Source organism: Paraburkholderia strydomiana, assembly GCF_046030495.1.
GTDB lineage: Bacteria > Pseudomonadota > Gammaproteobacteria > Burkholderiales > Burkholderiaceae > Paraburkholderia > Paraburkholderia strydomiana_A.
Window position 1 is genome coordinate 1 of the sequence record NZ_JAQQCJ010000039.1, and the last position, 53,408, is coordinate 53,408.

Consider the following 53,408-nt stretch of genomic DNA (forward strand, 5'->3'; position numbering starts at 1 on the left):
TGGTCAGGGCCAAATGCGGTGACCCGACCAGCAGGATCGCGAAGGGCCGCATGCGCCCACATCGCGTGCCCATTGCGACTGCGTATCCTGAACGCCATCAGGGCCGAGCCGTCAGCGAGGTTCGCCCCCAGCCAATCCCATCCAACGGCATTGGCGTCGAGTAGCGTACTCGACCACTCGTGATCCAGCCACGCCATGCCGGTCACGGCGATATTCCCGCGCGCCGAACCCGCCAACCCATTTGGACGCACTACGCTGCCAGTCACGCGCAGTTGCGGCTCGCTGTAGTAATAGCTCGCCTGTTCCGGTCGTGGACCTTTGCGCGAATATCCGCGATCACCCTGAATCAACGGAGCTTGCGTCGGGGTCAGTGCGAGATGCAGCGAGAACCCGTTAGCGTCGACATTGACGTCATAGCGGCCCTCTGCAGTGCGAATGATTTTCCATGCATCGAGCCTGACGTCGGTATTGGCCGGCTGCGCATAGGCGAGTCCGAAGCCTTGACGCGCGATGCGCTGATCATGGGCCAGGTGTCCAAGTGCAGGATCGCTTAACGCGGCATGCGCAATGATCAACTGCGACGGCGCGAAAGTACTCGGATCGGCTGCGTCGTGATCCGTCGCCGAGCGGAAAAACGTGATCTGAAAACCAAGCGGCTGATTGTCCGGTGTGGTGAGCCAACCCGTCGCATACCACCATTCGGTGCGAAACGCCGGGTGAGCGCCGCTGTCCTGCGGCAAGGAAACCGGATGGTCCGGCGTGACAGCGGCGAATTCAGCAGGTGCGCCGAACGCGGACGACGCAGCGAGCAAGCCAAGGCAAAGCAGGCCGCGAAGGCGAGGGCGCAATCGCGGCGGAGTTGTCCCCGAAGGGGAAGAAGCAGGCGCTGCGCATGGCATCTCGCGCGGCGAGGCCGCCTCAATAACATGAGATGCGAAAATCTTCCGTATGGCCAGCGCAATCCAGGGCGTAACTCGAGACGCGATTCTGTGCGAAGTGAAGCAAGAACCGCCGGTTACATCAAAGCGGGCTGCTCCCTCAGGCATCGCCCCACGCGCTGAATTCCACTCCGAATTACAGGCCGGATCCCGTACCAAACCGCGCGCCAAATCCCTCGCCAAATCCCTCGCCGAATCCCTCGCCGAATCCCTCGCCGAATCCCTCGCCGAATCCCTCGCCGAATCCCTCGCCGAATCCCTCGCCGAATCCCTCGCCAAATCCCTCGCCAACACCCCCATCACCAATCCTCCTTCACCGCGCGCACCGCGTCCACCGAGACCGCGCTGCGTCCCGAGATCACCGCCGTCGAGCATGACGAAGCCAGCATGACTAGTGCGACCGTCCCCAGCACCGTCCAAGGCACATGCAGCGACATGCTCCAATGAAACGACTGCGGATTGACGACGAACACGAGAATCAGGCTGATCGCAAAGCCGAGCACGAAGCCCATCGCGATGCCGCAAGCCGTGAGCATGCCGCTTTCGAGCGCGAGAATTGCGAGAATCTGCGCGCGTGTCACGCCGACGTGCCGCAGCATGCCGAACTCACGGGCCCGTGCGAGCGCCTGCGCAGAAAACGTCGCCGCGACGCCGAACAGGCCGATCACGATAGCGACCGCTTCAAGCAGATAAGTGACCGCAAAACTCCGATCGAAGATCACCAGCGTATGCGCGCGAATCTCGTCCGGTCGCGACAGGTCGAGCGACGCGCCGAACGGCAATGCGCGCAGTCCGGCCATTACGCTGTCAACGCGCACTCCCGGTTGAACGGTAACGGCAATATCGGTCGCACTCGTATCCTCGGTGAGATGCCGGTAGTCGGCAAGCCGTATCTGGATCGCGCCGTTCTGCCGCACGTAATCGCGCCATACGCCCGCCACGACGAACACATGGCCGTTGCCGCCGAGCGGCAACTTCACTCGCTGACCGAGCCTGTATCCATAGAGATCGACCATTGCTTCGGACACCCAAACAGGCGTTTCGCCGCTGCGCAATTCGGAGGGCGGCAATATTGCGCCGGTCATCTGCAGATTCGCGCCAGGCTCCGCAGCGTCGATTTCACGTGCGAGTACGGCGACGTCCGGTCGCGCTGGATCGAGCGTGAGACGCGAGGTGCGGGCAAACGCGGCGCTCCTGATGCCGGGCACGTTCGCGAGCAGATTCTGCTCGTCGGGGCGTAACCCGCCGGTGTCGCCGTTCGGTGCCACCCGCACGTAGAGATCGGCGGAGAGCAGATGAACCAGCCAGTCTTCGACGGACACGCGAAAGCTCGCCACCATGATCGCCATTGCGACGATCAGCGCGAAGCTCGACAACACGCCGCCCATTGCGATCGACGCGTGGCCCGGCGCATTCGCGAGACGCGCCAGCGCGAGCGTGCTCGCTGCGCCCACGCGGCGGCGCCTCGCGAACACGCGGCCCGCCGCGCCGAATATCAGCGCGGTAACGCGCGGCATCAGCGCGATCCCGCCGACTAGCAGCAGCGCGACGGCGACATAGCCGCCAATCGGCGCATCGAACCATGGCGGCAATTGCGTAAGACATGCAGCGGCCACGAGGCAGAGCAGCGCGGGCCATGGCGTGGCGAGCCGGGCCAACGCGCCTTCCTCTGCGCCTGCCTTGAGCGCCGCCGCGGGCCGCGCGCGCGCCGCCTCCAGCGCAGGCGCGAGGCTGCCCAATACCGACACTGCGATGCCGAGAATCAGAAACAATGCGCTGGCCAACGGTTCGAAACCGACCTGCGGCTGCACGCCTGGAAAGTAGCCCCCACCGAGATCGCTGCCGAAAAAATGCAACGCGCCGCGTGCCATTGCATAACCCAGCGTAAGCCCCGACAGCGAACCCAGCAGCCCCAGTAGCGCGCCTTCCAGCAGGATCTGACGCAGCAGTTGAGCGCGCGTCAGTCCGAGCACGCGTAGCATGGCGAACTGCGCGCGACGCCGCACGACGCTCAGCGCCTGTGTCGAAAATACGAGGAAAGCGCCGGTGAAGAGTGCCACCAGCGCGAGCACGTTCATGTTGATCCGGTAAGCGCGGGACAGACGATCGGTGCGGCTTTCGGCGTCGCGCGTTTCGGCGACCACCCACTGATTGCCAAGTCGCGCCTGCAGATCGCGCTTGAAGCGTTGCCGATCGACGCCACGCTCCAGCTGCACGTCGACACGCGACAGCTTGCCGAGCTTGCCGAACTTCCACTGAGCGGCGGCGATGTCCATCACCGCGATCCGCTGACCGGGGCGGGTCCTCACGAGGCCGCCTGCAACGCGAAAATGCATGATCGACGTGCCGCTTTGCAGCGCCACGTCGTCGCCGGTTTTTACGTGCAGCCACTGCTGAGCGGCCGACGAGAGAAACATGGTATCGGACGCGAGCGTATCGAACGGCCGGTCCGGCGACGGCACGCCGGTCAGATCGGGCGCGATCCTGCTCGCCTTGAAGACGTCGGTGCCGAGCACCTGCAACGCCGTACTCTGACCGGGTACGCTGACATCGAGGGCGAGCACCGGGCTCGCTAGCGCTACTCCGGTTTCGTTCGACAGACGCGGATAGAGCGACTCCTCGAAGAAAGGCTGCGCACCGCGCACTTGCAGATCCGCTTCGCCCGACAGGCTGCGGGCGGCCGCCGAGAATTCGTTGAAGGCCGCACTGTTGATCAGTTGCACCGCGTAACCTAGCGCGACACCGAGCGCGATCGTCGCGACGGCAACCAGGGCGCGTCCGCGATGACTGCGCCATTCGGCGCCCAGCAGCCAGCGTGCGAGAAGGCGGTGTCCCCGCGTGCGCAGCAGGGGCTGGAAATCAGCGCGCATCGTCGGCAGAACGCGCAGGGGATTCGTTTGGGAAAGCGTGGCCGAAAAGCGCGTGCCCGGCCGAGGGCCCGTGCAAGCCGCCTTCGCTCAGAATCACGATGCGGTCGGCCACCGCCGCCGCGGCTTCCGAGTGCGTCACCATGATCGTGGCCGCGCCGGTCGCCTTGCTTTGCGCGCGGAACAGGCCGAGCACCTCGTGTGCGGTATCGGGGTCGAGATTGCCTGTCGGCTCATCGGCGAGAATCAGCTTCGGACGATGCACGAGAGCCCGCGCAATCGCGACGCGCTGCAGTTCGCCACCGGAGAGTTGTCGCGGAAAATCGTCGCCTCGGCCGTTCAGGCCGACCGCCGCGAGCATGTCGAGCGCGCCGGTAGCAGGAAGCTCGTTGAGCAGTAGCGGCAGAGCGACGTTCTGCGCGAGCGTCAGATGCGGCAGTACGTGAAACGCCTGGAATACGAAGCCGAGTTTTTGCCGGCGCAGACGGGTCGCCGCGTTGTCGTCCAGCCGCGCGACGGGAGTGCCGTCGATGATGACGTCGCCGCTATCCGCGCTGTCCAGTCCCGCGATCAGATTGAGCAGCGTCGATTTTCCAACCCCGGAGTCGCCCATGATCGCGACAAATTCTCCGGGACGCAGTGTGAAGTCGAGGCGCGCGAGGACGATGCGGCCCGTGCCGTACTGCTTGCTCAGCCCGCGGCACTCGAGTGCGGGAACGACAGCTTCGTCACGAAACGCCATGCGGGATCCGGAAAGTTGACGGGCGAAGGGCGGTGTCCGGGCAGGGGACCGATTATGCGTCGTCGGATGCCGATTCGCCTGCAGACCGCCGAAGTATATTCGGCATCTGTAAGTCATGCGCAAGCAGAAAGCATCGCCTGGGACTGTGCACGGGCATGAACCGTTGCCCTGATTTCAGCGCCTTTTTTCAGATGGAGTTCGATGCGGATTTAGAGTGCCGGACCAAAAATTTTTTTCGTTCGTAAACGGGCGAATTTTTTGCCGAAGGCCCAAAATCGGCGTCCAGCAGGCGCTGCAAAACAGCACGATCCGTTCCAGCTTTGTCCATCCTCGGAATCGATTCTGCAAGAGCGGCTAATTTGCTGCCAATTTGTTATCTTCTGTTTATAAAATCCGCCGCTCACTTCAGGCTCAAGCGAGCTTGTGCAGGCGCACATTTCTATGCGTTTCGCAAGCGCTTGTGGGGCAATAATCTATTGTGGAGGGCATTGCAGCGTTGTTGCGCTGCAAAAGTTTTCTTATCTTGGTAATCTCCCACCCTTGGTCATTCGACTGCGGGTAAACGTGTAGCGGACGCCACCGCTTCCACGTCAATTTCAGCGAAATCCAGCTTACATATCCATTTCAATGCTTTCCGTTTTGAAGGCGTTGATGCGGCGTTTTGTACTTCAAGTTTTTGACAGAGCACATGCCATTGCCTCTTCTTAGCCTTCTCATCTGGATCCCTATTGTCGCCGGGCTCGTCGTTTTGCGTGCCGGATCTGACGCGGCACGTAGCCGCACCCGTTGGCTCGCGCTCGCTGGCGCGGTCGCAGGTTTTCTGCCGGTGATTCCGCTGGTCGCGAATTTCCGCAACGACGTCACGTCGATGCAGTTCGTCGAGAACGCCCGCTGGTCGCCGACGTTCGATATCGCCTGGCATGTGGGCGTGGATGGGATCTCGCTGTGGCTCGTCGCGCTGACCGCGCTCACCACGATCATCATCGTGGTCGCGTCGTGGGAGTCGATCACCGAGCGGACCGCGCAGTACTTCGGCGCGTTCCTGATGCTGTCGGGCTTCATGCAGGGCGTCTTCACGGCGATGGACGGCATGCTGTTCTTCATCTCGTTCGAAGCGACGCTGATTCCGCTGTATCTGCTGATCGGCACGTGGGGACATTCGAACCGCTCGTACGCGGCGGTGAAGTTCTTCTTCGTGTCGTTCCTCGGTTCGCTGATGATGCTGATGTCGATGCTCTACCTGTACAGCCAGACGCACAGCTTCGACCTCGCGCTGTGGCGTGAAACGCAACTCGGCACGGTGCCGCAGATGCTGATCTTCCTCGGCTTCCTCGCCGCCTTCGGCGTGAAGGTGCCGATGTGGCCGGTGCATACGTGGCTGCCCGACGTCCACCTCGACGGCCCGACCGGCGCGGCGGTGATGATCGGCATGCTGAAGCTGGGCGGCTATGGCCTGCTGCGTTTCGCGCTGCCGATCGCGCCGCAAGCGAGCCACTTCTTCGCGCCGATGATGATCACGCTGTCGCTGATCGCGGTGATCTACTCGAGCCTTCTGGCGCTCGTGCAAACCGACATGCGCCGCCTGCTCGCGTATTCGACGATTGCACACATGGGCCTCGTGACGCTCGGTCTGTTCGTGTTCAACCGCATCGGCCAGGCCGGCGCGATCGTGCAGATGTTGTCGTACGGCGTGGTGTCCGGCGCGATGCTGCTGTGCACGGGCATGCTCTACGACCGCACGAAGACCGCATCGATAGCCGAGTACGGCGGCGTCGCCAACACCATGCCGCGTTTTGCCGCGTTCGTGATGCTGTTCTCGATGGCCAACATCGGTCTGCCGGGCACGTCGGGTTTCGTCGGCGAATTCATGGTGCTGATGGGCGCGATCCGCTTCAACTTCTGGATCGGCGCGATCGCCGCTTCGACGCTGGTGCTTAGCGCCGCCTACACGCTGTGGATGTACAAGCGCGTGATCTTCGGCGCGATCGCCAATGCGCGCGTCGCGAAACTGAAGGACCTCGGCAATCGCGAGTTCGTGCTGCTCGGCGCGATGGCCGTGCTGGTGCTGGCCATCGGTCTCTACCCGAAGCCGTTTACCGATGCGATCGATCCGTCGGTCGGCACGCTGCTCGCTCAGTCGGAGCGCTCGGCTCATCCCGCGGACGACACCGCGCCTGACGGTGGCGAGCATCTGCAAGCCGCGGCGCCGGCGCCGGTGGCCGCCACGGTCCGCACGCCGGGCTGATGTCAAGAGGTGTGGTGCGATTGCAGCATGCGTATTCGCGGATGCTGCTTCGCATACGCAGCTTCACGCATCGGCAGAAATCCCCGGCGCACCTCTCGCGCGGAGCGGCCATTAGGCCGCGCTACGTTTTTAGGGCTTTTTTCAGGGGACTTTTTGTGATGCGTCAACTTTTCAGTGCTTTGCAGTAGAGCATTGCAACCCCCGCTTGCGCACAGGTGTGCGGCAACGTGTCGCACTGTGGCGCGACGCAATAGATCGTTGCGAAATCGAGGCTTTATCGCCGATCGACGCGCCCCTATTATGCGAGCGCTTATTAATGGAGAGCGGTCGAATGACGTTCGTTGAAGTCGTAAAAGAGAGGCAAACGATATGAAAGGAAAGACTCTACGCGGGTCGTTAAGTTTCCTTTCCGCCGGCCTCGTGTTGTTGCTCTCGGGTTGCAGCAACCTCGATATCCTGAATCCGAAGGGGAGTGTGGGACTGGCGGAACGTGATCTGATCGCGACCTCCACCTGGGCCATGCTTATTGTTGTCGTTCCGGTGATCTTCCTCACGCTGCTGTTTGCATGGCGTTATCGCGCATCGAATAGAAGCGCTGAATACCGTCCGAAGTGGGTTCACTCAACAGGTATCGAAATCGCCATCTGGACGATTCCGACGCTGATCATTCTGTTCCTGGCCGTGTTGACGTGGAAGAGCACGCATGAGCTCGATCCGTACCGTCCGCTCGAGTCGCAGGTCAAGCCGATCAACGTCGAAGTCGTCGCGCTCGACTGGAAATGGCTGTTCATTTATCCCGACCTCGGTATTGCGTCGGTGAACCAGCTCGCGATCCCGGTCGGCACGCCGGTGAACTTCGTGATCACCTCCGACACGGTGATGAACTCGTTCTTCATCCCGCAGCTCGGCGGCCAGATCTACGCGATGGCAGGCATGCAAACGCGCCTGCATCTGATCGCGGACGAGGCCGGTGACTACGCCGGTACCGCGGCCAACTTCAGCGGCAAGGGCTTCTCGGACATGAAGTTCCGTACGCTCGCCAAGTCGCCGGAAGAGTTCAACGCATGGGTTGCGAAAGTGCGCGCGTCGTCGGATAACCTCAGCATGGACCGCTACCACGCGGTATCGGCGCCGAGCGAGAAGGATCCGGTGCGCTACTTCTCGTCGGTCGATCCGAAGCTCTTTCACAACATCATTGCCCGATACAACAACGGTAACGTCATGGACAACATGAAGGACGCCAACTGCGGGCCGAAGGGATAAGCATGTTCGGAAAACTCTCACTAGACTCGATCCCGTACCACGAGCCGATCATCATGGTGACGGCTGCCGGGATTGCCCTCGGCGGTGCGCTGGTTCTGGGTCTGATCACCTATTTTGGCAAGTGGCGTTACCTGTGGACCGAATGGCTCACGTCGGTCGACCACAAGAAGCTGGGCGTGATGTACATCGTGGTTGCGCTCATCATGCTGTTCCGCGGCTTTGCGGACGCAATCATGATGCGTACCCAGCTAGCACTGTCGTATAACGCGCCAGGCTTCCTGCCACCGCACCATTACGACCAGATCTTTACCGCGCACGGCGTCATCATGATTTTCTTCATGGCGATGGCGTTCATGGTCGGCCTGATGAACATCATCGTGCCGTTGCAGATCGGTGCCCGCGACGTTGCATTCCCGTTCCTGAACTCGTTGAGCTTCTGGATGACCGCGATCAGCGCGATTCTGATCAACATTTCGCTGGTGATCGGTGAATTCGCGCAAACGGGCTGGCTCGCTTATCCGCCGTTGTCCGAATTGCAGTTCAGTCCGGGTGTCGGGGTCGACTATTACCTGTGGAGTCTGCAGCTCTCCGGTATCGGCACGTTGCTGACGGGTGTGAACTTCTTCGTGACTATCGTGAAGATGCGCGCGCCGGGCATGACGTTCATGAAGATGCCGGTGTTCACGTGGACCGCGCTGTGCACGAACGTGCTGATCATGGCGGCGTTCCCGATCCTGACCGTCACGCTCGCGCTGCTCGGTCTGGACCGTTACCTCGGCATGCACTTCTTCACGAACGATGCCGGCGGCAACGCGATGATGTACCTGAACCTGATCTGGGCATGGGGTCACCCTGAGGTGTACATCCTGATCCTGCCGGCGTTCGGTATTTTCTCGGAAGTCGTGGCGACCTTCGCGAAGAAGCCGCTGTTCGGCTACAAGACGATGGTGTGGGCGACCTGCGCGATCATGGTGCTGTCGTTCCTCGTGTGGCTGCACCACTTCTTCACGATGGGTTCGGGCGCTGACGTCAACGCGTTCTTCGGTATCGCGACGATGGTCATTGCCATCCCGACCGGCGTGAAAGTGTTCAACTGGCTGTTCACGATCTATAAGGGCCGTCTGCAATTCACGACGCCGATTTTGTGGACCCTCGGCTTCATGGTCACCTTCACAATCGGCGGTATGACCGGCGTGATGATGGCGATTCCGGGCGCGGACTTCGTGCTGCACAACAGCCTGTTCCTGATCGCTCACTTCCACAACGTGATTATCGGTGGCGTGCTGTTTGGCTACCTCGCCGGTTTCAACTACTGGTTCCCGAAGGCTTTTGGCTTCAAGCTGAATGAGGCGTGGGGCAAGGCATCGTTCTGGTTCTGGCAGATCGGTTTCTGGGTTGCGTTCACGCCGCTGTACGTGCTGGGCTTCATGGGCATGACGCGTCGTCTGAATCACTATGACAATCCGGATTGGCATCCGTGGCTGATGTTCGCGTGGGTCGGTGCGGTTCTGATCGCAATCGGTATCGCTTGTCAGGTGGTGCAGCTGGTGGTTAGCCTGCGCGATCGCAACAAGCCGGAAAACCGCGACCTGTCGGGCGATCCGTGGGACGGTCACACGCTGGAATGGGCAACGAGCTCGCCGCCGGCGTCGTACAACTTCGCGATCATTCCGGACGTGCGTGAACTGGATGCATTCGCTGAAATGAAGTCGCGCAAGGATCAGCCGAAGCCGGTGTATCGCGACATTCACATGCCGTCGAATACGTCCGCGGGTCTGGTCGTGGCCATATTCTCGCTGGTGCTGGGTTTTGCCGCTGTGTGGCACATCTGGTGGCTCGCCATTGTCGGTCTGGTCGGCTCGATCGCTACTGTGATCGTCTACAGCTGGCAGAAGAACGAAGGCTTTTACATCCCGGCCGCCACGGTTGCGGCGATTGAAGAGAAACGCTCCGGTGCCGGTGCGCCGGTCGCGTTGGAGGTGGATTGATGTCAAACAATACGCTTACGGCCGACTCGCATCACCACGATGCGCATCACGCCGATCACCCGCCGTCGCATTCGGTATTCGGCTTCTGGTTGTACCTGATGACCGACTGCATCATCTTCGCGTCGCTGTTCGCAGTGTTCGCGGTGATGAGCCACCAGTTCGCCGGCGGCCCGACCGGTAAGGATCTGTTCGAGATTCCGGGCGTGGCGCTGGAAACGACGATGCTGCTGCTGAGCAGTATCACGTACGGTTTCGCGATGCTGGGCGCGCACAAGAACCGCAAGGGCGCATTGCTCTTCTGGCTCGGCGTGACGTTCCTGCTGGGCCTCGCGTTCCTCGTGCTGGAAATGCGCGAGTTCTCGCACCTGATCGCCGAAGGCGCGGGTCCGAGCCGCAGCGCGTTCCTGTCGTCGTTCTTCACGCTGGTCGGCACGCACGGTCTGCACGTCACGTTCGGCCTGATCTGGATGGTGGTGCTTGCCGTTCAGGTGCTGGGTCACCGCGACCTGACCGAACGCGACATGATCCGTCTGACGTGCCTGAGCCTTTTCTGGCACTTTCTGGACGTCGTGTGGATCGGCGTCTTCACCTTTGTCTATCTTGCGAGCGTGATCTAAATGGACCATAGCCATAACGCACACTCGGGTGGAAGCCACGGCAGCTTCGGCAGCTATATGACGGGCTTTGTACTGTCCGTCATTCTGACTGTCGCGGCATTTGGCCTCGTGATGACGGGGACGTTGACGGGCCAGAACGCGTTGTTCGCGATCGCGGCCCTCGCGCTCGTGCAGATCGTCGTGCACCTGGTGTTCTTCCTGCACATGAATACGTCCTCGGAGCAGCGCTGGAATGTGACGGCGTTTGCTTTTACTGCGTTGACCGCTGTTATTGTGATTGGCGGGACGTTGTGGGTCATGCATAACGTCAGCATGAACATGATGTCGCGGTAAGCCGTAGAACGCTTTGGCGTGAAAGAAAGCCCCGCAGGACGGAAGTCTTGCGGGGCTTTTTCGTTGGAAGCGAATTAGCCAGCAGTACCTATTGCCGGATCGATACGCAAACGTTAGCTGGACATCGGGGTAGGGTTGGCGAGCCCGCATTCATTGACATTGTGGTGGTAGCGCGCGGTTGCAGGTTTTCACACATGACCCGTCCCGCGATATCTATCTCCGATTCCTGCAGTTGACCGACGCATTGCGCTGCTTGCCATCGCTGCCGGCGCTCGCCCCGCGCGACGAGCGGATCCTCGCGCGGGGCGAGCGCACGAGTCAGTCGAGCGAACGCCTGGCTGTGCGGGAGATGATGACCAGGAGCGAACTCTGCAAGCACGTCTGAAGTCGATGCGTGAAAAGGGTTAGCTCGTGTTGTCCGACACGCAAGATGCGCGGCGTAAGCAGATCTAGTTGACGCCAGCAGCGTTGCGGCACTTCGGTCAGTTGTCCGAGTGCCTCGTTAATGCGGCGAAAAGCGGGTAGTGGGGTGGGCGTGGGGGCTGGTGGCCGCTTGCCGTTGATAGACCTGAAATAAAAGCGGGGCCCTCGTTGGGCCCTGTTGTTTTATCTGCTCGGCTTATTTGGCCAGCGTTGTGTCGGGCTATTTGCAGGGCGATGCGCGTGTCGATGGCGCCACATTAATGGATGACTGTCTTCCACGTGGGAGACACGCGCAGCTAAGGAGATTCACGCGCGCATCAAGGCGAGCCGATCGAGGGCGGGCGGCAACGGCCGTTCGGGCTCGGATGCTAGCAGTGGAGTAAGGAGTAGGCAGGGAGGTCAGCATCGCGGCTACACTGACGCCAGTGAAATTTGGAACCGCGGGATGTTGGTACAAGGAGGACCTCCCAATGACTGCTCTGCTTGACTGGTTCGCGGCGGCGAGGTGGCGCATGTCGCTGTCTCACTGCCTCGAGGGATTGCTGGTTCAGGTACCGATCGGGCTTTTGTTCAACTTTCGAATTGGAGCGCTTGCGGTAATCGTCTGGTATTGGTCACGCAAGAAGATCGAGTGTGAGTTCGAAACCCTGAATGTTGAAGAATCGCTCGCTTTCGAGACGCATGCGTATACCTGGTCGATCGGCTGGTTTCCATGGCGCTGGGATGCGTACAAAGTATTGGATGTGGTCCTGCCAGCGTTGTCCGCGATGTTGATCGCAATGGCCATGCGCAATTACAGAGGGCTGCTATCGCTAGTTTAGTGAGGGTCCGGACTGCTGATGTCGACGAGGAGATTCGTGTCGAAACAGGAATGCGTGACGGAGCTACGTAGCCCGCGTCCGTATCAGCTGGAGCGCCATATTGATTGTTGAACTCGTTGCTTTTGTGGACGTGACCGCATGGCGTTGCCGACACGAAGAAATCCCGATGCGCGGACAGGGTAACCCATCGGTGTTCCGGTAAAAATCGAGGATTGAAATATTTTCCCATCGTCGATGGGTGATCCGGATCGCGCAAACGTTTGGGCTAAAAATATCGGGTATTACTTCGACGATAATCTTCGCCACTTTTTAAGATAATCAAGTGATTTGCAATATAAAAGGGTTGCGAATGAGCTTGCCCTCGAAGCTGGATCGTTGAGATGTTTGCGGTTTGAATAGTGGAACGAAGGTGGAAAATCCTTTTTAATCAACGAATTAGCCGTGATTTTAGTTATAACAGTTGGTAACTCGAACCTGTTGAAAAGCCGCGATTTTGTGAAAATTTGTTGATTGTAATGGCAGGGAAGAATTATCTTGTTGTATGATTGCGCCCGGCGCGCTAACAGCTTGCCATTTCGCCTCTTTTAGTGGCTGTTGGCTCGGTGTAGCCGGGTTGCGCTTCATTTTCGTTCCCCATCTCAAGCGGAGACAGCGAAGGAGCTGCGCTGCAAGCGTTAGCTTTACCGCTTCAAAACTTTTGATCAGCGCAAATCGATGTTAGCGGTACCATCATCAGGCGCTCTAAGAGCCGCTAACACAACCTGGACATCCGGTCATGAAAGCCATATCCTGGCGGCATGGCCAGACGAAAAATAAGTAACGAGTTATGGACGGCACTGGAGCCGCTGATTCCGGTGTTCACGCCTTCACCGAAAGGCGGCCGACGTCGAACGGTGGATGACCGCGCAGCCTTGGACGGCATCCTGTATGTGCTGCAAACGGGCATTCCATGGGAAGAGCTGCCGCAGGAGCTTGGCTTCGGCAGTGGCATGACGTGCTGGCGACGGCTACGGGACTTGCAGGCCGCAGGCGTGTGGGAGCAACTGCATCTCGCGCTGCTTCGCCGCTTACGTGAACATGACCAGATTGATTGGGAGCGGGCCAGTATTGACGGCGCCAGCGTATCCAGCCCCCGGGGGGCCAGGAAACCGGCCGCAACCCGACAGACAGGGGGAAGCTCGGGTCGAAACGGCACATCGTCGTAGACGCACGAGGTATTCCCCTGGCCATCACGGTCACCGGCGCCAACCGGCACGACTCGGTGGCATTCGAGTCCACGCTCGATGCAATTCCGGCGGTGGCGGGCCTGAACGGCCAGCCCCGCAAACGTCCAGGCAAGTTGCATGCAGACAAGGGCTATGACTTTGCCCGCTGTCGGCATTACTTGAGGAAGCGTGGCATCAAGGCCCGTATCGCGCGGCGCGGCGTAGAAAGTAAAGAGAAGCTCGGACGGCATCGCTGGGTGGTCGAGCGCACGCATGCCTGGTTTGCCGGTTTCGGCAAACTGCGCATTCGTTTCGAGCGTCGTCTCGACATTCATGTTGCGTTACTTTCCCTGGCTGCTGCTGTTATCTGTTCGCGCGACTACGCGGTACCGGTGTGTTCGGCGCGCTGTTCGCCGATGCGATGCGGGCGAGCGCAGCGGCAAGGCAGCGCCAAGCCACGGCGAGTGGTACGCTCGTGCAGCAGCGACTCGTACTCGACGTACTGGTGAGCAATACTCGCGCATACGATCTATACCGGCGTCTCGGCTTCGTCGAGTTGCCGCGCCGCGCGGCGCTTTCGCCGCGGTTGCCGCGCGAGCTCGAATCGGTGCGGATGGAGTGGGTCGGTACGCAGTGACCCGTTTGAGCATCAGGTTTTCCCCCACCAGGAAAAGGAGAACGCATGTCCCAGTCCAAACCGGTTGACTACACCAACGCGCCGCCCGAGGTGAAAGCCGTCTACGACGACATCAAGCAAACCCGCCAGGTCGACGACGTCAACAACTTCTGGAAGTACATCGCGCAGCACCCGCCGACCCTCGTGCGCACATGGGAGAGCCTGAAAGACGTGATGACGCCCGGCGCACTCGATCCGCTGATCAAGGAGCTGCTCTACGTCGCGGTGAGCGTGACGAATAACTGCGGCTATTGCGTCGCGAGCCACACGGCCGCGGCACGCCGCGCCGGCATGACCGACGAAATGTTCGGCGAGCTGATGGCGGTAGTTGGCATGGCTAACGAAACCAACCGCCTGGCCGTCGGATATCGCGTGCCGATCGACCCGGCGTTCGAATGACCCGCAGCGGTCATCGCTAATCGCGCAACCATGCGCGAACCGCACGCGCCACGCCGTGACGCGTGCAAAGCAGGCAACCCGCTCATGCCCTGCGAGACGTGAGCCGTGCCTGTTTCGTCGTTTCGCCTGTCGATACGATCCGCTCACAGCGGCGTGACCACCCGCTCCGGCTGCGGCATGTTCCAGTACGGCATCACTGTCGGTTCGCAGCCGAGATGGATTGGCGCACCGCCGCCCCAGCCGGGCCGAACGACGATGGGCGGCTTGTAGCCGCCGTGACAACCGACAGGTGGTTCGTATCCGCCGTGGCAACCCGGCGGTTCGCGCCGCAGGCATGCATTGCCGCCGTGCAGGGATTGCGATGCCGCTTGGTCGAGTTCGTCGGTGCGGGACAGGTCGTTGAGAGTCAAGGTGGTCATGATGGATCTCCGGCAAGGTTGGATTGACGTCGAGCCCGGATTGCCGCGCTCATGCATTGCCGTGCACACACCATGCCATACGCCGTCGAGCGGTGCGAGAGCCTGACCATAGCCGCACTGCGCGCGCGAAATGATCGCTATGGACCAACTGGCGGCCCACAGGTGTCGCCGCGCCGCCGACATGTCAGGGCACCGCACGCGCGCCCGAACGCATCTGCGATCAGCGCGCGCCGTTGCGCCATTGCGCGAGCAAACCCTGCAACTCGGCCATGTCCCGGAACACATGCACCGCGCCCGCGCCATGCAGCGCAGTCGCGCTGCTATGCCCGAATTCCGCCGGGCAATAACCGAACACGGTAGCGCCGGACGCAACACCGGCAGTCGCACCGGTCACCGTGTCTTCCACGACGGCGCAACGCTTCGGGTCCACGCCCAAGCCGGCGGCGGCAGCGAGGTACACATCGGGAAACGGCTTGCTGCGCGGCGTTTCGTGACCGCTGAAGATGCGTCCTTCGAAGCAGTCGAGAATGCCGGCCTTGGCCAGCTGCAATTCCACCTTGATGCGGTCGGCGCCCGAGGCGACCGCAATGCGCCCATTCAACGCCGTATGAAGCGAGCGTACCGCGGACGCCGCGCCGGGAATCGCCTGCAACTCGCTATCGAGCGCCGTATTACGGCGCGCGCGAAACTGCATGAGCCAGTCGGCGTCGATCGCGAAGCCGGTGCGCGCTTCGATCAGCGTGGCTTCGTCCTTGACGGCTTTGCCGACGAAAATGCGCATCGTCTCTTCGACGCTCAATTGCCAACCCAGCTCGCCGAGCATGTCGGTGAGCACGCGGTTGGTGATGGGTTCGGAGTCGACGAGCACGCCGTCGCAGTCGAAGAGTACGGCGTCGAAGGGAAAATCGGCCATCGGGCAGGATCGGAGTGGAGGTCGAGGAACCGGCAAGGATACCTCACCGGCTCGCGCACCGCAGCGCGAAAGCCATGCGCTCACGATGCCCGCGTTGCGCGAGTGCCGCAAAAGCCGCGCGAAGGTATGGCAATGACGACATCACCGGCCTTCACGCGAGGCTCGCTCCCTCATTCCTTATACCCGTCACTCAGCGTCTTCATGAACGCGATGATGTCCTGAATGTCCTGATCGGTCATCGCGGGTTTGTCGCCGAACTTGCGATCCAACGGTGCGTCGGCTTCATCCACATTCGCGTGATATTGCGGCGGCAGATCGTTGTACTTCTGCACCTTGCCCGACGCATCGCGCGGATAGATTTTCTCCGGCGACGTATTGCGCAGATTGTAGAAGTCCATCACCTGCTTGAGGTCGTGATACACGCCGTTATGGAAGAAGACCTTGCGTTCGGCGACATTGCGCAGTGTCGGCGTAAGGAACATTCCGCAGTACTGTGTCTGCTTCGCGAGGTCGTCGCGGAACGGGCCGCACACGCCCATATCGAAGTACTTCGGATCCTTATTGGCCGGAATCGCCGGATTACGCGGCACGCCGAGCGCTTCGTATTGCGTATCGGTGAAGACCGGCGGGAGGCCGTCGCGGCTCGGCTGGCTCAAATGACAGCCCGCGCAATTCGCCTTGTCCTTGTCGTTGAACAACTGCAGGCCGTGCAGCTCGGCGTGCGTGAGCCGCGCCTTGCCTTCGAGCCAGTAGTCATATTTGCTGGTGAAAGCATGAAACGATTGATCCTCGATCTGATAGCGGCCAACCGCGAACATCGCCTCCGAAATCAGCAGACTCGGATTGCTGACGATAGATGGGCCGAAGATCTGCTTGAACTGATCCACATACTTCGTTTGCAGCAGCTTGTGCGCGACGTCTTCGTCGCTCGCGTTGGCCATCTCGACCGGATTGGTCAGCGGGCCAATCGCCTGGATCTGCAGCGTATCGGCGCGGCCGTCCCAGAACAGTCCGCCTTGCGGCACCATCGCCGGGGCGGCGGGCGCGGCGAGCGCAGACTTCTGCGCGCGTTGCACGCCCGCGGCCTGCGTCGCGAGTTGCGTCATGTCGACGGGCACGTCGGTATCGCCCTGATCCGGGCCGATGCTGAACGGCGCCTGGCGATACAGATAGGCGAGCGATGGCGGCGGACGGTAGCCCGCCTGGGACATGTGCGCGCCGCCGAGTTGAATCGGGAACGCGTTGTCCGGTGCATAGGAATGCTGTGGCGAGTGGCACGACGCGCACGACTGCATACCCGAAGCCGACAGCGACGGGTCGAAGAAAATCTGTTTGCCGAGTACGGCAACCGCGCTCAGCGGCGCGTTTTGCGGACGCATCAACGTCACGGGGTGAGGATTCGCGCCGGTGATCTCCTCGACGATCTCGCCGATGGCGGGCGGCATTTGCTCCGGATGCACGAGCGCATACGCGCTCACCGCGGCGAACGCGAGCACGATGCCGGCCGCGCTCCACGCGAGCAGCCTGAGCCACGCGCGGCGGGTGATGACAGGACCCGGCTCGCCGCCGGCGGGCAGGGTCGGCCGCATGACGGCGTCTGAGGGATGGTTCATGGCGTTGACAGGTAATTCGTTGCGGATGCGGTAAACGGGAAAATCGAGCCAGCGCATCGGCACTGGCTCGATCTCGACTACAGTTCGTCGGGCTCTGAGCCCTTCGTCGCGCCCTTCACCGCGCGGGCTTCATCCCGCGATGCACGCCAATGGCTCGTACAACGCGAGGACAAGCAGAAGAGAAGGACGCTCGCCACGTTTGCCGCTTAGATGGCCGGCGCTGCTGACAACTTGATGCCGAGGTTCGGATCCAGATACAGCGGCGGATTGTTGCCCGAGCCCGTGAAGTCGAACATGTTCATGATGCTGCCTGCGCTGGCGTCGAACGAACCGCCGCCGATGCGTTGGCCACCGAGCCAGTTGTCTTCGATGAACTTCACGACGGACGCCTGGGTGATCGGCGTGTCGTCGACGAAGTTGACCTTCGCCCACGGCGACACCACGATGAACGGGGTGCGCGTACCCGGACCGCAACGGCCGTTCACCGCGCCGCCGTTCACGCCTTGCGGCTGCACTGCGCCGGTTGCCGTGCACTGGCCGGGGCCGCTCAGGTTGTCGCTGCCCGCCACCGTCTTGCCGCCGGCCGATTGCGCCGTGGTTGAGTCGAACGACGAGCTGGTCGGCGCCTTGAAGCGATGGTCGTACCAGCCGTCCGAATCGTCGTAGGCGATGATCACGGCAGTGTTCTTCCAGTCAGGCTGTTGCTGCAGGAAGTTGACCACCTTCGTGACGAACGCCTGTTCGTCGATCGGGTCGGAGTTGCCCGGGTGGCCGTCGCTGACTGCCGGCGCCTTCAGGAAGCTCACCGACGGATAGTTGCCCGCCTTCACCGCGGTGAAGAAGTCGTCGGTGTCGTACTGGTGGTGCACCGGCGTCGCGGTGTTGTCGAGCGGATCGGTCGTGCCGATCACAGCGGCCGACGACGGCCGCGTATGCGCGAGGTTGGCCGTGCTCGGGTAGTACTGGAACCACGCATGATGCTGCACGTAGTCGGACTTGGTCGCGTTCAGCACTTGCGAGAAGGTCGAGCGCGCGCAACCGGTCGTGCCGTTCGCGTTGACGGTCTGCAGGTTGAAGCCGCCCATGAAGCCGCCCCACGTGATGTTCTTGCCGTTGAGCAGGTCGCCGATGTTCCTGTTGTTCGCCGACATCGCACCGGTCGTTGCGCTGCCCGCCGCGATCGTGCAGACGTCGCCGGTCGGGTCGAGGTCGCCGACCATCGTGAAGCCGCCGGTCGAGTCGGGAATCGCGTTGACCGAGCTGCTGCCCGTCACGACCACGCCGTTGTTCTGACCGGACACCACTTCGAGCGCACCCGGCGTCGACGGACCGAACGTGTCGGTGTACGCGTTCTGGTTCATCGCGAAGTTCTGCGCGTAGTTCCACATGGCCGTGACCGTGTTGCCGTCGAAGTAACCGAGCACCTGGCCTTTCGTCGCAAACGCGCCGGTGCTGCCGGCGATGGTCGAACCCGCCGCCGTGAACAACGGGAACGAGTCCATCGCGCCGTTGTTGTAGGCGAGCTGTTCGGCGGCGTATGCGTGGTTCTGGCTCGACGTGTTGGCCTGGGAGCGGTCCAGACGGAACGGCAGCAGGTCCGCGGCCAGCAGGCCGAGGCCAGGGATCGCCACCGCGCCAACCGTGCGGCCGGCCGTATTGGGCGACGTGGCCAGCGCGTTCGGGTTCGCCGTGATCAGGTTGGCGCTGCTCAGGTTGTTGACCGTCGGCGTGCCGGCGGCGGCCGCGAATTGCGGTTCGCCCACCGGGTTGGACGCTTGCGGGTAGGTCGCGAAGTAGTGATCGAACGAGACGTTCTCGCCGAAGATCACGACGACGTGTTTGATCGGCGTGGCCGTCGTGAGCGCGTCCTGCGAGGACACCGTGGCGGCCGGCGCCGATGCGCCGGTCGGCGCCGACGCGCCCGTCGGCGGCGATGCCGACGAACTATCGTTATTGCTGCCGCATGCGGCGAGGGTCAGCAACGCGGCAAACGGAATGGGTAAGAGGGTTCTACGGAACATTTGACTGGCTCCAGATTCGACTTCGCCGTTCAGCGTTTCCATCGACAACACGTGTGGAGATTCGCTGGGGATATTGTTAGAAATACCGCTAATGGTCTTACCGCTTAAAACTGCGCGCATTGGACCATTCGATAATTAAGATTTCGGGGCGCGAACATTACGTTGGCTCTCGATCGCCATTCATTTGCATAACGATTGCTGTCGTTACGCTGACGATCCAGTGGTTTTAGAGGGACTGCCGGCGGGATGCGGCGAGGGCGCGCGTGCGTTTTATCCCTTCCGTTTGCCGCTGTTCCCGTTCAACGCGAATTCAATCTCTGTGGATTTTCATGCTGCTGCATGTGGCAGAAAACGGGGCCGCTTGGGGATGCGGCGGACCAGTGCATGCGGCTCAGGCTAACGTCGCACGTCATAGCGGACCACCTTACTGCAACAGAATCCGTGCGGTGCATTCCCGCTAAAAAATAAACGCGTGTGTCTGATACATAACGGTGATCGAGGGGATTTTGAGTTCAGATGGTGATAACCCGGGGCAAAGCCGATCGTCCCTGACCGGGATGACCCGGCCGCTTCGTTCGGCCCAACCTGACATAGGTGCACCATGAGCAATGATGGTCTTATGGTTTTTACTGGCAACGCGAATCCCGCACTTGCGCAGGACGTCGTCAAATTCCTCGAAATCCCGCTCGGCAAGGCAATGGTCAGCCGCTTTTCCGACGGCGAGATTCAGGTCGAGATTCAGGAAAACGTACGCGGCAAGGACGTCTTCGTTCTTCAGTCCACCTGCCCCCCGACCAACGACAGCCTGATGGAACTGATGATCATGGTCGATGCGCTCAAGCGCGCATCCGCCGGCCGGATCACGGCAGCCATCCCGTACTTCGGCTATGCCCGCCAGGACCGCCGCCCGCGTTCGGCGCGCGTGGCGATCTCGGCGAAGGTCGTGGCGAACATGCTGGAAATCGCCGGCGTCGAGCGGATCATCACGATGGATCTGCACGCCGACCAGATCCAGGGCTTCTTCGACATCCCCGTCGACAACATCTATGCAACGCCCATTTTGCTTGGCGACCTGCGCAAGCGGAGTTACGACGACCTGCTGATCGTGTCGCCCGACGTGGGCGGCGTGGTGCGTGCGCGCGCCCTGGCGAAGCAGCTGAATACAGATCTTGCGATCATCGACAAGCGTCGCCCGAAGGCGAACGTCGCTGAAGTGATGAACGTCATCGGTGAAGTCGAAGGCCGTACCTGCGTCATCATGGACGATATGGTCGACACGGCCGGCACGCTGTGCAAGGCAGCCGAAACGTTGAAACAGTGCGGTGCGAAGCGGGTTTTTGCCTACGCGACTCATCCCGTCCTGTCGGGCGGCGCAGCCGACCGTATCGCGGCATCGGAACTCGACGAACTTGTCGTCACCGACACGATTCCGCTCTCTCCTGAATCGCTCGCGTGCGAGAAGATCCGGCCGCTCTCGAGCGCGAGCCTGCTCGCCGAGACCTTCTTGCGGATTCGGCGTGGCGACTCCGTGATGTCGCTATTTGCCGACAGTTACTCCCATTCCTGAATGGTCAAAAATGATAAACAAAGACTGATGAGGCGCTTTCGAGCTTGTTGAGAACGATGCCGGTTCCGACTTTAGCTGACCTCTGTGTGCAAACGAACATATGCCGGGCGCGTTATCGCGATACCGTGCTTCGCAGGCTTCGCGTCCTGCGGCTAATTTGCGCGTCCGATATGTATGAACCGTGGAGCCACATCGTATGCATTGGTTACCGGAATCATCTGATTTTTCTGTTCAGCTGAGCTCCCTCAACGCCGCACATTCACAAGAGACACGCTGGCATGATTTCGTGAGGCTGGCGAACAGTCGACTCGATTTTGTTCAAACGAATCGTCTTGACCGGGCATGTCGGAAGGCGTTTCCGGAGGTTCCGAGGGAAACTACCGGCAAGCCGGTTCGCCTCGCCGTGTTCAGCGGTTCGACCACCGATCATCTGGTGGCTGCTTTGCGTGTCGGATGCCTGCGCCGCGGCATGTGGTGCGAGGTCCATGCGGGCGAATATGGTCAATACATGCAGGAGCTCAACGAACCCGAGTCAGCGTTTCACGCGTTCGGCGCAAATGTGGTCCTGTTTTCGTTCGACGCACGCACGCTGCTCGGACAACCCGACGCCGCGATGGACGCGGCCGCCGCCGACGGTCTGGTCGAGCATACGATCGACATGCTGCGCGGGCTTTGGCGCAGGGCCGCGCATTCAAGCGGCGTGCACGTGATCCAGCAGGCCATCCTGCCCATCGCGTTGCCGCTCATTGGCAACAACGAGCATCGGCTGCCGGGCTCAATGCGCGCGCTCATCGATCGGCTCAACCAGCGCATGCGGGCCGCTGCGGACGAGGACGGCGTCGATATTCTCGCGCTCGACGCGCGAATTGCGGTTGATGGTCTCGCTGCATGGCACGACCCGATGCTGTGGCATCGCGCGAAGCAGGAGATCTCGCCGGCCGCCGGGCCGTTCTATGGCGAACTGGTCGCACGGCTAATCGCGGCGCGGCGCGGCCGTTCGTACAAATGCCTGGTACTCGACCTCGACAACACACTCTGGGGCGGCGTGATCGGCGATGACGGCCTCGCCGGCATAGTCATCGGCCAGGGCAGCGCGCTCGGCGAAGCGTACGCGTCGTTCCAGGGCTACGCGAAGGATCTGTCACGGCGCGGGATCATCCTGGCCGTATGTTCGAAAAACGATGAAGCCAACGCGTGGGAACCCTTCGACCAACATCCCGAGATGGTGTTGAAGCGCTCCGACGTGGCGTGTCTCGTCGCCAATTGGGAAGACAAGGCGTCGAACCTGCGCCGTATCGCGCAAGCGTTGAACATCGGTCTCGACGCGCTGGTGTTTGCGGATGACAACCCGTTCGAGCGCAATATCGTGCGGCGTGAGCTGCCGATGGTTGCTGTACCCGAACTGCCCGCCGACCCGGCGCTCTATGGCCGCTGCATCGCGGACGCCGGCTATTTCGAATCCATCGGGATCACCTCGGAGGACCGCGAGCGTACCGCGCAGTATCAGGGCAACCTGCAGCGTGAAGCGTTACGCTCCGCGGCGACCGATCTGGCCGGGTATCTGGCGTCGCTGGAGATGCGGCTCGAATGGCAGCCGTTCGATCTCATCGGCCTGCAGCGAATCACGCAACTGATCAACAAGACCAATCAATTCAACCTGACCACGCGACGCTACACCGACGCGGAAGTGAGCGCCGCGATGCAGGACAAAGGCGTGGTGACCCTGCAATTGCGACTGACCGATCGATACGGCGACAACGGGATCATCGGGATCGTCATCGCGCGGCCGCGCGAACCTGGCGGCCCTGAGTTGTTCATCGATACCTGGCTGATGAGTTGCAGGGTGCTGGGCCGACAGGTCGAGCAGGCGACGATGAATCTGCTGGTCGCGCGCGCGCGGGACGCGGGCGCACGGACGCTGATCGGGGAGTACCGGGCCACCGCCAAAAACGGCATGGTTCGGGAGCATTACCAGAAACTCGGCTTCACACGAATCGCCGAACACGAAGACGAAAGGACGACGTGGCGATGCATCACCACTGAATTCACGCCTTTCCAGACACACATCGAACCCGTAAGGACTGGATCATGACTGACACTATCAGCACTGACGACATTCTCGGCAAAGTGACGGAGATCTTCCGCGAGATCTTCGACGAGGACGATCTGGTCCTGACAATGGACAGTACCGCTGACGACATCGACAAATGGGATTCCCTGAATCACATCAGCATCATCATCGCTTGCGAAATGCGCTTCAAGGTCAAGTTTCAGACGGCTGAAATCGAAAGTCTGAAAGATGTCGGCGAGTTAGTCGATCTGATCCGCAGCAAGCAGTCGCAATAAACATTCGAATAACGACGCGCAAACTTCTATGACAGGCCGACATGCTATTCAACTCGTATATCTTCCTGTTTGCGTTCCTGCCGATCAGCGTCGTCGGCTACTATGCGCTCGCCCGCGTCACGGTTCGCGCAGCGGCGGCCTGGATTGCCGTCACGTCGATTGTTTTCTACGCGTGGTGGAACGTCAGTTTTGTGTTCCTGCTGCTCGCCTCGATCGCGTTCAACTTCGGCTGCGGGCTTGCGCTACAACGGCTCGCCAACCGGCCGCGCATGCAGCTTGCGGCGCTGACGGCCGGCATCGCGGCAAACCTCGGGCTGCTGTTCTTCTACAAGTATCTGTTCCCGCTGCTGGACTGGCTGTCGGAAATCGGCATCGCACCGCATCTGTCCACGACCAGTGTGATCCTCCCGCTCGGCATTTCGTTTTTCACGTTCACGCAGATCGGCTATCTGGTCGATTGCAAGTCCGGCATTGCCAAAGGCAAGAACCTGCTTGAATACGTGATGTTCGTCACGTTCTTTCCGCATCTGATCGCCGGGCCGATCCTGCACCACCGCGAAATGATGCCGCAGTTCGAAAACCGCGAGACCTACCGGCTGAACCAGGAGAACCTCGCTGTCGGACTCAGCATCTTCACGATCGGTCTGGCGAAGAAGTTGATCATCGCCGACGGACTGTCGGAGACGGTCCAGTTCGCATTCGGCTTCCGCGACGCATTGCCGGCACAGGCGGCGTGGTGCGGCGCGCTGGCCTATTCGATGCAGCTCTATTTCGACTTTTCGGGCTATTCGGACATGGCCGTCGGGCTCGCGCGGATGTTCGGAATCCGCTTCCCAGCCAATTTCAACTCGCCCTACAAGGCGACATGCATCATCGATTTCTGGCAGCGCTGGCACATGACGCTGACTCGCTACCTGAACCTGTACCTCTACAACCCGATCGCGCTCCTGATCATGCGGCGGCGCGCGGCGCGCGGCGCGCCGGTCTCCCGCAAGGCGACGGCGACACCGGCCGGCTTTGCGACGATGGTCGCGCTGCCGCTCTTTTTCACGATGACCCTCGCCGGCATCTGGCATGGTGCGGGACTCCAGTTTCTGGTATTCGGGTTGCTGCATTCGGCCTATCTGACGATCAACCACGCATGGCGGATTTTCGGACCCAGGCAACCGGCTGAGCCGCGCCCGTGGTTGCGCAGGGCAAGCGTCGTCGTGGCGCAGTGGCTCATCACCTATCTTGCCGTGCTGCTCGCGCAGATCATGTTTCGCTCGGCATCGGTGCACGATGCGATGCACCTGATCACGGGCATGTTGGGACTGCATCATGTGACGGCCGCACCCACTTACGAGCTCGAGTCACTGCTCGCCTTCAAAAACTGGGTGAAGATCGGGATCGCCTTCTTCATTGCGCTGCTGATGCCCAACTCGAACGAGATCATGGCGCGCTATTCGCCCGTGCTCGACAAAGTCCGCACCAGCCTGCCTGCGGCGCTGCAGTGGCGGCCGCAAGCAGGATGGGGCGTCGCGATCGGCGTGCTTGCAGCGGCCGCGCTGCTGCATCTGGCCGGCGCAACTGAGTTCCTGTACTTCCAGTTCTAAATGCAAGGGATCGTGACCCGTGAAAACGTCGGAGTTTGGCAGTTTCTTCCGTGCAGTCGGGCTGGTGTTCGTGCTCCTCGTCGGCGCTTCATGGGTGTGGGCCGCGCGCGGACCCATGTGGTTTCTCGACCCGGAATACCCAATGTGGGTGGCGAAGAACGAAATGATCAGCGAATGCCGCAAGGACGCGACCGTGATCATCGGCGACTCGCGTGCCGTCGCCGGCCTGATACCGGCGCATCTCGACCCATCGACCGTCAATCTCGCGCTCGGCGGCGCCACGCCCGTCGAGACCTACTATGTCGCGCAGCGCATTCTGAAGTGCCCGGACCTGCCGCGCAAGGTCATCCTGTCGATCTCGCCGTATCACTTCGCTACGGCCGATTCGTACTGGACCCGTGCTGCGCTGTTCAGCTTCCTGAGCTTCAGTGAGATGGAGGAAGTCCGCAAGCTGTCGGAATCGCTTCATGACAAATCGCTTTACTCGGTCTCGCGCACGGGATCGATCGAGGACCGCCTGACCAATTTCCTGTATGCGTCGCATTTTCCGGCGTTCTATACGGGTAGCATGAAGGCGGGGATGGTGTACCGGCGCAAGCACACCAATGACGAATGGCTCGACGAGGTGAAGCGCCAGCGCGGCTACCACAGCTTCGGTACCGACGACGGTTCGACCGCACTGAGCTTCGAAGTCACCGCGATGTCGGGCTTTCACAGCAGACCCATCTTTGACGCCTACTTCGATCGCTTGCTGACACTGTTTGCGGACAAAGGGATCGAGGTGAATTTCGTCCCGATGCCGATGAGTGATCTGAGCTACAAGGGACTGCCCGCAGGCTTCCGGCAAGACTACACCGCCTATATCGATGGCTTCAGGCAAAGGCATCCGAATTTCCATGTGACAGGTGACCTGATTCCTGTGCTGCCATGGAAGTACTTTGGCGACCGCAACCACCTGAACCGGGCCGGTGCGGAAGTATGGACGGGCACGGTCGCGCGAACGCTCGGCATCAACGTTCAGGTCGCGACCCAGTAGTGCATTACGGGGTGCAATGTGCTGCGGCGCGCGCCGGTCGGCAGGGTGGACTGCCGCTGTATGTACGCTCGGCATGAGCGTGACGCCACCCAATTCTTTCGGAAAGCGCGCTGAGAAATTGCAGGAATCGGCACTTCGATGATCCAAAAATGGATGAGAGTGAGGGCTCCATGAATCAGACAGGTTCGTTGCGGCGAACAGTGTTGGCCACACTGTTCTTTATCGTCATCAGCGCGGTCGTGTTGAGCGTGCTTCAGTCGCGTCTCGGCTTTCAGAATACGTTGACCACGATGCGCCAGATGCTGGTCATCAGCGATGGCCACGATTGGTACGGCAAGGATTCCTGGCAATTCATGCTGAAAGGCTATTTGCAGGTTCATCATCATCCGGGCCAGGATCTTTACGAGGCCGTGTTCTTTACGCAGCACGAAAAATTCCAGTATCCGCCGACGTCGTTGCTGTTCTTCGAGCTTTTTGACAAGCTGCACATGCTCGACTATTGGCACCTCAACCTGTTCAATCACCTGATCGTTCTGCTCACCGCGTTGGGCATGGCTCGCCTGTCCGTCGTGATGGCGAGCGAACTCGGCCTCGAATCGATTACCGCAGACGCGCGCTCGCGCCTTGCATTGATGGCGCTCGGCTTCGTGTCCACGTGGTTCTTCTATCCGGTGATCTGGACACTGTACCTGGGGCAGATTCAGGCCTGGATAACCTGCGCGACGGTCTTCGCGTGCATTGCCTATGCCAGCGGCCAGCGTGGATGGGCTGGCGTGCTGATGGGCGTTTGCGCATTGATCAAGCCGCAGTTCGGGCTGTTTCTCATATGGGGCCTGTTCCGGCGCGACATGCGTTTCGTGGCGACATGGCTCGGCGTCGTCGTGCCGGCCACGCTGCTCGCGATCTCGACGTACGGCTTCGAGCAGTTCATTGGCTACCGGCACGCGCTTGCCTACATGGGCGCTCGAGGCGAAGCGTACTTCGGCAACACGTCGATCAACGGCGTCATGCATCGACTCTTCCTGAACGGCAATGACCAGGTTTTCTTCGAGGACCACTTCGCCGACTATCGGCCGATCGTCGAGCAGGTAACGGTCGTCTCCGCACTGGTATTGATCGCGATCGGGCTGTGGTGGAGTTTCCGCACCAGAAAAGAACCACCGCTGCCGTCGTTCCTGCTCGCCCAGCTATGCTTCACGGCAGCGTCGCCGATCGTCTGGGTGCATCACTTCGGCGGACTTCTGCCGTTGTTCATGCTGACGTTTCTGACGATGCTCCGAAACGCGGAAAAATATGGCGGCCAGGTGATATCGAAACCGTTGATCGTCCTTGCACTCGCGTACCTGGTCGTCGCGAACGACAATCGCATCCTCAATCTTGCGCAAGGGCCCGTCAACCCGATCCAGGTCTGCTTCCTCGTGGCCGCGGCCGTCGTCGCGTGGCTGCTGGTTCGCGAGACAACCCGCGCGGAACCCGCAGTCAGCACCGAGCCGGGAACGCGGAGCCGGCGCTGGTTCGGCATGTCACGCGGTTGACCTGTGTGAGCGCTTTGCGCCATGCCGGGGACGACAGGCGACATCACCGCGCCTGTTTGCGGGACTGCGGGTCAACGGCTTGACGATTATGGGGAGTTCTAGCATGCCTGCATCGCGACGTTTCAGGATCGAAGACCAGAATGCTTTTGCCCTCCTGTCGGGCGACAGCAATCCTGTGCATGTAGACGCATTGAAAGCCCGGCGTTCGCAATTCGGTCGTCCCATTGTGCATGGAATGCATCTGTTGCTATGGGCGATCGAAGAAGGGTTGGCGAATACATCCAAAACAGCCTTGGCCAAAGTGTCATGCGTATTCCGCAACCCCGTCCGGGTCGATGAAGAAGTACTCTTACGTTTAGTGCAGGACCAGGACCAGCATAAAAAAATTGTTCTTGAATGCAATGGCGCGGAATGCGCAACCGTTCATGTCGAACTTTCTGCAAATGAGATGGACGTAGCTTTCATAGACCGGTCTCCCGCCTCAAGCGATTGTCATGAGCGAAGCGAAGCCTCGCTAGATAATGCCCAGGGAAGCATTCCGCTTGAGTTGGACAGCTCGGCTGTGCGAGAGCGATTCCCTGTTCTTACGCAGAAGATACCCTTGGGACAGATCGCCTTCATTCTTGCAACCACGCGGTTGGTAGGAATGGAATGTCCGGGATTGCACTCAATTTACTCCGCGCTATCCGTCAGTTTTTCGCCTTCGTCCAGCACAGCGGAGAACGGAGGAAGATTGGACTGGAAGGTTGTCAATTACGATGACCGCTTCCGCCGTTTGTCTGTCGACATCGTTGCGGACGGCGCAACGGGCGTCATTCAAGCGATATTGCGTCCCGCACCCCATAAGCAAAAAACTAGTGCGGAGCTAAAGACGTTGATTCCGGACGCTGAAATGTTCGCTGGGCAGCGCGCGCTCGTAATAGGTGGATCGCGAGGACTCGGTGAATTGTGCGCGAAGATTCTGGCGGTGGGCGGAGCCGACGTGCGTCTCACCTATCATCGCGGCAAGGACGATGCGGAAGCGGTCGTTGCGGATATCAACAATGGCGGAGGAAAGTCGGCCAGTCTCGCTTACGATATGTTCGATCCGCCAGAGGATCTTCAGACGGGTCTTGGCGATGGATGGGCGCCCACCCACGTCTACTATTTTGCAACGCCGCCGATTTTTGTTGCGGCCCGCGGCAAATTTTCTAGTGACCTGTTCGCGCGGTTTTCCCGGTACTACGTCGAAGGCTTCTATACGTGCTGGCAATCCATACGCCAGATCACGCCCGAAAAATTCACCATGTTTTATCCGTCTTCGGTGGCTGTCGAAACGGCATATCCAAATATGGGCGAATATGCAGCCGCCAAAGCAGCCGGGGAAAATCTCTGCAACTATCTTTGCGTGTGCGACAAAAAGCTGGCGATCAAAGTTGTACGTTTACCTCGACTGCCATCCGATCAGACGCTCAGCATTGTCGAGGTCAAAACACATGATCCGGTGGAAACTATTTTAGGTGTGCTGGGCGAATTCAGGAGCGAGCAGGTCGCGTGACGCAGAGCAGGCGGTCCTCGCGAAGCGGCCGCGCAGAACGCCTGCGGCGTGACAAAACGAATCGACGTGACCACTTTCAGTCGTGGTTCGGAAAGCCTATGCATGCGCCATCGCGATCAGGCGCGTTGACACGGCTCGATCAGCACTGCCTTAGCGCGCCGGAACAGCCGCGTTCGCATCCGCCTCGGGCCGATGCGCCGCATGCACCGAGCGCTCACCAACCCGGTGATACCGGCGCCCGTAGTAAATCAGCGCATCCCCCGCGACATGCGTACGCGCGTCCTTCACTGCGCAGAAGAACACCGTGTGCGTGCCGACCTCGGTTACCGATTCGATCTCGCAGTCCAACGATGCCAGCGCGCCTTGCAACACCGGCGCGCCGGTGACGAGCCGTTCCCATTGCGCGGCGGCGAAGCGCTCCGCGATCGGCAGCGCACTGGTCGCGAAATGCGCGGCGAGCGTTTGCTGTTCCGCGCTCAGCACGTTCACGCAGAGCTTGCCGTTGCGGCGGAACGCCGCATTGTTGCGGCTGCTGCGATTGATGCAGACGAGCAGGGTAGGCGGCTCGTCCGTCACGCCGCACACCGCCGACGCGGTGCAGCCCGCGAGCCCCGCGGCGCCATCGCTCGTGATGATGTTGACGGCCGTGCCGAGTCCGGCCATGGCGTCGCGGAAGATGCTCCTGTCAAGCATGGGGACCTCTGCTGATAGATCGGCGTGTCATGAATGCGGCGGCACGCATGACACAAAGTACAACGCGCCGCGACGGTCTCAGTTCGATACGTCGCTGGCGGTGGCGGCGGCCACGGCGCAGGCGGGTGAGCGAAACCGTGCCGCCGTATGAGTCGACGGCAGGCGGGCATGACCGAACAGCTTCTCGCGCAACGTGCCGTCGCGATACGCGCGCTTGTACGCGCCGCGTTCCTGCAGGATCGGCACCACCAGGTCGATGAAGTCCCCGAAACATTCCGGCGCCACGGTGCGCGACAGATTGAAACCGTCCACACCGGTTTCCTCGGTCCACGCGATTAGCTCGCTCGCGATCCGTTCGGCCGAACCGACGAGCGGCGTCTGCCGGCTGCCGAGCACCATCTGTTCGAGCAGCTTGCGTTTGGTCCATTGCGGACCGGCGGCGCGCGTCATCGCTTCGACGTTCGACACGATCGCCTGGCTCTTGCCGGTGTCGATCGGCTCGTCGAGGTCGTAGCGCGCGAAGTCGATACCGAGCGACGCCGCCGCATGCACGAGCGCCGCCTCCGAACTGACGTAGCGCCGGTACTCTTCGTACTTCTCCTGCGCGTCGCGCTCGGTGCGGCCCGTGATGACGGTTTGTCCGAGCAGCACCTTGATGTCGTCCGCCTCGCGGCCGCCCGCGACGGCATGCGCGCGAATGTCGTCGACGATCGCTTTCACCGCGGGCTTCGCCTGGCCGTTGACGAACACGCACTCCGCGTGCGCCGCCGCGAAGCGTTTGCCGCGCGCCGACGAGCCAGCCTGATAGAGCACCGGCGTGCGCTGTGGCGACGGCTCGCTCAGATGCATCGCATCGACGCGATATTGCTTGCCGTGGTGATGTATCACATGCACTTTCGCCGGGTCCGCATAGACGCCGCGCGCTTTGTCACGCAGCACCGCGCCGTCTTCCCAACTGCATTCCCACAGTTTGTAGACCAGTTCCATGTATTCGTCGGCGAGGTCGTAGCGGTCGTCGTGCGCCATTTGTCCGGCGAGCCCGATCGCGCGCGACGCACTGTCCAGATAACCGGTGACGATATTCCAGCCGACCCGGCCGCGCGTCAGATGATCGAGCGTCGACATGCGCCGCGCGAACAGATACGGTTGCTCGACCGACAGATTCGACGTGACGCCGAACGACAGATGTCGCGTGACCGCCGCCATCCCGGGAATCAGCAGCGTCGGGTCGTTGACCGGAACCTGCACGGCGCCGCGAATCGCCGCCTCCGGATTGCCGCCGTAGACGTCATAGACGCCCACGACGTCGGCGAAAAAGATGCCGTCGAACAGACCCGCTTCCAGCGTGCGAGCGTAGTCGGTCCAGTACTGGAGATCGGTGTAGCGGCTGGACTGATCGCGCGGATGCGTCCACATACCTTGCTGGATGTGACCGACGCAGTTCATGTCAAACGCGTTGAGAACGATTTCCTTCGGCATGGTGTCTTCCGGCTGAGATGGACGAACGCTTACAGAAGCCTTTCGAGCAGTAGCGCCTGCCGAACCAGCGGCGGGCGCCGCGTTCGTGCGGCTAACACAGTCGTGTTTAATATAGTGGACGAAAAATTACTATGCAAGACATTGCGTTTGACTTTTAATAGACCGACAGGGTGGGCGTGGCAGGCAGCCGCGCCTCGATATAATTTTGCGGTACTCACTTCACCCACGACGGTCCTTCCATGTCCGAATCCGCCTCCATCGATCTGACCCAGGCCATCTCCGCGCGCGTGAAGACCGAGCGCGAAGCGCGCAACTGGTCGCTGAGCGAACTGGCGGAGCGCTCGGGTGTATCGAAGGCGATGATCAGCAAGATCGAACGCGGCGAGGCGAGCCCGACCGCGACGGTGCTCGGGCGGTTGTCGGGCGCGTTCGGACTGACCTTGTCGACCTTGCTCGCGCTCGCCGAACAGACCGTCGAGCGGCTCGTGCGTCATGCGGACCAGGCGCTTTGGCAGGACCCCGAAACGGGCTATACGCGGCGGCGGATTTCACCGCCTACCGGCGGCGTGCTGGAGCTGCTCGAGATCGAGTTGCCGGCGGGTGTGAGGGTGCCTTATCCGTCGGATGCGTTCGTGTTTCAGCATCAGCAGATCTGGGTCACGCAAGGCGTGTTGACGTTCCGCGAGGGCAGTCAGTCTTACCGGCTCGAAGCGGGAGACTGTCTGCAACTCGGCGCACCGGTCGAGTGCGAGTTCTTCAATGCGGGCGACGAGGTGTGCCGCTATGTGGTCGGTCTCGTTCGACGCTAGGTTGGCATCGAGCCGACGCTAAGGATTCCATATACCAGGACAACGGGCAGCGCCCCGTGTGCGGTGTTCGCGGCAGACGGCGCCGCCCGTCGTCATCCGGTCAGGCTCGGGGCGTTCAGCTCCCGCCACCGCCGCCGCTGCGCACGCCAAGGGTGATCTTGTTGCTCACCGAGGTCACGCCGGGAACATCCTTCGCGACATCCCCCGCCTGCTGGATCTGAGGGCCTTGGGGCACGGATCCAGTCAAGGTCACCGCGCCGCCGCGAGCGCGCACGAACACGTTCGACACGTTGAAGCCCGGCGCTTTGGCCAGCGCGCGCCGGACGTCACGGCCCAGCTTGCGGTCCATCTGGCGAGTCGATTTGGTATTGGCGGCCGGGGCCGGCGCGGTGGCGGCCGGCGCCGCGGCGTCGCTGGCCTGGGCATAGGCGCTGGACGCGGTTGCTACACACAATGCAATACCGAGCGCCTTCAAAAGATTGACTTTTTTCACGTTTTCTCCATCCTCGATAAGTTGATGTCGCTTCGTTGTATGCAAAAAACCGCGCGCTGGCGAGCCTGTCCTGACCCGCGGGGAGCACCTGTATTCTGGAAAATTGCCGTGCCGCGCTCCCGGCGCGCTTAAACAATACTCCAGCCCACGCGCTCATGCTGGAAAAACTGGTGCCGGTGTTGCTTCGCGTGACACGACTGTTGCCACGGACTTGACTCGTCGACAGTCCGCGTTAAATGCGCCTCATATTTCAGACTATAATTTCGCCGCCCGGATCAGCCTCGATCCGGGCTCACGGTTAGTCCTTCAGATACAGCCGTTTCGCGGGATTGCATTCCGTTTGAGCAAAACCCATGACAGCCCGATCGATCATGCGATCGGGGTCTCGAGCGTCGACGATGCGGCGCAGCACACGGCTTCAGCGGCGCGGGCGCCCGCGGTCCTCGCAAGCCGCACCGCGCACGAAGCGCACAAGGACGACCGGCACTTCGTCACGGCGCTCGCACGGGGGCTTGAAGTGCTGGCGTGTTTCCGTTCCGGCGACAAATCGTTGAGCAACCAGGAACTGGCGTTGCGTTGCCGGTTGCCGAAATCGACGATATCGCGCCTCACTCATACGCTGACGCTGCTCGGCTATCTGATCCATCTGAAAGAGAGCGGCAAGTACCGGCTCGGCACGGCATCGCTCGCACTCGGCAGTGCGATGCTCGCGCGCCTCGACGTGCGCAAGATTGCGCGGCCCGTGATGCAGGAGCTGGCCGATATCTCCGGCGCCACGGTTTCGCTCGGCACGCGTGACCGCCTCTCGATGATCTACGTGGAAAATTGCCGGGGCTCGGTGGCGCTCACGCTGACGCTCGAAGTCGGCTCGCGCATTCCGGTGGCGACCTCGGCGATCGGCCGCGCATGGCTCGCGGCGATTCCCGAGCACGATCGCCTCAGCTTCATGGAGCAGGTACGCGAACTCGATCACGTCGCGTGGCCGAAGACGCGTCGCGGCATCGAGAAAGCGCTCGACGATTACCGCACGCTCGGTGTGACGACGTCGTTCGGCGACTGGCAGAAAGACGTGAACGGCATCGCGCGCGCGTTTCAGCCGGGCGGCGAATTGCCGGTCATGGCGATCAACGTGGGCGGGCCGTCGTTCAAACTGTCGAAGGAATTTCTACTGGAAGAAGTGCGGCCACGTCTGATCGACGTGGTCACGCAACTCGAAATCGCGCTGTCGCATTGAGCGGTAGCGCGTTTTTTGGCCGGAACGGTGCTGGCTAGAACCATTGCGGCGCCATGCCGAGCGTGGTGTCGTCGAGACTGCGCAGCGTGGCGAGCATCAACGCGACGCGCGGCAACTCCCAACGGAAGAACCACTGGCACGCGTGCAGTTTGCCGCGATAGAAGTCCGCGTCTGTCTCGGCTTCGCTGCGCGCATCGGCTAGCGCGGCGCTCGCGACGACCGCCTGCCTCAGCCACGTCCACGCGATCACGATATGGCCGAATGCTTCGAGAAACGCATTCGCGTTGGCGAGCGCGCGTTCGGTTTCTTGAGCGAGCGTGGGCAGCAGTGCTTCGAGCGTCGCGTTCAGGTCGCGCCATGCATCGCCGAGCGCGTTTGCGTGTGCATGCAGGCGTTCGTGAGTCAGCGCGGCGTCGATCGTGCGCTGGATCTCATGGCCAAGCAGCGCGAGCGCGGCCCCCTGTTTCATCACGACTTTGCGACCCAGCAGATCGATCGCCTGAATGCCGTGCGTGCCTTCGTGAATCATGTTGAGCCGGTTGTCGCGATAGAACTGCTCGACCGGGTACTCGCGCGTATAGCCGTAGCCGCCGTGAATCTGGATCGCGAGGCTGTTCGCTTCCAGACACCACTGCGACGGCCACGATTTCACCACCGGCGTCAGCAGATCGAGCAGCAAGCCCGCCTCGGCGCGTGCGGCATCGCTCTCACCGGTGTGCTGTTCGTCGACGAGGCGCGCCGCATACAGGCATAACGCGTATGCGCCTTCCACATAGGCCTTTTGGGCGAGCAGCATGCGGCGCACGTCGGCATGTTCGATCAGCGGCAACTGCGGGTCGAGCGGATTCTTGTTGTCGGGCCGGCGACCTTGTGGCCGCTCGCGCGCATAGTCGAGCGAGGCCAGATAGCCGCGATAGCCGAGCATCACGGCGCCGAGGCCGACACCGATGCGTGCCTCGTTCATCATGTGGAACATGGTGGCGAGGCCGTGATGCGGTTCTCCCACCAGCTCGCCGATACATGTGCCGTGTTCGCCGAACGACAGCATCGTCGACGTCGTGCCGCGCCAACCCATCTTGTGAATCAGTCCCGCCAGGGCGACGTCGTTGCGCGCGCCGAGGCTGCCGTCGTCGTTGACGTGGTACTTCGGCACCGTGAACAGCGAGATGCCTTTGACGCCCGGCGGCCCGCCCGGAATGCGCGCGAGCACGAGATGAACGATGTTCTCGCTCAATTCGTGATCGCCGCCCGAGATGAAAATTTTGTTGCCGCGAATCGAATAGGTGCCGTCTTCGTTCGGCGTCGCCGTGGTGACGAGATCGGAGAGGCTGGAGCCCGCTTGCGGTTCGGTGAGCGCCATCGTGCCGAACGCGCGGCCTTCGAACAGCGCCTGCAGATACTTACGCTTTTGCGCTTCGCTGCCGAAGCGTTCGATCACGTTCGCATTCGCGGTGGTCAGCATCGCGTAGGAGGACGTGGCGATGTTGGCGCTCTTGAAGAGCGACAGGCACGCGAAAGCAATCAGCGACGGCAACTGCATGCCGCCCCACTCGTAGTCTTTGCCCGCGGCGAGAAAGCCGGTGGCGCGCAACGCGTCGAGGGCGTCTTTCACTTCGACGGGCAGCGTGACCCGTTGACCATCGAATTGCGGTTCATGCTCGTCGAGCAGTCGGTTGTGGGGCGCGAATTTTTCGACGGCCACCGCATGTGCGGTATCGAGCGCCGCGCGGAAAGTCTCGCGGCTGTGATCGGCATGGCGCGTGCGTCGCGTGAGCGTCTCGGCCTCGAGTACTTCGAATAGCTGGAAATCCAGATCACGCGTGTTGATGATCAACGCATCTTGCATGAAAGAAGCCCCGTCCAAAGATAAGCCGCTATGCAGAACAACGACGCGACGCACGCAAGAAGAGCGGCTTTGCGCATCCGCATAGATCAGTCGAAACGCGCGTTATGCGGGTAAGTCCTGATGATCCGCACATCGGCGATGCGTGTCAGTCTATAACGAAAGTGAATGAGCGTGCTTTTATTTACACGTCGAATTTCGGCACGTATGATGGTCAGAAAATATGGAATCCAAATCTGCATATCGGAACACGTGGAGGAGCGAGACGATGGCTGTGAAGGAACTGTTTCAACTGGACGGCAAGGTTGCGTTGATCACCGGCGGCTCGCGCGGCCTCGGCCTGCAAATGGCCGAAGCGCTCGGCGAGATGGGTTGCCGCGTCGCGATCACCGCGCGCAAGGCCGATGAACTCGCCGAAGCGAAGACACACCTGCAAGGCCGCGGCATCGAGGTGCTGACCGTGGTGAACGATCTGCAACGCTTCGAGGGCATCCCCGGTCTCGTCGATGAAGTGCTGGGGCTGCATGGCCGCATCGATATCCTCGTGAACAACGCGGGCGCGACGTGGGGTGCACCCGCTGAAGACTATCCCGACGAAGCGTGGCACAAGGTGATGAACCTGAACGTCAACGCGCCGTTCTTCGTCGCGCGTGAAGTCGGCAAGCGCAGCATGATCCCGCGGCGCGCGGGCAAGATCATCAACATCGCGTCGGTGGCGGGACTCAAGGGTTCGCCGCCCGGCATGAATACGATTGCGTACAACACGTCGAAGGCCGCTGCGATCAATTTCACGCGCGCGCTGGCCGCGGAATGGGGCAAGTACAACATCAACGTCAACGCCATCTGCCCGGGCTTTTTCCCGTCGAAGATGTCGGCGGGGCTGCTCGACAAGCTCGAAGACACGATCGTGTCGCGCACGCCGTTGCAACGTCTTGGCGGCGACGAAGACCTCAAGGGGCCCGTCGTGTTTCTCGCGAGCGAAGCGTCGCGGCACATCACCGGCCAACACTTCGCGGTGGACGGCGGGGCGATCATCGTCTGAGTCATCGTCCGGGGACGGACATACCGTTTCGTTTCAGAACGCAGCGCGCTCGCATGGCCGTGCCAGCGCGCTGCGCGTACGTATTAATCCAGGAGACGCTGCATGGATTTTCAGCACTCGGACAAGGTCAAGAGTTTGCAGAAGCGCCTGAATGCTTTCATGGACGAGCACGTCTATCCGGCCGAAGCCGTTTTCGACGCGCAGATGGATGCCGCGCGCGAATCCGGCAATCGCTGGCAACCGGCGCCGGTGATCGAGCAACTGAAAGAGAAGGCGAAGGCCGCTGGTTTGTGGAATCTGTTTCTGCCCGAGTCGAAATACGGCGCCGGGCTCACGAACCTCGAATACGCGCCGTTGTGTGAAATCATGGGGCGCTCGCACATCGGTGCGGAGCCGTTCAACTGTTCCGCGCCGGACACCGGCAACATGGAAACGCTGGTGCGTTACGCGAGCGTCGAGCAGCAACAGCAATGGCTGCTGCCGCTGCTCGACGGCACGATCCGCTCGGCATTCGCGATGACGGAGCCGGAGGTGGCGTCGTCGGATGCGACCAACATCGAGGCGCGCATCGTGCGCGACGGCGATCACTACGTGATCGATGGCCGCAAATGGTGGACCTCGGGCGCCAACGATCCGCGCTGCCAGATCCTGATCTTCATGGGCAAGTCGAATCCCGATCATCCGAACCGGCATCAGCAACAGTCGATGATCCTGGTGCCGATGGCCACGCCCGGCGTCAAGGTGCTGCGTCACTTGCCGGTGTTCGGCTACGACGACGCGCCGCACGGTCACGCCGAAGTCGCGTTCGAGAACGTGCGCGTGCCCGCGAGCAACATGCTGCTCGGCGAAGGGCGCGGCTTCGAAATCGCGCAGGGCCGGCTCGGACCGGGGCGCATCCATCACTGCATGCGCCTGATCGGACGCGCCGAACGCGCGCTCGAAGCGATGTGCCGCCGTTCGCTCGATCGCGTCGCGTTCGGCAAACCGATCGCTGAGCAAGGTGTGACGCGCGAACGGATCGCCAACGCGCGCATCATGATCGACCAGACGCGCTTTCTCGTGCTCAATGCCGCGCACAAAATGGACACGGTCGGCAACAAGGCGGCGCGCCAGGAGATCGCGATGATCAAGGTGGCCGCGCCGAACATGGCCTGCCAGGTGATCGACTGGGCGATGCAGGCGCACGGCGGCGGCGCGCTCAGCGACGACTTCGGCCTCGCGCGCGCCTATGCGAGCTCGCGCACGCTGCGTTTCGCCGACGGCCCGGACGAGGTGCATCGCAATGCGATTGCCAGGATGGAGCTTGGGCGTTATCTCACGCGTTGAAGACACGCATGAAATCCAGCCGTGCCGTGCATCGCGACGCATTGGCCGGCTCACTAACGGAAGCACGAGCGCAGTCGCACGCGCCGCAAGGCGCATCCGCCGCGCGGCGAACATGAACGAAGCGCGCAGCAACAGTGTGAAGCGCGCGCCGACAGTCAAGCAGGAGACGCCCATGAACGAACGCCATCACCCGCATTGGCCGCCGCAAGTGCCACTGCATCTGACGCTGCCCGAGACCAATATTTTTTACAACGCCGAGGTCTCGGCGGCGCGCTTTCCCGACAAGCCGTTTATTGTTTTCTACGACACGCCGGTGTCATTCGCCGAGTTCAAGGACGAGGCCGAGCGCATCGCGGGCTTCCTGCAGAACGAGTGCCACGTGAAAGCGGGCGACCGTGTGCTGCTCTACATGCAGAACAGCCCGCAATGGATCATTGCTTACTACGGCATTCTGCGGGCCAACGCGGTGGTCGTGCCGGTCAATCCGATGAACATGAGCGCCGAACTCGCGCACTACGTCGAGGACAGCGGCGCGACCACGATCATCGCGCCGCAATGCCTGTTCGCGAACGTCGAGCCGCTGATCGGCAAAGGACCAGGCCAGGGACTCGAACACGCAATCGTCGCGACGTATAGCGATTATCTGAAGCGGCCTTCGCCGATCGCCGTGCCGGAATTCGTCGCGGCGCCGCGCAAGCACTTCAATATCAACGGCGTGACTTCGTGGCAAGCCGTGCTCGATCGCCACATCGCGCCGGGCCCGCTCACCACCGGCGCCGACGATCTGTGCGTGATGCCGTACACGTCCGGCACCACCGGCAAGCCGAAGGGCTGCATGCACACGCATCGCAGCGTGATGAGCACGCTGCTCGGCGGCTGCGTGTGGTTCGCGGCGCCCGCCGACGGCGTTTATCTGTCGGTGCTGCCGTTCTTCCACGTGACCGGCATGCAGGGCGGCATGAACAGCGCGGTGTTTTCCGGCGCGACCATCGTCGTTCTGCCGCGCTGGGATCGAGACGCGGCCGCGCTATGCATGCAGAAATATCGCGTCACCGCGTGGCAGTCGATCTCGACGATGATGGTCGACTTCCTGTCGAACCCGAGGCTCGGGGAATACGATCTGTCGAGCCTGAGCGGCGCGCGCGGCGGCGGCGCGGCGATGCCGGACGCGATCGCCCGCAAGCTCAAGGCGCTCACCGGTCTCGATTACGTCGAAGGCTACGGCATGTCGGAGACGATTGCCGGCACGCACATCAATCCGCCGCATCGTCCGAAGCCGCAGTGCCTCGGCATTCCCGTGTTCGACGTGGACTCGCGCGTGATCGACCCGCTCACGTTGCAGGAACTGCCGCAAGGCGAGACCGGCGAGATCGTCGTCAACGCGCCGCAGGTGATGCAAGGCTACTGGCGCAATCCGAAAGCAACCGCCGAGGCGTTCGTCGAACTCGACGGCAAGCGGTTTCTGCGTACCGGCGACCTCGGGCATATCGACGAGGACGGCTACTTCTTCATGACCGACCGCCTCAAACGGATGATCAACGCATCCGGCTACAAGGTCTGGCCGGCCGAGGTCGAAGCGCTGATGTACCGGCATCCGGCGATTCACGAGGTGTGCGTGATCGGCGTCAAGGACGAGAAGCGCGGCGAGACCGTGAAGGCGCTGGTAGTGCCCGACGCGGCGCATGCAGGGAAGATTGCCGCGCAGGAGATCATCGACTGGGCACACGAGCAGATGGCGGCGTACAAGGCGCCGCGCATCGTCGAATTCGTCACGTCGCTGCCGAAATCGGGCAGCGGCAAGATTCTATGGCGCGTGTTGCAGGAAGAGGACGCCGCGCGTACAGCCGCGGCGGGTGGCGGCAAGGCGGACAACGGCGGTGGTGGCGCGGCGCGATGACATGGCTCAATATTCTGCAGGACGAACCATTCGTGTGTATTACCGATATGTTGCGCCGCTTTGGTAAGGAGCGCGGCGAGCATCCGGCATTGATCTGTGGTGACGAAGTGGTCAGCTACGCGGCGCTCGATGCGCGCGTCGACCGCTTTGCCGCCGCGTTGCAGCGCGAGGGCATCCAGCCGCGCGATGCGATTGCGTTGTGCGCGGCCGCGTCGGTGGACTACGTGGTGGCGTTTCTCGGCGGCTTGCGGGCGGGGGCGGTGGTCGCGCCGCTCGCGCCGTCGTCGAGCGCGGCGAGTCTCGTCGGCATGATCGGCAACTCGGGCGCGCGGCTGCTGTTCGTCGACGCGGAGGTCAAGCGTCTGCTCGAACCGGTCGCCGCACAAATCGACGCGACACCGATTGCGCTCGACGCTCACGTTGGCAGCACCGCGCTCGGCACATGGCTCGCGCCGCAGCGCGCGACGCCCGCGGCGGTGACAATCGATCCGGCGTGGCCGTTCAACATCATCTACTCGTCCGGCACCACGGGTACGCCGAAGGGCATCGTGCAATCGCACGGCATGCGCTGGGCGTACGCGGTGCGCAGCATTGAGCGCGGCTACGGACCCGACGCGATCACGCTGATCTCCACACCGTTGTATTCGAACACGACGCTCGTGAGCTTCATGCCGACGCTGACTTTCGGCGGCACCGTCGTGCTGATGCCGAAGTTCGAGACCACGCGCTATCTGGAACTCGCGCAACGGCATCGCGTGACGCACACGATGCTCGTGCCGGTGCAGTATCAGCGCCTGATGGCGCATCCGGATTTCGACCGTTACGACCTGTCCAGCTTCCAGGCCAAGTTCTGCACCAGCGCGCCGTTCGCGGCGAGCATCAAGGCGGACGTGGTGCGCCGCTGGCCCGGCAGGCTGACCGAGTACTACGGGATGACCGAAGGCGGCGGCTCGTGCCAGCTGGAAGCCGACGAATGGCCGGGCAAGCTGCACTCGGTCGGACGACCGATGGAAGGGCACGACATCCGGCTGATCGACGAACTAGGCAACGAGGTGCCGGCGGGCGAGGTGGGCGAGATCGTCGGCCATTCGCCCGCGATGATGACCGGCTACTACCGGCAGCCCGACAAGACGGCGCAAGCGGAGTGGTACGACCCAGGCGGCAAGCGCTTCATTCGCACCGGCGACATGGGCCGTTTCGATGAGGACGGCTTTCTGACGCTGCTCGATCGCAAGAAGGACATGATCATTTCGGGGGGCTTCAACGTGTATCCGAGCGATCTGGAAGCTGAAGTGAGCCGGCATCCGGATGTCGCGGAAGTGGCCGTGGTCGGTGCGCAATCGGAGCAATGGGGCGAAACGCCGGTTGCGTTTGTGGTGCGCGCGCCGCATGCACGGATCGATGCGGATACGCTGCTGGGCTGGGTCAATGCGCGGCTCGGCAAGATGCAGCGGCTCTCGGCGCTGCGCTTTGTCGACAGCTTGCCGCGCAGTGCGATCGGCAAGGTGCTCAAGCGTGAGTTGCGTGATCGGTTTTATCTTGCTGGGCGTTAGGGCAGGGTGGCTGCGTGCAGGCGCTTTATCAACCGATATCAGCTGGCAATGGGATAACGCATGGACAATTTCGCAGACAAGGTCGCGGTGATTACCGGCGCGGGCTCCGGCTTCGGTCGTGAGTTCGCGAGGCTCGGCACCAAACTCGGCATGCGGCTCGTGCTGGCCGACGTGCAACAGGACGCGCTCGACGAAACCTTCGCCGAAGTGAGCGCGGCCGGCGCGCAGGCCATCGCGCGTCGCGTCGATGTGGCGAAGGGCGACGAGGTGGACGAACTCGCGCGCGCCACGCTCGACGCGTTCGGCGGCGTGCATCTGGTGTTCAACAACGCGGGCGTGGGCGGCAGCGGCGGACTCGTGTGGGAGAACACCGAGCGCGACTGGCAATGGTTGCTCGGCGTCAATCTGTGGGGCGTGATTCACGGTGTGCGCGCGTTCACGCCGCTGATGCTCGAGGCCGCGCAACGCGATGCCGGTTATCGCGGGCACATCGTCAATACCGCGTCGATGGCGGGGCTGGTCAATCCACCGATGGTGGGGCCGTACAACGTGTCGAAACACGCAGTGGTCTCGCTGACGGAATCGCTGTATCAGGATCTTTCGCTGGTCACGCGGCAGGCGGCGTGCTCGGTGCTGTGTCCGTACTTCGTGCCGACGGGGATTGCGCACGCGCAGCGTAATCGGCCGGCGGAACTTGCTAACGATGCGCCGCTGACTTTGTCGCAACGTGTGTCGCGTGCGTTGAGCGAGAAGGCGGTGAGTTCGGGGAAGATCAGCGCTGGGCAAGTTGCTGCGATGGTGTTCGATGCGATTCGTGAGAAGCAGTTTTATATCTATTCGCATCCGAATGCGCTGGGTGCGGTGAAGACGCGTGGGGAGGATATTGTGACGGCGCGTAATCCGACGGATCCGTTTGCTGAAAGGCCACAGGTGCGGGAGCAGATTGTGGGGGCGTTGAGGGGGTGAGGGGGCGTTGTTTTACGCTTTAAGGAACGTCCATACCAAAGACTTGTGTTTCCGCCAACAGATGAGTCAGCGGGGGGCGTGAACGCTTGGTGGAGGAAGCGCAAATACAAAGGGGCAGGAGATCGCCCCGTTTTGCCTCTCGGTCACTCGTGGTTGGACGCAGCCTCGACGGCCATTCAGAATAACTCGAATTACGACAAGCACGCTCCATGCCGCCCTTGCGCGGCCCTATCAAGGTGAGCAGGGTGCTGTGCCATCCTCCAATTTTGTCTGCACAAGTAATTCCTGGTCACCTAATCTTTATCAAGATCGATCTGGATTTAAAAGTCGATATCAGGAAATAGAAATAAAATAACTGTTGCTGGCAAAAATATAGGCGCACGTCTACGTAAAATTGCTTGCGGGGTGAATGCCATGAATACGAAAACAACGGGTAAGTCTGGTTTGGATAAAGACGGCCCACTTATTGCGAAGGGACGGGTGACAGACGGAGCGCACGGAATACAGCGCCTGAGCGACAACGAAGCCGCGCAATCCCCTGTGTTCCAGAAACGATCGACCGTCGCCGTCAATTCGTCAACTACAGGTGTAACCGGGCCCACTACGCTGGGCCTGATTCCTGTCGATTGATTTCTTTGGTCCTGCTCGCCTGTGCATTGCCTTGGTGCTTGCCTCTGAGCCAGGCTCGATAAGCCGCATAACGCAGGCCTCTACGGCCGTAGCGGAGTTATTTCATCAGCATTCCGTTGCTGGAGACGATATTTAATAAATCAAAATAATTAATGGTGGTTACCAGGACGAAATTACTTTTTTCCGGAAATTTATTTCCGGAAAATCAGCGGGCGCACGCCTACTTTAAATCGCTTACGGAGCGAATATCATGGCAATGACAAAAATAGGTAAGTTTACTCTGCACAACGGTGGGGGTTTTGTTGCCAGGGGGGAGGTAGCATACCTGGATGACAATGGAGAAAAGCATCTCTCCGGCAATTCGGGCGACATATTGCTGGGTCAGACAAAGGACGTCGATCCGGACAAGCTAGGCGTTCCGGACGGAAGCATCATTTCACTCTACGTCTTTGTCGTGTGGGGAACCGACAATGAAGCCAGGCAATCCTTCATATTTCAGAAAGGATCCCCGGTCACCGCCAACTACACGATCACCGGCACGACCTTGAGCAATACGCTGGGCCTGATCTCGGTCGAGTGATTGTTTCGATGCCGTTCGCCGGAGCAGTGCCCCGGCGCCTGCTCTGGCCAATGCGCAACCCACAACACGAGGCGCGGACCTTCACGGCCGCTGACGAGACGTATCATGAACATTCCAGATGATAGCGGCGATGGTAACGAGAACCGTTGGACCAACTGGGCGGGCAACCTGAGCTCCGTGCCGGACGCGATCGAGCGTCCCGCCAGCGTGGCCGACGTCCAGGCGCTGGTGGCGCGCTCGCGCGGGACCACGCTGCGTATGATCGGCACGGGGCATTCCTTCAGTCCGCTGATCGTAAACAATGGCGAGACGCTGGTCGATATGTCGAATTTCGCCAAAGGGTCGCGAAAGGCATGGCGCTGGCAGGACAAGGGACTCGATCTAGTCAGCTTTCTGCCTTCCGCGAGTTGGGCGGAAGTGCGCGACGCCCTCACGGCACCCGACCCAACCCTGCCGCAGATGTATCTGTCGACGACCGGTGCGCTGGCGTCCATCAATGCCACTGGCTTCATCGCCGCCGGTTGTCACGGCACGGGATGGCATCAGAGGACAGTCTCCGATTTTGTCCATGCGATCGAGTTCGTCGCCGCCGACGGCCAACTCCATGTCTTTTCCGACGACACCGCACCCAATGAAATGGCAGCCGCGCGCGTCAGCCTCGGCACCCTCGGCGTCATCACCAAAGTGACCCTGCAGGTCGAGCCGCTCTACAACCTGCACGACGAGGAGATCGTCACGGCCACCGAAAGTGTCATGGGACCGAATCCGCAAAGTACGGGCGGGGAGATCAGGCCGCAGAACCTGCACAAGCTCGTGACCGGCAACGAATACGTCGAGTTGTTCTGGTTTCCGGGCAGCGGCTACAACAACGGTCAGATCTGGATCAAGAAGTTCAATCGGACGACGGACGAACCTCGGGACATCCCGCTGCGCCCGGACGGCTGGATCGACAAGATGGCCACTGCCGTGATGGGCTGGACGGCGACTCATCCGCTGTTATGGCCGCCCATACTGTCCATGGCCTGGGACACCATCAGCGACCGGGCCAAGGCCATCGAAGCAAAGGGCGGCTTCGTTGCACCAGCGCCGCGTGTGCTGTTCTACGCCGACCAGGCGTTCCCGATCCTCGACCTCGAGGTCGCCATTCCTATTCCCGCGACGGGACCCGGGACGTGGAACGTCGGCAATGTGGTCCGCGCGTGGTATGCGGCGCTGAACTATGCCTATAAGTTCCAGGGCGACTTCCCCCTGACTACGTGTCTCCATGCGCGCTTCACCCGAACCAGCCCGGCCCTGTTGTCGCCCGCCTTTTCGACGGCGGCCGACGATCGCGTGTGCTGGATGGAAATCCTGAGCGCCTATCCGAAATCAGAGCCGGACGCGAACAAGCGGGCGCAGGCCATGGCGTCTCATCTGGCCATGATCAACGCCGTCATGTCGGACTGGATCGGCGCGCGGCACGGTCGGCCGCACTGGGCCAAAAACTGGCAGTACATCACGCCTCATGTCGACGTGAAGGCGCTCTATCCGCAAGATAATCTCTCCAGGTTCAATACATTGCGGCGCCAGCTTGATCCGGGCGGTATGTTCCTGAACCACTTCCTTTCACAACAGGGTCTGTTCTCCTGAGCGGTTACGTTCGACCAGTGCCACCCACATCACCGCGAGCGCGGCGAAGTCCACGCGGCCTTTCGGTGATGTGGGTGGCGCGCACCGCCATCGGATGGCGAGCTCGATAGAGCAGGCACATCCACCAGGTGCCGCTGTTTGTCACGCAATCCTTCCAGATTTTCACTCCACCTAATTTTTTTCAGATATTTATTGTCTGACGAATGCTTTTTTTTCTCCGATACTCAGCATTCCATCCCGCGCTTCCATGTGACTGACGTATCACCGTCAGGGCACATCACCCATGATCAATAAACGAATCCATGCGGCATTTCTGGCCGCCGTGACAACGCTGCTCGCACTCATTACGCCAGCATCTCAGGCGCAATACACCACCGACTGGCTCGCCAACACCGGCGGAACCCTTGCCACCCACGTAGGCAACGCGGCTCGCTCGATGTGGGTCGCGCCCGAAGGCGTCATCTATACGGCATCGCTGTGGGACGAAAACGAAGGGGGCGTCGCGATCTATCAGAACGGCAAGGCCATCGGTTCCATCGGAATCAACAGCGAGTTTCAGGGCGGTGCCATTACCGGCAATGCCACCTCGATCTTCACGCCCTTGCAATTCGGCACTTCAGCCGGTACAGGATCGGTAGGGCGATACAACCGCGTGACCGGCCAGCGCGACCTCGTCATCTCCGTCAGCGTGTGGAACGCCGTCGCTCGGGGCGACGTGATCACCGGACTCGCGACCTCGGGTTCGCTCCTTTATGCAAGCGACATATTCAGCAATCGCGTCCGGGTCTTCACGACCGACGGCGTCTGGCAGCGGGACATCAGCGTGTCGAGCCCCGGCGCACTCGCCGTCGATGGCGCGGGCAATCTCTGGGTGGCCCGCAAGAGCGCGGGCACGGTGGTCGAATTCGGTCCGACCGGCACCTTGTTGAACACCATTCAGATGGGCACGGCCTCGCGGCCGTCCGCGCTCTATTTCGATGCATGGTCCGGGCAACTGATGGTCGGCGATGAAGGCCCCGACATGAACATCAAGCTGTACAACATCGCGGGGAAGCCAACGCAGGTCGGCACGTTCGGCGTGCAGGGCGGCTACCTCGACACCACCACCGGCATCAAAGGCCAGGTCGGCGACAAGCGTTTCACGCGCGTGGCCGGCATCGGCCGGGACGCCGCCGGCAATCTGTACGTGCTCAACAATCCATGGGGCGGCGGCTGGGACTTGGGCCGCAATGGCGCCACCGACCTGCATGCCTACGACAGCGCCGGCAATTTGCAGTGGAAGCTTCAGTCCCTCAACTTCGAGGGAGTCGGCGCGCCGGACCCGCTCACCGACGGCGCCTACTTCTATGGCGGCAGCCACATCTACACCGGCATCGCGGGCGGCACCTTCGTCGCCAACACCATCGACCCGTTCACCTATCCGTCCGATCCGCGCCTCAACATGAACGACACCCAGCGCGACGAGCATTTCGGTCAGATCGTCACGGTCGGCGGAAACCGGATTCTCGTGGCGTCAGGCCAGAACCCCGGCATCTTCTACTTCTTCCACTTCAACGCGGCGAACGGCTACATCGCCATACCGGACGCATCGATTCCGGGGCCCGCGTTCAATACGAATCTGCAGGTCACGGGCGGATTCTGCATCGACAGCCGGGGAGACGTGTGGGCGGGTCTCGACCGCACGAACCACATCTACCATTACCCGCTGACCGGTTTCGACGCCAATGGCAAGCCCACCTGGGGACCCGCCGTCACGATCTCCACGCCGCAGAGCATCCGGCCGCTGACACGCATCATCTATCTGCCGGAAAGCGACACCATGATCCTTGCGCAAGGCATAGCCGGCAGCTGGGACTGGACGGCCATCCAGACGAGAATCGAGGTGTATCACGGCTGGAGCGCGGGCAACACGACGAAACCGGACCCGGTGATCAACATCCCGAGCGCCAATCCCAAGTCGATGACGGCGGCCGGCAACTATCTCTTCCTCGGCTACGTGCATACCGTGCCGAACATCGACGTTTTCAATCTCACGACGGGCAGCCTCGCCACCACGCTGATCAATACGAGCCCGGGTACGGTGGATGTCGGTAACGACGTGGATTCGATGTACGGCCTACGGGCGTACCTCAGATCGACCGGCGAGTATGTGATCACGAAAGACAACTACAACGGCTCCAGCATCGTGGTTTATCGCTGGACGCCTTGAGCGCGTTTTCAGATGTCGAGCCGCAGCGATTCGGTCTTCAAATACAGGCAGGCGCCCTGTTTCACACGGCGCCTGTCTCGCACATCACCAGTAGACCCTCACTTCGTCGCCGTCAGCGAACTGAACGCCGCCGACTTCAACTGCCCACCCTGAACCACCGCCGCCAGCGGATTTCCGATCACGAATCCACCCTGAGCATCGACCCCGGTCACGCTCTGCGGATTGTTCTGCGGCGGCAGCGCCTTCACGGCCTTGTCGAACTGGTTGCGGATCGCGCTCGCGTCGGTGACGGTGCCGGCCATTTTCATCGCAAGCGCCGGTTTTTTAAGCGGCTCGCCCTTTTTGTCGATGATTCGATGCAACATGCACGAATGCTTCGGGAGGCAAGCTGTGGCTTGTATCCGGTGCGGATCGAGGGTTCGCGAAACTTGTAGCATGCCGCTCGAATGTGAAAGCGAGGGAAGCCCGCTTGACATCGATTTCTCCGCACCATTATTCTGCAATGCAGAAATGCCGGCGTCCGCCCACCCCGCGCCCCTGTTCCCATGAAGGTCAGTCATGAATCCAACACTCGACATTCCCAGCGTTCGTCACATGGTGTCGCCCGAAGAATGGCAAGTCCGCGTCGATCTGGCGGCCGCGTATCGGTTGGTCGCGCTGTTCGGTTGGGACGATCTGGTGTTCACGCATATTTCGGCACGCGTGCCGGGGCATGAGCATGAGTTTCTGATCAACCCGTATGGCCTTTTCTTCGATGAGATCACCGCGTCGAGCCTGGTCAAAGTGGATCACGAGGGGCACCCGGTCATGCCGACGAGCTTCGATGTGAATCCCGCCGGCTTCGTCATTCATAGCGCCGTGCACGAGGCGCGGCCCAACGTGAATTGCGTGCTGCACACGCATACCGCGTATGGCGTTGCCGTCGCCGCGCAGCAGGACGGTCTGCTGCCGCTGTCGCAGCAATCGGGCTTCGTGCTGACTAACCTCGCGTATCACGACTACGAAGGCGTCGCGTTGCGGGATGCCGAAAAGGCGAGGCTCGTCGCCGACCTCGGCAGCGCCAATTACATGATGTTGCGCAATCACGGCTTGCTGACCTGCGGTCGTTCGGTCGCCGAAGCATTTCAGGCGATGTATCTGTTCGAAACGTCGTGCCGGATACAGATCCTCGCGCAGGCAGGCGGCAAGCTGATCGAGGTGCCGCAGTCGATCATCGCGACGATGGGCGAGCAGGCGCGCGAAGTGAGTAAAGGCAAGGGCGCCGATCTGGTGTGGCCTGGCTTGCTGCGTCGTCTGACGCGGCGTAATCCGGGTTTCGACCAGTAGCCGCCGACGCGTAGGCGCGTGCGGGCGCACATGACGCAAAGCGCCGCTCACGCGGCGCGTCGGTCAGGTGCGTTCGGTCTCGAGAGAGCGCCTCGGCCGCCAGGCCTTTGCCAGAACGTGTGGCGGATGCCGACATTTACACGGGCCGTCGTGCCCGTCGGCAGGTTCAGCGCGTTGTTGACCGACAGCCCCGTGTGCATGCCGCCGTGATGGGGCACGAAGCCGACCTGCCCATAGGCCACGGTCGCCTTCGACGGCGAATACGTCAGCCCCGTCGACGCCAGCACCGGGTTGTTCGACGATTCATTCGCGTCGCGCGGACCCATGCGCCGGCGTCGACATTCGACGCCGGCGTGATCCGATAGCTCGCGCCGCCTGAACGAACTAATCCGGAATACATCGAACGAGGATGGCCCGCTATCATTTCCTCTCCCATCTGACAACTGCGCACTGACGCTGCGATGCGACATTCGCCAGATGCAATCGCGCCGTTTGCCTGTAAGCTTTAACCGGCGAGCCCATACCGAACGAAGATCGCGTGCGACTCGCCGTCGTGAACGAAAACTCGCAGACAGCCTTCAATGCTATTGCCAACTTTCCGGAGGAATATCCGTTATGAAGAGCATTGCCATTAAACGAATCGCGCTTGGGGTTTCGGTCGTCGCCATGATGGCAGGCGGCATTCCGCTCGCCTCGGCACAGAACACCGGCGCCGCGTCGGTTGCGCCGGCCGATGCGGCCACGCCGCCGGCAAAGCCGACCAAAGCCGAGCGCAAGGCGGCACACAAGGAGGCCCGCGCGAAGAAGAACGCCGAGTTGAAGAAACTCGAAGACGCGGGCTATCAACCGGCCGCGAACGATCCGAACTATCCGGCCAAGCTGCAGCAGGCCGAGAAGAAGGCCGCCGGCGCGAGCCAGTAAGCGGTCAAGGCAGACGCCCGGCGCGACACAGCCCGTTCAGCGCGCGCCGAGCGTCTCGACCAGCATGTCGACGAAGGCTTTCACCCGCGCCGTCATTTGCAACTGCTGCGGATACACCGCGTAGATATCGGCGCCCGGCGTGCGGTAGTCGGGCAGCACATGAACGAGCCGGCCATCGGCGAGATACTCCGCGATATCCCACTCCGCCCGCATCAGAATCCCCAGTCCATCCAGCGCCCACTTCACCGCGATTTCGCCGTCGTTGGTGGTGAGATTGCCGCGCACGCGCACCGTCTCCGTTCTTTCGTTCGCGCCGCGTCCGCTCGTCAGACGCCATAGGCCGTAGCCGTCGTCGCCCTGGCGAATGCCGATGCAGTTGTGCTGCGCCAGCTCCACCGGACTGCGCGGCGCACGCCGCCCCGCAAGATAGGCCGGCGACGCACACAGCAAGCGCCGGTTCGGCGCGACGCGGCGCGCGATCACGCGCGCATCCGGCGGCTCGCCGAAACGCACGCATACGTCGAAGGCATCCTCGCTGATCGGCGGCGGATCGACGGAGAGTTGCAACTGCACGTCCACCTCGGGAAAGCGCCGCACGAACTTCGAGATCAGCGGGGCGACGTGACTGCGCCCGAAGCCGAGCGTCGCGTTCACGCGCAGCAGGCCTTTGGGCGCCGCCTGCGAGCCGCCGAGCAGTTGCGCGAGATCGTCCATTTCGCCGAGGATGCGGCGCGCGCGCGTCAGGTACAGATCGCCCTCGGGCGTGAGGCTCATGCGTCGCGTCGTGCGGTTGACGAGCGACACACCCGCGCGCGCTTCCATTTGCGCGAGGTGCTTGCTGACGGCCGCCGTGCTCAGGCCGAGTTCGCGCGCCGCCGCCGTGAGACTGCCGCTGGCGGCGAGGGTGGAGAAGAACGCGAGGTCGTCCGGTTGTATCGACGCACTCATCGAAGCGGGTCCATTGTTAACCTAGGGTTAAGGATGCTTTGAGTTTAGCAGCGTTTTCGCGGGCGCTCGCCGTTCTACGATGCAGCCATGCATTCAACACAATGGAGACATCCAGTGAAGACCTACCGCATTGCAACCATTCCCGGCGACGGCATCGGCAAGGAGGTCGTGCCCGCCGGCCAGCGTGTGCTCGAAGCGATCGCCGCGCGCAGCGACGCTTTCAGATTCGAGTTCGAGGATTTCGGCTGGGGCGGCGACTACTACCGCGAGCATGGCGTGATGATGCCGGCCGACGGACTCGACGCGCTCCGCAACAAGGACGCGATCCTGTTCGGCTCTGCGGGTGACCCGCACATTCCCGATCACGTGACGCTGTGGGGCCTGCGCCTGAAGATCTGCCAGGGCTTCGATCAGTATGCGAACGTGCGGCCTACGCGCATTCTGCCCGGCATCGACGCGCCGTTGAAACGCTGCACGCCGAAGGACCTCGACTGGGTCATCGTGCGCGAGAACTCGGAGGGCGAGTATGCGGGCGTCGGCGGCCGCGCGCATCAGGGCCATCCGATCGAAGTCGCGACCGACGTCTCGATGATGACCCGCGCGGGCGTCGAACGGATTCTGCGATTCGCGTTTCGCCTCGCGCAATCGCGTCCCCGCAAGCTGCTCACGGTGATCACCAAGAGCAATGCGCAACGCCACGCAATGGTCATGTGGGACGAGATCGCACTGCAGATCTCGAAGGAGTTTCCGGACGTGCGCTGGGACAAGGAGCTGGTCGACGCCGCCACCGCGCGCATGGTGAACCGGCCCGCCACACTCGACACGATCGTGGCCACCAACCTGCACGCGGATATTCTCAGCGATCTCGCGGCGGCACTCGCGGGCAGCCTCGGCATCGCGCCGACGGCGAACCTCGATCCCGAGCGCCGCTATCCGTCGATGTTCGAGCCGATTCACGGCTCCGCATTCGACATCATGGGCAAGGGGCTCGCGAATCCGGTCGGCACGTTCTGGTCGGCGGTGATGATGCTCGATCATCTCGGCGAGCACGCCGCGGCCCGTCAGTTGATGGCGGCGATCGAACGCGTGACGGCGGACCCGTCGCTGCATACCGGCGACCTCGGCGGCACAGCCACCACCGTGCAGGTGACCGATGCGGTGTGCGCGCTGCTCGCATCGCAGGCATCGGCGGAAGCCAAGGCGGCCTGACGCGCCGCGCAGCTCACACAAAAACATAACGCCCGGGCGCACCCGCCACGGGCGATCTCACTGCACCCATGCAGAGATTGAGTGGAGACAGGCATGAACAACGAATTGCAAGCCCGAGTGGTTCGCAAGCTGACCTGGCGCATTTTGCCTTTCGTGATGCTGCTGTATTTCGTCAGCTTTCTCGATCGCGTGAACGTAGGCTTCGCGGCGATGACGATGAACCAGGACCTCGGTCTCACGCCGACCATGTTCGGCCTCGGCGGCGGCATTTTCTTTCTCGGGTACTTTCTGTTCGAAGTACCGTCGAACCTGATTCTGCACAAGGTCGGCGCGCGCATCTGGATCGCCCGCGTGATGGTGACGTGGGGACTTGTCTCCGCGGCCTCGGCGTTCGTGACCGGCCCGAACTCGTTCTATACGCTGCGCTTTCTGCTCGGCGTCGCCGAAGCCGGTTTCTTTCCCGGCATCATTCTCTATCTGAGCCTGTGGTTTCCGGCGCGTCAGCGCGCGGTCGCCGCTGCCGCGTTCATGGCGGCGGCGCCGTTGTCGACGGCGATCGGCTCGCCGATTTCCGGCGCGATCATGCAGATGCCCGCGCTGTTCGGTCTGAAGGACTGGCAGTGGCTGTTCATTCTCGAAGCGATTCCGGCGGTGCTGCTCGGCTTTGTCGTGCTGAAAGCGCTCACCGATTCGCCCGACAAGGCAAAGTGGCTCGCCGATGATGAAAAAGCGTGGCTCATCGCCACCTTGCGCGACGAGCGCAGAGGGCGCGAGTCGCAGGCAGGGCATGCGGAAGGGGCGCTCGCCGCACTGCGCGATCTGCGCGTATGGATTCTCGCGATGATCTACTTCGGCACGTCGGCGGGGCTCTACACGTTGGGCCTGTGGGCGCCGCTGATCATCCGGCAGTTCGGCTTCAGCGCATTCGGCACCGGCGCGTTGAATGCGATTCCGAGCATGCTGGCGGTGATCGGCATGGTGTGGTGGGCGCGCCGTTCGGACCGCCGTGGGGAGCGCACCTGGCACGTGGTGATTCCGTGCGTGGCGGCGGCGTTCGGGCTCGCGTGGGCCGGTGTCGCGGACACGGCGGTCGCTGTCGTGATGGCGCTGGTGGTGGTGAACGTGGGCATCAGCGCGGCGAAGGCGCCGCTGTGGGCGATGCCGAGCACGTTCCTGTCCGGCGCGGGCGCGGCGGCTGGGATTGCGATGATCAACTCGATCGGTAACCTCGGTGGTTTCGTGGGGCCGTTTGCGATTGGCTGGTTGAAGAGCGTGACGGGTGGGTATGCGGCTGGGCTTTATGTGGTGGCGGCGAGTCTTGCAGTGTCCGCTGTGTTGACGCTGGCGATTGGGCGGCGGGGCTATCGGGCGGCTCATGCGCCGCAGTGAGCGGGTGGGGGCGTAGGCGGTGGGCTTTAACCCTTGCGTTTTACGCTGCAGTTGCGTCGCGGTGATGCGGCGCAACTGTGGTGAGGCACGGAAATTATGATGGATTGCTAACCATGATGGCTAAATGTAAAAG

General features: G+C 61.7%; 44 protein-coding genes and 2 pseudogenes. 32 read left to right on the forward strand and 14 right to left on the reverse strand.

Annotation, left to right across the window (positions count from 1 at the left end; all coding sequences use genetic code 11):
• The 3 genes from PQQ53_RS32780 to PQQ53_RS32790 all read right to left on the reverse strand — a co-directional run.
• On the reverse strand, positions 1–899 hold an 899-nt coding region (locus PQQ53_RS32780; protein ID WP_408328812.1), incomplete at its 3' end, for a lipocalin-like domain-containing protein.
• A 338-nt stretch (positions 900–1,237) separates the two neighbouring features.
• The gene (locus PQQ53_RS32785) at positions 1,238–3,808 is read right to left on the reverse strand and encodes an FtsX-like permease family protein (protein ID WP_408328730.1); all 2,571 of its coding nucleotides are present in this window, start codon (positions 3,806–3,808) and stop codon (positions 1,238–1,240) included.
• Positions 3,798–4,547 (reverse strand): ABC transporter ATP-binding protein, encoded by a 750-nt coding sequence (locus PQQ53_RS32790; RefSeq protein ID WP_408328734.1) that lies wholly within the window; start codon positions 4,545–4,547, stop codon positions 3,798–3,800. Before PQQ53_RS32790 ends, PQQ53_RS32785 begins: the two co-directional genes overlap by 11 nt.
• A 688-nt stretch (positions 4,548–5,235) precedes the next feature.
• On the opposite strand from PQQ53_RS32790, the gene PQQ53_RS32795 reads away from it, so the two are divergent.
• The 10 genes and pseudogenes from PQQ53_RS32795 to PQQ53_RS32840 all read left to right on the forward strand — a co-directional run bounded on the left by PQQ53_RS32795 (position 5,236) and on the right by PQQ53_RS32840 (position 14,517).
• A complete protein-coding gene (locus tag PQQ53_RS32795) occupies positions 5,236–6,792 on the forward strand; it encodes an NADH-quinone oxidoreductase subunit M (RefSeq protein ID WP_408328737.1) in 1,557 nt (518 codons plus the stop codon).
• A 369-nt stretch (positions 6,793–7,161) separates the two neighbouring features.
• On the forward strand, positions 7,162–8,055 hold the full coding sequence (gene cyoA / locus PQQ53_RS32800) for a ubiquinol oxidase subunit II (RefSeq protein WP_408328740.1): 894 nt from the start codon (positions 7,162–7,164) through the stop codon (positions 8,053–8,055).
• A gap of 2 nt (positions 8,056–8,057) precedes the next feature.
• Positions 8,058–10,043: a cytochrome o ubiquinol oxidase subunit I gene (gene cyoB / locus PQQ53_RS32805; RefSeq protein WP_408153328.1), complete on the forward strand. Its 1,986-nt coding sequence runs from the start codon at positions 8,058–8,060 to the stop codon at positions 10,041–10,043.
• Positions 10,043–10,660 (forward strand): cytochrome o ubiquinol oxidase subunit III, encoded by a 618-nt coding sequence (gene cyoC, locus PQQ53_RS32810; RefSeq protein ID WP_408149483.1) that lies wholly within the window; start codon positions 10,043–10,045, stop codon positions 10,658–10,660. The genes cyoB and cyoC overlap by 1 nt, the downstream gene beginning before the upstream one ends.
• A complete protein-coding gene (gene cyoD / locus PQQ53_RS32815) occupies positions 10,661–10,993 on the forward strand; it encodes a cytochrome o ubiquinol oxidase subunit IV (RefSeq protein ID WP_121321938.1) in 333 nt (110 codons plus the stop codon).
• 178 nt (positions 10,994–11,171) lie between these two features.
• Positions 11,172–11,518: pseudogene (locus PQQ53_RS32820) on the forward strand (winged helix-turn-helix domain-containing protein).
• A 368-nt stretch (positions 11,519–11,886) separates the two neighbouring features.
• On the forward strand, positions 11,887–12,237 hold the full coding sequence (locus PQQ53_RS32825; RefSeq protein ID WP_408149486.1) for a hypothetical protein: 351 nt from the start codon (positions 11,887–11,889) through the stop codon (positions 12,235–12,237).
• Positions 12,238–13,034: 797 nt separating this feature from the next.
• Positions 13,035–13,819 (forward strand): annotated as a pseudogene (locus PQQ53_RS32830) (IS5 family transposase); the annotation flags it as partial.
• 128 nt (positions 13,820–13,947) lie between these two features.
• Positions 13,948–14,079 (forward strand): hypothetical protein, encoded by a 132-nt coding sequence (locus PQQ53_RS32835; protein WP_408149490.1) that lies wholly within the window; start codon positions 13,948–13,950, stop codon positions 14,077–14,079.
• 45 nt (positions 14,080–14,124) lie between these two features.
• Positions 14,125–14,517 (forward strand): carboxymuconolactone decarboxylase family protein, encoded by a 393-nt coding sequence (locus PQQ53_RS32840; RefSeq protein WP_408153330.1) that lies wholly within the window; start codon positions 14,125–14,127, stop codon positions 14,515–14,517.
• 143 nt (positions 14,518–14,660) lie between these two features.
• On the opposite strand, the gene PQQ53_RS32845 is transcribed toward PQQ53_RS32840, so the two are convergent.
• From PQQ53_RS32845 to PQQ53_RS32860, 4 genes are all read right to left on the reverse strand, one after another.
• The gene (locus tag PQQ53_RS32845) at positions 14,661–14,936 is read right to left on the reverse strand and encodes a hypothetical protein (RefSeq protein ID WP_408149494.1); all 276 of its coding nucleotides are present in this window, start codon (positions 14,934–14,936) and stop codon (positions 14,661–14,663) included.
• A gap of 220 nt (positions 14,937–15,156) precedes the next feature.
• On the reverse strand, positions 15,157–15,849 hold the full coding sequence (locus PQQ53_RS32850) for an HAD family hydrolase (protein ID WP_408328743.1): 693 nt from the start codon (positions 15,847–15,849) through the stop codon (positions 15,157–15,159).
• Positions 15,850–16,019: 170 nt separating this feature from the next.
• Positions 16,020–17,462 (reverse strand): cytochrome-c peroxidase, encoded by a 1,443-nt coding sequence (locus PQQ53_RS32855; protein WP_408328746.1) that lies wholly within the window; start codon positions 17,460–17,462, stop codon positions 16,020–16,022.
• A 206-nt stretch (positions 17,463–17,668) separates the two neighbouring features.
• Positions 17,669–19,483: a phospholipase C gene (locus PQQ53_RS32860; protein WP_408328749.1), complete on the reverse strand. Its 1,815-nt coding sequence runs from the start codon at positions 19,481–19,483 to the stop codon at positions 17,669–17,671.
• A 601-nt stretch (positions 19,484–20,084) separates the two neighbouring features.
• On the opposite strand from PQQ53_RS32860, the gene PQQ53_RS32865 reads away from it, so the two are divergent.
• The 7 genes from PQQ53_RS32865 to PQQ53_RS32895 all read left to right on the forward strand — a co-directional run bounded on the left by PQQ53_RS32865 (position 20,085) and on the right by PQQ53_RS32895 (position 29,099).
• The gene (locus PQQ53_RS32865; RefSeq protein ID WP_408149502.1) at positions 20,085–21,050 is read left to right on the forward strand and encodes a ribose-phosphate pyrophosphokinase; all 966 of its coding nucleotides are present in this window, start codon (positions 20,085–20,087) and stop codon (positions 21,048–21,050) included.
• Between the two features lie 403 nt (positions 21,051–21,453).
• On the forward strand, positions 21,454–23,142 hold the full coding sequence (locus PQQ53_RS32870) for an HAD-IIIC family phosphatase (protein ID WP_408328752.1): 1,689 nt from the start codon (positions 21,454–21,456) through the stop codon (positions 23,140–23,142).
• Positions 23,139–23,396 (forward strand): acyl carrier protein, encoded by a 258-nt coding sequence (locus PQQ53_RS32875; RefSeq protein WP_408149506.1) that lies wholly within the window; start codon positions 23,139–23,141, stop codon positions 23,394–23,396. Before PQQ53_RS32870 ends, PQQ53_RS32875 begins: the two co-directional genes overlap by 4 nt.
• A gap of 41 nt (positions 23,397–23,437) precedes the next feature.
• Positions 23,438–24,991, forward strand: coding sequence for an MBOAT family O-acyltransferase (locus PQQ53_RS32880; RefSeq protein ID WP_408328755.1), 1,554 nt, complete (start codon positions 23,438–23,440; stop codon positions 24,989–24,991).
• Positions 24,992–25,010: 19 nt separating this feature from the next.
• Positions 25,011–26,027 carry a hypothetical protein gene (locus PQQ53_RS32885; RefSeq protein WP_408328758.1) on the forward strand — a complete coding sequence of 339 codons (1,017 nt, stop codon included), beginning with the start codon at positions 25,011–25,013 and terminating at the stop codon, positions 26,025–26,027.
• Between the two features lie 170 nt (positions 26,028–26,197).
• Positions 26,198–27,562: a glycosyltransferase family 87 protein gene (locus tag PQQ53_RS32890; RefSeq protein WP_408328761.1), complete on the forward strand. Its 1,365-nt coding sequence runs from the start codon at positions 26,198–26,200 to the stop codon at positions 27,560–27,562.
• Between the two features lie 103 nt (positions 27,563–27,665).
• Positions 27,666–29,099 (forward strand): MaoC/PaaZ C-terminal domain-containing protein, encoded by a 1,434-nt coding sequence (locus PQQ53_RS32895; protein ID WP_408328764.1) that lies wholly within the window; start codon positions 27,666–27,668, stop codon positions 29,097–29,099.
• 150 nt (positions 29,100–29,249) lie between these two features.
• Here PQQ53_RS32895 and PQQ53_RS32900 read toward each other — a convergent pair whose 3' ends face one another.
• Both PQQ53_RS32900 and PQQ53_RS32905 read right to left on the reverse strand, forming a co-directional pair.
• The gene (locus tag PQQ53_RS32900) at positions 29,250–29,792 is read right to left on the reverse strand and encodes a flavin reductase (RefSeq protein WP_408328767.1); all 543 of its coding nucleotides are present in this window, start codon (positions 29,790–29,792) and stop codon (positions 29,250–29,252) included.
• 78 nt (positions 29,793–29,870) lie between these two features.
• Positions 29,871–31,271 carry an LLM class flavin-dependent oxidoreductase gene (locus tag PQQ53_RS32905; protein ID WP_408328770.1) on the reverse strand — a complete coding sequence of 467 codons (1,401 nt, stop codon included), beginning with the start codon at positions 31,269–31,271 and terminating at the stop codon, positions 29,871–29,873.
• A 239-nt stretch (positions 31,272–31,510) separates the two neighbouring features.
• Between PQQ53_RS32905 and PQQ53_RS32910 the strand changes: the two genes are divergently transcribed.
• Positions 31,511–32,080 (forward strand): helix-turn-helix domain-containing protein, encoded by a 570-nt coding sequence (locus PQQ53_RS32910; protein ID WP_408328773.1) that lies wholly within the window; start codon positions 31,511–31,513, stop codon positions 32,078–32,080.
• A gap of 115 nt (positions 32,081–32,195) precedes the next feature.
• On the opposite strand, the gene PQQ53_RS32915 is transcribed toward PQQ53_RS32910, so the two are convergent.
• A complete protein-coding gene (locus PQQ53_RS32915; RefSeq protein ID WP_408149522.1) occupies positions 32,196–32,573 on the reverse strand; it encodes a BON domain-containing protein in 378 nt (125 codons plus the stop codon).
• Positions 32,574–32,913: 340 nt separating this feature from the next.
• Here PQQ53_RS32915 and PQQ53_RS32920 point away from each other — a divergent pair, with 340 nt between their 5' ends.
• Positions 32,914–33,807, forward strand: coding sequence for an IclR family transcriptional regulator (locus tag PQQ53_RS32920; protein WP_408328776.1), 894 nt, complete (start codon positions 32,914–32,916; stop codon positions 33,805–33,807).
• A 34-nt stretch (positions 33,808–33,841) separates the two neighbouring features.
• Here PQQ53_RS32920 and PQQ53_RS32925 read toward each other — a convergent pair whose 3' ends face one another.
• Entirely contained in the window at positions 33,842–35,653 is a 1,812-nt protein-coding gene (locus tag PQQ53_RS32925; RefSeq protein WP_408328779.1) for an acyl-CoA dehydrogenase, read from the reverse strand.
• Positions 35,654–35,918: 265 nt separating this feature from the next.
• Between PQQ53_RS32925 and PQQ53_RS32930 the strand changes: the two genes are divergently transcribed.
• From PQQ53_RS32930 to PQQ53_RS32970, 9 genes are all read left to right on the forward strand, one after another.
• Complete coding sequence (locus tag PQQ53_RS32930; RefSeq protein WP_408149528.1) at positions 35,919–36,692, forward strand: SDR family oxidoreductase; 774 nt, start codon at positions 35,919–35,921, stop codon at positions 36,690–36,692.
• A gap of 102 nt (positions 36,693–36,794) precedes the next feature.
• Positions 36,795–38,018: an acyl-CoA dehydrogenase family protein gene (locus tag PQQ53_RS32935; protein WP_408328782.1), complete on the forward strand. Its 1,224-nt coding sequence runs from the start codon at positions 36,795–36,797 to the stop codon at positions 38,016–38,018.
• Positions 38,019–38,190: 172 nt separating this feature from the next.
• On the forward strand, positions 38,191–39,915 hold the full coding sequence (locus PQQ53_RS32940; protein WP_408153344.1) for a long-chain fatty acid--CoA ligase: 1,725 nt from the start codon (positions 38,191–38,193) through the stop codon (positions 39,913–39,915).
• Entirely contained in the window at positions 39,912–41,468 is a 1,557-nt protein-coding gene (locus PQQ53_RS32945) for a class I adenylate-forming enzyme family protein (RefSeq protein ID WP_408328785.1), read from the forward strand. Before PQQ53_RS32940 ends, PQQ53_RS32945 begins: the two co-directional genes overlap by 4 nt.
• 60 nt (positions 41,469–41,528) lie before the next feature.
• Positions 41,529–42,434, forward strand: coding sequence for an SDR family oxidoreductase (locus PQQ53_RS32950; RefSeq protein ID WP_408328788.1), 906 nt, complete (start codon positions 41,529–41,531; stop codon positions 42,432–42,434).
• A 414-nt stretch (positions 42,435–42,848) separates the two neighbouring features.
• Positions 42,849–43,064: a hypothetical protein gene (locus PQQ53_RS32955; RefSeq protein WP_408328791.1), complete on the forward strand. Its 216-nt coding sequence runs from the start codon at positions 42,849–42,851 to the stop codon at positions 43,062–43,064.
• Positions 43,065–43,314: 250 nt separating this feature from the next.
• Entirely contained in the window at positions 43,315–43,644 is a 330-nt protein-coding gene (locus PQQ53_RS32960) for a hypothetical protein (protein ID WP_408149540.1), read from the forward strand.
• Between the two features lie 105 nt (positions 43,645–43,749).
• Entirely contained in the window at positions 43,750–45,273 is a 1,524-nt protein-coding gene (locus PQQ53_RS32965) for a D-arabinono-1,4-lactone oxidase (protein WP_408328793.1), read from the forward strand.
• A 283-nt stretch (positions 45,274–45,556) separates the two neighbouring features.
• Positions 45,557–47,482, forward strand: coding sequence for an SMP-30/gluconolactonase/LRE family protein (locus PQQ53_RS32970; protein ID WP_408328796.1), 1,926 nt, complete (start codon positions 45,557–45,559; stop codon positions 47,480–47,482).
• A 98-nt stretch (positions 47,483–47,580) separates the two neighbouring features.
• Here the strand turns inward: PQQ53_RS32970 and PQQ53_RS32975 are convergent, their stop codons facing one another.
• Complete coding sequence (locus tag PQQ53_RS32975; protein ID WP_408328799.1) at positions 47,581–48,042, reverse strand: hypothetical protein; 462 nt, start codon at positions 48,040–48,042, stop codon at positions 47,581–47,583.
• On the opposite strand from PQQ53_RS32975, the gene PQQ53_RS32980 reads away from it, so the two are divergent.
• The gene (locus tag PQQ53_RS32980) at positions 48,041–48,808 is read left to right on the forward strand and encodes a class II aldolase/adducin family protein (protein WP_408328802.1); all 768 of its coding nucleotides are present in this window, start codon (positions 48,041–48,043) and stop codon (positions 48,806–48,808) included. The two genes, PQQ53_RS32975 and PQQ53_RS32980, sit on opposite strands and share 2 nt — an antisense overlap.
• A 47-nt stretch (positions 48,809–48,855) precedes the next feature.
• On the opposite strand, the gene PQQ53_RS32985 is transcribed toward PQQ53_RS32980, so the two are convergent.
• Positions 48,856–49,134, reverse strand: coding sequence for a porin family protein (locus PQQ53_RS32985; protein ID WP_408328804.1), 279 nt, complete (start codon positions 49,132–49,134; stop codon positions 48,856–48,858).
• Between the two features lie 289 nt (positions 49,135–49,423).
• Between PQQ53_RS32985 and PQQ53_RS32990 the strand changes: the two genes are divergently transcribed.
• Positions 49,424–49,729 (forward strand): hypothetical protein, encoded by a 306-nt coding sequence (locus PQQ53_RS32990; RefSeq protein WP_408149551.1) that lies wholly within the window; start codon positions 49,424–49,426, stop codon positions 49,727–49,729.
• 36 nt (positions 49,730–49,765) lie between these two features.
• Here the strand turns inward: PQQ53_RS32990 and PQQ53_RS32995 are convergent, their stop codons facing one another.
• Positions 49,766–50,677: a LysR family transcriptional regulator gene (locus PQQ53_RS32995; RefSeq protein WP_408328806.1), complete on the reverse strand. Its 912-nt coding sequence runs from the start codon at positions 50,675–50,677 to the stop codon at positions 49,766–49,768.
• 114 nt (positions 50,678–50,791) lie between these two features.
• On the opposite strand from PQQ53_RS32995, the gene PQQ53_RS33000 reads away from it, so the two are divergent.
• Both PQQ53_RS33000 and PQQ53_RS33005 read left to right on the forward strand, forming a co-directional pair.
• Positions 50,792–51,886, forward strand: a complete 1,095-nt coding sequence (locus PQQ53_RS33000; protein ID WP_408149555.1) for a tartrate dehydrogenase — start codon at positions 50,792–50,794, stop codon at positions 51,884–51,886.
• Between the two features lie 93 nt (positions 51,887–51,979).
• Positions 51,980–53,275 carry an MFS transporter gene (locus tag PQQ53_RS33005; RefSeq protein WP_408328809.1) on the forward strand — a complete coding sequence of 432 codons (1,296 nt, stop codon included), beginning with the start codon at positions 51,980–51,982 and terminating at the stop codon, positions 53,273–53,275.
• Positions 53,276–53,408 lie beyond the last annotated feature (133 nt).

Bases quoted from the DNA above. Each gene is read 5' to 3' on its own strand.
- PQQ53_RS32785 (WP_408328730.1), bottom strand. From the start codon at position 3,808: ATGCGCGCTGATTTCCAGCCCCTGCTGCGCACGCGGGGACACCGCCTT.
- PQQ53_RS32790 (WP_408328734.1), bottom strand. From the start codon at position 4,547: ATGGCGTTTCGTGACGAAGCTGTCGTTCCCGCACTCGAGTGCCGCGGG.
- PQQ53_RS32795 (WP_408328737.1), top strand. From the start codon at position 5,236: ATGCCATTGCCTCTTCTTAGCCTTCTCATCTGGATCCCTATTGTCGCC.
- cyoA (WP_408328740.1), top strand. From the start codon at position 7,162: ATGAAAGGAAAGACTCTACGCGGGTCGTTAAGTTTCCTTTCCGCCGGC.
- cyoB (WP_408153328.1), top strand. From the start codon at position 8,058: ATGTTCGGAAAACTCTCACTAGACTCGATCCCGTACCACGAGCCGATC.
- cyoC (WP_408149483.1), top strand. From the start codon at position 10,043: ATGTCAAACAATACGCTTACGGCCGACTCGCATCACCACGATGCGCAT.
- cyoD (WP_121321938.1), top strand. From the start codon at position 10,661: ATGGACCATAGCCATAACGCACACTCGGGTGGAAGCCACGGCAGCTTC.
- PQQ53_RS32825 (WP_408149486.1), top strand. From the start codon at position 11,887: ATGACTGCTCTGCTTGACTGGTTCGCGGCGGCGAGGTGGCGCATGTCG.
- PQQ53_RS32840 (WP_408153330.1), top strand. From the start codon at position 14,125: ATGTCCCAGTCCAAACCGGTTGACTACACCAACGCGCCGCCCGAGGTG.
- PQQ53_RS32845 (WP_408149494.1), bottom strand. From the start codon at position 14,936: ATGACCACCTTGACTCTCAACGACCTGTCCCGCACCGACGAACTCGAC.
- PQQ53_RS32850 (WP_408328743.1), bottom strand. From the start codon at position 15,849: ATGGCCGATTTTCCCTTCGACGCCGTACTCTTCGACTGCGACGGCGTG.
- PQQ53_RS32855 (WP_408328746.1), bottom strand. From the start codon at position 17,462: ATGAACCATCCCTCAGACGCCGTCATGCGGCCGACCCTGCCCGCCGGC.
- PQQ53_RS32860 (WP_408328749.1), bottom strand. From the start codon at position 19,483: ATGTTCCGTAGAACCCTCTTACCCATTCCGTTTGCCGCGTTGCTGACC.
- PQQ53_RS32865 (WP_408149502.1), top strand. From the start codon at position 20,085: ATGAGCAATGATGGTCTTATGGTTTTTACTGGCAACGCGAATCCCGCA.
- PQQ53_RS32875 (WP_408149506.1), top strand. From the start codon at position 23,139: ATGACTGACACTATCAGCACTGACGACATTCTCGGCAAAGTGACGGAG.
- PQQ53_RS32880 (WP_408328755.1), top strand. From the start codon at position 23,438: ATGCTATTCAACTCGTATATCTTCCTGTTTGCGTTCCTGCCGATCAGC.
- PQQ53_RS32890 (WP_408328761.1), top strand. From the start codon at position 26,198: ATGAATCAGACAGGTTCGTTGCGGCGAACAGTGTTGGCCACACTGTTC.
- PQQ53_RS32895 (WP_408328764.1), top strand. From the start codon at position 27,666: ATGCCTGCATCGCGACGTTTCAGGATCGAAGACCAGAATGCTTTTGCC.
- PQQ53_RS32900 (WP_408328767.1), bottom strand. From the start codon at position 29,792: ATGCTTGACAGGAGCATCTTCCGCGACGCCATGGCCGGACTCGGCACG.
- PQQ53_RS32905 (WP_408328770.1), bottom strand. From the start codon at position 31,271: ATGCCGAAGGAAATCGTTCTCAACGCGTTTGACATGAACTGCGTCGGT.
- PQQ53_RS32910 (WP_408328773.1), top strand. From the start codon at position 31,511: ATGTCCGAATCCGCCTCCATCGATCTGACCCAGGCCATCTCCGCGCGC.
- PQQ53_RS32925 (WP_408328779.1), bottom strand. From the start codon at position 35,653: ATGCAAGATGCGTTGATCATCAACACGCGTGATCTGGATTTCCAGCTA.
- PQQ53_RS32930 (WP_408149528.1), top strand. From the start codon at position 35,919: ATGGCTGTGAAGGAACTGTTTCAACTGGACGGCAAGGTTGCGTTGATC.
- PQQ53_RS32935 (WP_408328782.1), top strand. From the start codon at position 36,795: ATGGATTTTCAGCACTCGGACAAGGTCAAGAGTTTGCAGAAGCGCCTG.
- PQQ53_RS32940 (WP_408153344.1), top strand. From the start codon at position 38,191: ATGAACGAACGCCATCACCCGCATTGGCCGCCGCAAGTGCCACTGCAT.
- PQQ53_RS32945 (WP_408328785.1), top strand. From the start codon at position 39,912: ATGACATGGCTCAATATTCTGCAGGACGAACCATTCGTGTGTATTACC.
- PQQ53_RS32950 (WP_408328788.1), top strand. From the start codon at position 41,529: ATGGACAATTTCGCAGACAAGGTCGCGGTGATTACCGGCGCGGGCTCC.
- PQQ53_RS32955 (WP_408328791.1), top strand. From the start codon at position 42,849: ATGAATACGAAAACAACGGGTAAGTCTGGTTTGGATAAAGACGGCCCA.
- PQQ53_RS32960 (WP_408149540.1), top strand. From the start codon at position 43,315: ATGGCAATGACAAAAATAGGTAAGTTTACTCTGCACAACGGTGGGGGT.
- PQQ53_RS32965 (WP_408328793.1), top strand. From the start codon at position 43,750: ATGAACATTCCAGATGATAGCGGCGATGGTAACGAGAACCGTTGGACC.
- PQQ53_RS32970 (WP_408328796.1), top strand. From the start codon at position 45,557: ATGATCAATAAACGAATCCATGCGGCATTTCTGGCCGCCGTGACAACG.
- PQQ53_RS32980 (WP_408328802.1), top strand. From the start codon at position 48,041: ATGAATCCAACACTCGACATTCCCAGCGTTCGTCACATGGTGTCGCCC.
- PQQ53_RS32975 (WP_408328799.1), bottom strand. From the start codon at position 48,042: ATGACTGACCTTCATGGGAACAGGGGCGCGGGGTGGGCGGACGCCGGC.
- PQQ53_RS32985 (WP_408328804.1), bottom strand. From the start codon at position 49,134: ATGGGTCCGCGCGACGCGAATGAATCGTCGAACAACCCGGTGCTGGCG.
- PQQ53_RS32990 (WP_408149551.1), top strand. From the start codon at position 49,424: ATGAAGAGCATTGCCATTAAACGAATCGCGCTTGGGGTTTCGGTCGTC.
- PQQ53_RS32995 (WP_408328806.1), bottom strand. From the start codon at position 50,677: ATGAGTGCGTCGATACAACCGGACGACCTCGCGTTCTTCTCCACCCTC.
- PQQ53_RS33005 (WP_408328809.1), top strand. From the start codon at position 51,980: ATGAACAACGAATTGCAAGCCCGAGTGGTTCGCAAGCTGACCTGGCGC.